Genomic DNA, 57,671 nt, shown 5'->3' with positions numbered 1-57,671 from the left:
GGTGACCGTCTCCGGCGGTCAGCTGCCGGAGGCCGTCGGCCGTCTGGGCAGCCCGGCCCGGCTGGCCGAACAGGTCAGCCTGGCCGAGCTGATGAGCCGGATGGACGGCTGGTACGAGACCGTGCTGGAGGTGGTCAACGCCGCCGACGCGGTGTGGTCCGCGCTGCCGGCCCGGATCGACCTGCTGCTGGCCGAGCTGCACCGGGTGCAGATGCTGGCCGGCTCGGTGGGAGTGCGGCCCGGCGGCCACCCGCTCGCCGACGACCTGTCCGAGCTGGCCCGGGACCTCACCGCGCTGCGGGGCGAGGTGCGGGCCGACCCGCTGGCCCTGTGGCGCCCCGGCCGGGTGCCCGCCCAGCACGGCACCGTGCCGGCCCAGGGCGGCTTCTCGGCGCCGACCGGCGCGGTGGACACCGAGCGCTTCGACCGGGCCGGGCGGGCCCTGGACGACATCCGGGTGGAGCTGGAGGGCCTGCTGCGGCTGCGCGACGAGTCGCACGAGCGCCTGCAGCAGGTGGCGGACCTGCTGCAGCGCGCCGACGCCACGCTGGCCGAGGCCCGGCGGGCCCGCGGCGAGGTGCTGGCGAAGATCGCCGCGACCGAGGTGCCGGCGGTGCCCGGCCCGGCCTCGGCGCTGCGCGAGCGGATCGGACAGGCGGTGGAGTGCCAGCAGGCCGGCCAGTGGTACCGGCTCGGACCGCTGCTGGACGCGCTGGAGGACGCCGCCGTCAAGGAGTTGAACCGGGCCCGGCACTCGCTGACCGAGGTCGCCCAGCCGCTCGCCGTACGGGCGGAGCTGCGCGGCCGGCTGGAGGCGTACAAGGCGATGGCCGCCCGGCTCGGCCTCGCCGAGGACCCGGTGGTGGTGGAGCGCTTCGAGAAGGCCCGCTGGCTGCTCTGGAGCGCCCCCTGTGACCTGCGGGCGGGGGCCGAGGCGGTGGCGCGGTTCCAGCAGGCGCTGCGGCCGCCGGACCGGGCGGGTTCGAGCGGGCCGCGGGACGGGCAACCCGGTGGACAGGGATGAGAACGGCTAGGGGGAGACGGTTCTGATGGCTGCTGAGGTGTGCGTGCGACCGGAGTGCTCCGGCGCGGGCGAGATCGACCCCGACGGGTACTGCACGGAGTGCGGGCTCGCCCCGCAGCCGGTCGCGGTCGCCGCGTCCGGGTCCGGCGGCGGACCGGCCGCGGCCGGTCCGCGGGCGGGCGACGCGTGCGGCCGGGACGGCTGCGCCGGGGCGATCGACGCCGACGGCTACTGCGACGAGTGCGGCCTGGCCGCCGAGGCGGCGCCCGCCAGGGTGCCCGCGGCCCGGTCGGGTTCGGCCCCCTCGGGCACCGGCTCGGGCCCGGGTTCGGCCCGCTCGGGCTCGGTGCGGACGATGTCCGGCCGCTCGCGCTCGCACCGCTCCTCGGCGCGCACCGGGCGTGGCTCGGCGGTGTCGGTGCGCAGCGGTACCGGTTCCCGGGGCACCGCCCGGCGCGGCAACCTGGGCGCCGGTCTGGTGACCGTCCCGCCGGTGCCGGCCCCGGACCCGGCCTCGGCGGTGCTGGCCGACCCGGAGGTGCCGGAGCGCAAGCGGTTCTGCAGCAAGTGCGAGAGCGCGGTCGGCCGGGAGAAGGACGGCCGCCCGGGCCGCCCGGACGGCTTCTGCACCAAGTGCGGCACGCCGTACTCGTTCACCCCCAAGCTGGAGCGCGGTGACCTGGTCGGCGGCCAGTACGAGGTGCTGGGCTGCCTGGCGCACGGCGGTCTCGGCTGGATCTACCTGGCGATCGACCGCCGGGTGAACGACAAGTGGGTGGTCCTGAAGGGCCTGCTGGACACCGGCGACGAGGACGCGCTGGCGGTGGCCGTCGCCGAGCGCCGCTTCCTCGCCGAGGTGGACCACCCCAACATCGTCCGCATCATCAACTTCGTCGAGCACCCGGACTCCCGGACGGGCTCGACCGACGGCTACATCGTCATGGAGTACGTCGGCGGCAAGTCGCTCAAGGACATCGCCTCCGAGCGCCGTACCGCGGACGGCCGGCGCGAGCCGCTGCCGGTGGAGCAGGCGATCGCGTACGCGCTGGAGGCGCTGCCCGCGCTCGGGTACCTGCACAGCCGGGGCCTGGTGTACTGCGACTTCAAGATCGACAACGTGATCCAGAGCGAGGACTCGCTCAAGATCATCGACATGGGCGCCGTCCGCCGCTTCGACGACGACGGCCCGATCTACGGGACGGTCGGCTACCAGGCCCCCGAGATCGGCACCGACGGCCCGACCCCCTCCTCCGACCTCTACACGGTCGCCCGCACCCTGGCCGTCCTCACCTTCGACTTCCAGGGCTACTCCACCACCCACCGGCACGAACTGCCCGGCCCCGAGGACGTGCCGGTCCTCGCCGAGTACGAGTCCTACTACCGCTTCCTGGTCCGCGCCACCGACCCGGACCCGGCCCGCCGGTTCGGCTCCGCCACCGAGATGGCCGACCAGCTGACCGGCGTGCTGCGCGAGGTCCTCAGCCTGAAGGACGGCCGGCCCCGCCCGGCCGCCTCCACCCTGTTCGGCCCCGAACTGCGCCTGCTCGACAGCGAACTGACCGAGCAGCCGCTCGACCCGGCGCAGGCCGCGCTCGCCCTGCCGATCCCCCGGGTCGACCCGGCCGACCCCAACGCCGGCTTCCTCGCCGCGCTGACCGCCGGCAGCCCCGCCGAGGTGCTCACCACCCTGCGGGCCGCCCCGGCCCCGTCCGTCGAACTGCGGCTGCGGGCGCTGCGCGCCGAACTCGAACTCGCCGACCCCGCCGCCGCCGGACACACCCTGGACGAGCTGGCCGAGGACCACCCCGACGACTGGCGGGTGGTCTGGTACCGCGGCCTGACCTCGCTCGCCGCCGGGAGCACCGAGGCGGCCGCCGAGTCCTTCGACGCGCTCTACGACGCCTTCCCAGGGGAGCCCGCACCCAAGCTGGCCCTGGCCGTCTGCGCGGAGCTGCTGGGCAACGCCGAGGACGCCACCGAGTTCTACCGCCTGGTCGGCACCACCGACCGCAGCTACGTCAGCGCCGCCTTCGGCCTGGCCCGGGTCCGGCTCGCGGCCGGCGACCGGGCCGGCGCCGTCCTGGCCCTGGAAGCGGTGCCCGAGGCCTCCGCCCACTTCACCGCCGCCCGGGTCGGCACCGTCCGCGCCCGGCTGCGCGGGCGGTCGGCCGCGGAGGAGCTCGGACCGGAGCTGCACCGCTGCTCGGAGCAGCTGGACGCGCTCACCCTGGACGCCCGGCACCGCGAGGAACTCGCGGTCGAGGTGCTGGACACCGCCCTCGGCTGGGTCATGGCCGGCAAGGCCGGCGGCGCCCGGCCCGGCGGCGAGCCGAAGGTGCTCGGACATGCCCCCGCCGAACGGGAACTGCGGTTCGCTCTGGAACACTCCTACCGGGTGTTGGCGCGGTTGTCCGATCGGGCCGAAACAAGGATCGAGATGGTGGAGCGGGCGAACCGGGCCCGCCCCCGGACGTGGGTGTGACGCAATGCCGCAGCAGACCAGGTGCCCCAGCTGTGCCGAACCGATGGACCCTCAGGACGCTTTCTGCGGGGCCTGCGGCGCGAACCTGAACGGGCCCCCGACCGTTGTCGACGGCCCCGCCGCCGCCCCCCGAGGCTGTGTGCGCTGCGGCGCCGCCGAGCTCGCCTCGGACGGGTACTGCGAGTCCTGCGGCACCGCCCAGCCCCGCCCGCGCGACCACCAGGAGCGCGCCCTGGCCGGCGTCGCCGGGGTCTCCGACCGCGGCCTGCGCCACCACCGCAACGAGGACGCCTTCGCCGTGGCCGGCACCGCGCTGCCCGACGGCGCACCCGCCGTGATCGCCGTGGTCTGCGACGGGGTGTCCTCCTCCGCCCGACCGGACGAGGCCTCCGCCACCGCGGTGGACGCCGCCTCGGCCGCCCTGCTGACCGCGCTGGAGCACGGCCAGGACCCGAACCTGGCGATGCACGGCGCGATCGCCGCGGCCGCCCGCGCGGTGACCGACCTGGCCTACGACGGCACGCCGCCCGAGCGGCCCGGCGGCCACCTGAACGCGCCCGCCTGCACCTACGTCAGCGCGATCTCGGCGGCCGGCCTGGTCACCATCGGCTGGGTCGGCGACACCCGGGCGTACTGGATCCCGGACGACCGGGACGCCGCCGAGCCGTACCGGCTCACCGAGGACGACTCCTGGGCCGCCCGGATGGTCAGCGCCGGCCTGATGGGCGAGGCCGAGGCGTACGCCGACCCCCGCGCGCACGCCATCACCGGCTGGCTCGGTGCCGACGCCGAGGACCTCGACCCGCACACCGTCAGCTTCACCCCGCACGTCCCCGGGGTGGTGCTGATCTGCACCGACGGCCTGTGGAACTACGCCGAGGCCGCGACCGACCTGGCCACCTTCGTCCGCCGGGACGCCCGGACGGAGCCGCTGGCGACCGCCCAGTCCCTGGTGAACTTCGCGGTGGCCGCGGGCGGGCACGACAACATCACCGTCGCGGTGCTGCCGATCACCCCGCGGGCCCAACGGCCCGAGGAGGAGGCCGAGTACGAGGCGACCATGCTCGACCTGCCCGTCCAGCAGCCGCGGCACGACGACACCCTGCCCGACCTGCCGCGCATCCCGGCCACCGGCACCCCGGCGGTCCCGCCGATGCCCGCCTACGCACCCAGCACCGACTGACGCCCACCCACCTGACCGCTCGACAGGAGCTCTCAGCCATGGCAAGTCTGTCCCGGCCCACCGCCCCCCGATTCGACGTCGAGATCTTCCAGAACGAGTACCTCGCCGAAGGTGCCCAGGAGGTCAACGCCATCGTCACCGTCACCGCCACCGGCGGCGGCACCTCCGGCGGACGTCCGCTGCTCCCGGGCGACGGCCCCGCCGCCGGCGTGGTGATCATGGTCGACTGCTCCGGCTCGATGCAGTACCCGGCGGCCAAGGCCAAGAACGCCCGGGAGGCCACCGCGGCCGCCATCGACACCCTGCGGGACGGGGTGGCCTTCGCCGTGGTCGCCGGCACCCACGAGGCCACCGAGGTCTACCCCGGCGACGGCACCCTCGCGGTGGCCGGCTCCAGCACCCGCGCACAGGCCAAGCAGGCCCTGCGCAAGCTCACCCCGGCCGGCGGCACCGCCATCGGCACCTGGCTGACCAAGGCCCACGCACTCTTCGGCTCCCGGCCCGACCTCGCCATCCGGCACGCCATCCTGCTCACCGACGGCCGCAACGAGCACGAGAAGCCGGCCGAGCTGCAGCGCGCGCTGGACCTGGCCACCGGGTACTTCACCGCGGACTGCCGCGGCGTCGGCACCGACTGGGAGGTCTCCGAGCTGCGGAAGATCTCCTCCGCCCTGCTCGGCACGGTCGACATCGTCGCCGAGCCGGACGGCCTGGCCGAGGACTTCCGCGCCATGATGGCCGCCGCCATGGGCAAGCAGGTCGCCGACGTGGCACTGCGGGTGTGGACCCCGGCCAACGCCCGGGTCACCTACGTCAAGCAGGTCGCGCCCTCGGTGGAGGACCTCACCGCCCGCCGCACCGAGGCCGGTCCCCGGGCCGGCGACTACCCGACCGGCTCGTGGGGCGACGAGAGCCGCGACTACCACGTCTGCGTCGAGGTGCCCGCGGCCGCCGTCGGCAACGAGATGCTCGCCGCCCGGATCAGCCTCATCCTGCCGCAGCCCGGCGACGCCACGCCCGAGGTGCTGTCCCAGGGCCTGGTCAAGGCCGTCTGGACCGACGACCTCGCCTCCTCCACCCGGATCAACTCCCAGGTCGCGCACTACACCGGCCAGGCCGAGCTGGCCGACTCGATCCAGGAGGGCCTCGCCGCCCACCGCGCCGGGGACGTGGACCGGGCCACCGCCAAGCTCGGCGCGGCCGTCCGGCTCGCCCACCGGACCGGAAACGAGGGAACCCTCAAGCTGCTCCAGAAGGTCGTCGACGTCGTCGACGCGAAGGAAGGTACCGTTCGGTTCCGCAAGGATGTGAGCGAGGCCGATTCGATGACACTCGAGACCCGGTCGACCAAGACCGTCCGGGTCAAGAAATAATCGACCGACCGAGAACCTGACCGGCCGCCGCCCGGGGCCGGACCAGCTGGACATGTGGGGGAACTGATGCCGATCTGCCCTAGGGGCCATGAGTCGCAGGCCGAGGACTGGTGCGACTTCTGCGGCTTCCCGATGACTCCGCCGCCCGGCCTGGCCGTCCCCGGGGCCCCGGCCTCGGCCGGCCCCTTCGGCAGCCCGCCCGGCCCGCCGCCGGCCCCGTCCGGCCCGTACGGCACCCCGCCCCCGCCGCCCGGGCCGCCGTTCGGCTCCCCCACCGTGGTCTCGCCCTCCCCGGCCGGCCCCGACTTCACCGCCGACCTGGTGACCTGCCCGATCTGCCGGACCCCGCAGACCGGGCGGTACTGCGAGGAGTGCGGCTACGACTACCAGCTGCCCGGAGCCGGCCGCCCGCAGGCACCGGCGCACCCGCAGTCGGCGGCCACCGCTCCCCCGCCACCGCCGCCGGCACGCCTGCAGCCGCCGACGCCGCCCGCGCCGCCGCACCACGAGCAGCACGGACACCGGCAGCCCGCACCCGAGCCCGGCAACCGCCCGGGCTACGGCTACCCGCCGCCGGCCGCACCCGAGCCCGGCAGCCGCCCCGGCTACGGCTACCCGCCGCCGGCCGCACCCGAGCCCGGCAGCCGCCCCGGCTACGGCTACCCGCCGCCCGCGGGCCAGTCCCCGTACGAGCCGCAGCCGCCCTACGAGCCGCAGTCCCCGTACGAGCAGGGATCCGGCTACGAGCAGGCGTCCGGCTACGAGCCCGCCGGGTACCGGCAGCCGTACGAGCAGGCCCCGCCGGCCCCGCCGGCCCCGGCCTTCCCCGAGCCGGACGGCTACGAGCGCAGCGGCCCGGTCTACGCCCAGCCCGGCCAGGGCGGGCCGGGCGACGAGCTCGGCACCTCGTTCCGGCTCGCACCGCCCGGCGGCGCGCAGCAGCCGGCCCCGCCCGGGCCGCCCGCCCCGCCCGCGCGGATCAACTGGATCGCGGTGGTCAGCGCCGACCGCGACTACTTCACCGACATGATGACCCGCAGCGGACCGGAGGCGGCGGGCCTGTTCTTCCCGTCGTACTGCCCCGAGCGGCGGATCCCGCTGACCGGGCGCGGCCAGCTGCGGATCGGCCGGCGCAGCCAGAACCGCGGCACCGTGCCCGAGATCGACCTGTCGGTGGCCCCGGAGGACCCGGGCGCCTCGCACCAGCACGCGCTGCTGGCCGAGCAGGCCGACGGCAGCTGGGTGCTGGTCGACCAGGACTCCACCAACGGCACCACCGTCAACGGCAGCCCCGACCCGGTGCCCCCGCACACCGCGATCCCGCTGAACGACGGCGACCGGATCCACCTCGGCGCGTGGACCACCATCACGCTGCACCGCGGCGCCTGACGCACGGTCGGCCGACCGGCCCGGTGCCGGTCGGCCGGTTTTCCTCACGCTTTGCTCAAGGGGCTATCACAGCCTCCACCTGGGGTCCTAGGGTCTGGAGGCATGACTGAAGCAATAACCGCCGACGGGATCCGGAAGCGGTACGGGGATGTCCAGGCCGTCGACGGAGTCTCGTTCTCCGTCGCGACTGGCGAGTTCTACGGCATTCTCGGCCCGAACGGGGCCGGCAAGACCACCACACTGGAGATCCTGGAAGGGATCCGCGAGCCCGACGAGGGCCGTGTCGAACTGCTCGGGCTGAGCCCGTGGCCGCGCAACAAGGAGCTGCTGCCGCGCATCGGCGTGCAGTTCCAGGCCTCGGCCTTCTTCGTGAAGCTGACGGCCCGTGAGACCATCCGCACCTTCGCCTCGTTCTACGGCATCGGCCCCAGGCGGGCCGACGCGATGCTGGAGCGGGTCGGCCTCACCGAGTCGGCCGGGGTGCAGACCGACAAGATGTCCGGCGGCCAGGCACAGCGGCTGTCGATCGCCTGCGCCCTGGTCCACGACCCGGAGCTGGTCTTCCTGGACGAGCCCACCACCGGCCTCGACCCGCAGGCCCGCCGCAACCTCTGGGACCTGCTGCGGGACATCAACGCCGAGGGCCGCACCGTCGTGCTCACCACGCACTACCTGGACGAGGCCGAGGTGCTCTGCGACCGGGTCTCCGTGATGGACCACGGCAAGGTGCTCAAGACCGGTGCGCCGGCCGTCCTGGTCCGCGAGATCGACGACAGCGTCCGGGTGAGCGTGGAGTCCGGGCTGCTGACCACCGTCCGGGCCCGCGAGCTGTTCACCGCCGCCGGGGCCGAGTTCACCGGGCTGGACGACGACGGCGTCACGCTGTCGCTGTCCACCCGGCTGCCCGCGCCGGTGCTCTCGGTGCTGGCCGAACAGAACGCGCTGCGCGGCCTGGAAGTGCGCGGCGCCACCCTGGAGGACGTCTTCCTCCAGCTGACCGGACGGGAGTACCGGGCATGAGCGCGACCACCACCCCCGAACGGCAGCAGGCCCCCGCGTCCGAGTCCACCGGGCCCGAGCGGGTGAGCGCGTTCGGCGGACTGACCCGGGTGATGCTGCTCGGCTTCGTCCGCGACCGCGGTGCGCTGTTCTTCGTACTGCTGATGCCGCTGATGTTCCTGCTGCTGTTCGGCACGCTGTTCAAGAGCGCCGGGGCGCCGCACGTGAAGGTGGCCGAGGTCGGCCAGGTGCGGGTGCTGGACGCCGTACAGGGCGAGGGCCGGGAGCAGTTGGAGAAGGTCCTCACCATCACCCGCGTCACCGACGAGGGCGACGCGCTGGAGAAGCTGCGCAAGGGCGACCTCGACGGCGTGGTCTCCGAGGGGCCCGACGGGACGGTGAACCTCCGCTACAGCGCGACCGACCAGGTCAAGGCGGGCAGCGTCCAGAGCATCGTCAACTCGGTGGTCCAGGGCGCCAACCAGCAGGCCTCGGGCCGGCCCCCGGCCTTCACCCTGGTGACCGCCCAGGTCGAGGACCTGTCGCTGAAGCCGATCCAGTACCTCACCCCCGGCCTGCTGGGCTGGGCGATCGCCACCGGCGCGGTCTACGGTGCCTCGTTCACGCTGGTCAGCTGGCGCAAGAAGCGGGTGCTGCGGCGGCTGCGGCTGGCACCGGTCTCACCGGGCGTCGTGGTCGGCGCCCGGGTGGCGGTGAGCGGCGTGGTGGCGCTGGCCCAGACCGCGATCTTCCTCGCGGTGGCCACCACCCCGTTCTTCGGGCTCAGGCTGAGCGGCAGCTGGTGGCTGGTCGTCCCGCTGGTGCTCTGCGCCACCATCGCGTTCATGTCGATCGGCCTGGTCACCGGTGCCGCCGCCAAGAGCGAGGAGGCGGCCAACGGCATCAACCAGATGATCATCCTGCCGATGTCCTTCCTCGGCGGCGCCTTCTTCCCGCTGGACGGCGCCCCGGGCTGGCTGCAGACCGTCTCGAAGGTGTTCCCGCTGCACTACCTGGTCACCTCCGCCCAGTCGGTGCTCAGCCGGGGTGGCGGCGTGATGGACGTCCTCCCGGCCATGGGCGGACTGCTCGCCTTCGCCGCGGTGATGTCCGCGATCGCCTGGCGCTTCTTCAACTGGGACGACGCGTAGCGCCGGCCCGACCGCTCCCACGGGGGTCGTACGCCGGAAGTCCCGGTGTACGGCCCCCGTGGCCGTCTGGGACCATGGTCGGGTGAACGAGACCCGGCGCGAGACGCTCAGCGAGGAGACCTTCTACGACGCGGTCGGCGGCGAGGCGACCTTCCGGCTGCTGGTCCACCGCTTCTACCAGGGCGTCGCCCAGGACGAGCTGCTGCGGCCGATGTACCCCGAGGAGGACCTCGGCCCGGCCGAGGAGCGCTTCGCCCTGTTCCTGATGCAGTACTGGGGCGGCCCCCGCACCTACAGCGAGCAGCGCGGCCACCCCCGGCTGCGGATGCGGCACGCCCCGTTCACCGTCGACCGGGCCGCGCACGACGCCTGGCTGAAGCACATGCGGGCGGCCCTGGACTCGCTGGGGCTCCCCGCGGACGCCGAGCGACAGCTGTGGGACTACCTCACCTACGCCGCCGCCTCGATGATCAACACGGCCGGCTGACACCCGGCGGGCCCCGGGCAGACCCCGGCCCCTCAGAGCAGCGGGCTCAGGCCCAGCCCGGCGCCCGGCGCGGCGGCGCGGCGCACCACGACCGAACCGGCCGGAGCACTCAACCGCAGCCAGCTGCCGGCCCGGTGGACGGCGAGCGGTGCGGCCGGCTTGAGGAAGCCGATCACGTACGCCGCGTGCGCGGCCCGCAGCGGCAGTTCGGGCAGGGCACCGAGCGGGCGGGACCAGATCTCGTCGGCCAGCTCGTCCAGCACCGCGCGGGTCCGGTGGTGCTCCGGCACCTGCTCGCTGCGCTCCTTGAACTCCCGCACCGCCGCCATCAGTTCGGGGTAGACCTCGGACGCCGGCGGCTCACCCACCGGCTGCCATCCGGTGCGCGGCGGCAGCAGACCGGCCCAGGCCGGCCCGGTCACCGGCGCCGGGACGGCGAACGTCCCCTCCGCCTGGTCCACCGACTCCAGCAGCTGCCCCGCCGAGACGGTCGCGTCCACCCGGGCGTCCAGCTCCACCAGCCGTGCGGTGCGGATCGCCAGCACCCCGGAACCGCCCAGCGGCAGCCGCCCGAACACCGCCAGCACGCCCTGCCCGGTCGGGCCGGTGACCGCCTGGAGCCGGACGGCGGCCGCCCGGTCGAAGCGCAGCAGCCGGAGCAGGAAGGCGCCCAGGTCGGCGCCCTCCCCTGCGTCGACGAGACGGAGGCGGGTGATGGTGGTCAAGGGTGATCAGCTCACTCGGTGCACTCGGGGGCGGTACGGGCCGGTCCGGCCCCGGGTCGGTCAGACGGCCGCGACGGCCCGTTCGCCGCGGGCGCCGCGCGCGCCGCGGCCACCGCCCCGCCCGGTAGCGGCGGCGCCGGTCTCCGCCGGGCCCGTGGCGTCGTCGGCGTCGTCGGTGTAGCGGCTGAGGAACTCCCGCTCCACCGCGCTGATCCGGCGCGGCCGGCCCTCCGCCAGGTTGTAGGGGACGACGACGGTCGACGCCCGGACGTAGACCGTCTCGGTGCCGTCCTCGGCGACGTCCTTGATCTCGTAGGAGACCGTCAGCGAGGCACCGCCGATCTGGGTCACCCAGGTCTCCACCGTCACCGGCGCGGCCCGGTGGACCAGCGGACGCTTGTAGTCGATCTCGTGCCGGGCCACCACGGAACCGCCCGCGAACTCACCCGCACCGGCCTCGGCGGCCCGGTGGAACATGAAGTCGATCCGGGCCTCCTCCAGGTAGCGCAGGAAGACCACGTTGTTGACGTGGCCGAAGGCGTCCATGTCGGACCACCTGAGGGGGCAGGCGTAGATGTGGCGTGCCACGGTTGGTCTCCTCACCGATCGAAGGGCCCGAAGGCCCCGTGTGCCGTCCGCGCGGCCACGGGGCACACGGGCGGCGGCCCGGCAGACCGCCACAGGGGCAGTCTGCCGGGCCATTGCTTCGGCAGCGTTGCCACCGTCCGTCCGGATACGGACGGCTCGACGTACGGGTGGCTCGGCATGCCGGCGGCTCTCAGCCTCGGGTCAGCTTCTTGTAGGTGGCCCGGTGCGGACGGGCGGCGTCGGCGCCCAGCCGCTCGATCTTGTTCTTCTCGTACGAATCGAAGTTGCCCTCGAACCAGAACCACTTGCTCTCGCCCTCGTAGGCGAGGATGTGGGTGGCCACCCGGTCCAGGAACCAGCGGTCGTGGGAGATGACCACGGCGCAGCCCGGGAACTCCAGCAGGGCGTTCTCCAGCGAGGAGAGCGTCTCGACGTCGAGGTCGTTGGTGGGCTCGTCGAGGAGCAGCAGGTTGCCGCCCTGCTTGAGGGTGAGCGCGAGGTTCAGCCGGTTGCGCTCACCACCGGAGAGCACCCCGGCCGGCTTCTGCTGGTCCGGGCCCTTGAAGCCGAACGCCGAGACGTAGGCGCGGGACGGCATCTCGACCTGGCCGACGTTGATCCAGTCGAGCTCGTCGGAGACGACGGCCCACAGGGTCTTCTTCGGGTCGATGTTGGCGCGGCCCTGGTCGACGTAGCTGACCTTGACCGTCTCGCCGACCTTGACCGAGCCGCCGTCCGGCTGCTCCTCGCCGAGGAGCATCTTGAACAGCGTGGTCTTGCCGGCGCCGTTCGGGCCGATGATGCCCACGATGCCGTTGCGCGGCAGGGTGAAGCTCAGGTCGTCGATCAGGACCTTCTCGCCGAAGGCCTTGGAGAGGTTGTTGACCTCGACGACGATGGCGCCCAGGCGCGGGCCCGGCGGGATCTGGATCTCCTCGAAGTCCAGCTTCCGCATCTTGTCGGCCTCGGCCGCCATCTCCTCGTACCGGGCGAGACGGGCCTTGGACTTGGCCTGCCGGCCCTTGGCGTTGGAGCGCACCCACTCCAGCTCCTCCTTGAGCCGCTTGGCGCGCTTGGCGTCCTTCTGGCCCTCGACCTTGAGGCGCGACTGCTTGGCCTCCAGGTACGTGGAGTAGTTGCCCTCGTACGGGTAGGCGCGCCCGCGGTCGAGCTCGAGGATCCACTCGGCGACGTTGTCCAGGAAGTACCGGTCGTGGGTGACCGCGACGACGGTGCCCGCGTACTTCTCCAGGTGCTGCTCCAGCCAGTTCACCGACTCGGCGTCGAGGTGGTTGGTGGGCTCGTCGAGCAGCAGCAGGTCCGGGGCCTCCAGCAGGAGCTTGCAGAGCGCCACGCGGCGGCGCTCACCACCGGAGAGCTTGGTGACGGGCCAGTCGCCGGGCGGGCAGCCCAGGGCGTCCATGGCCTGCTCCAGCTGGGCGTCCAGGTCCCAGGCGTTGGCGTGGTCCAGGTCCTCCTGGAGCTTGCCCATCTCGTCGAGCAGCGCGTCCGAGTAGTCGGTCGCCATCAGCTCGGCGATCTCGTTGAACCGGTCGAGCTTGCCCTTGATCTCCTTGACCCCGTCCTGCACGTTCTCCAGGACCGTCTTGGTCTCGTCGAGCGGGGGCTCCTGCAGGAGCATGCCGACGGTGTACCCGGGCGAGATGTAGGCCTCGCCGTTGGAGGGCTGGTCCAGGCCGGCCATCATCCGCAGCACGGTGGACTTGCCGGCGCCGTTGGGGCCGACGACGCCGATCTTCGCTCCGGGGAGGAAGTTGAGGGTCACGTCGTCAAGGATGACCTTGTCGCCGTGTGCCTTGCGCACCTTGCGCATGGTGTAGATGAATTCCGCCACGTGAGATCGCTCCGGCGTCGTCGTGAGTAATCGGCTTGCAGCCTTCCATTGTGCCGCACCGGGCGGGAGGGCCCTAACGGCCGTGGTCCGGAGCCCGGCAAAGCGACGGTCCCGCCCGCCGCGGATCGCGGCGGACGGGACCGTTTCATTCAGCCGACGGGCCCGGAGGCCGGGCCCGGCTTGCGGCGGGTGTGCCTCAGACCGCGTCGCGGCCGTGGCGGCCACGGCGGCGCAGGGCGAAGACCGCACCGGCACCGGCGAGGACCAGCGCACCGGCGACACCGGCGATGATGCCGGTACCGCTGCCGCCACCGGTGGTGGCCAGGCTCGGGCCACCGGTGGTGCCGTTGCCGACCGGGGTGGACGGCGAGGCGGACGGGGTCGCGCCACCGGTGCCACCGGTGGTGCTGGAGACCTTGCAGTCCAGGATGCCGGTGAACTCCTTGGTGAAGTTCGGGCCGGTGACCTTGATGCTGTAGGACGCGTCCTCGGCGACCGGGACCAGCACGGTCTCGGTCTTGCCGGCGCCGACCTTGACGGTCTTGCCGGGCGCGACGGTCACGTCGGCGTCCTCGTCACCACCGTTGGTGACGGTGACCTGGACGCCGTTCTTGGCGCAGTCGATCTTCGCGGAGGCCGACAGCTGCGGGCCCTTGGCCTGGGTCCAGGTGGCCTGCGCGGTCTTGGTGACGGTGACCTCCTCGGAGCCGGCCAGGATCATGCTCTGGCTGTGCTTCTCGGGGGTGTAGCCGACGCTCAGGAACACGCGACCGGTCTGCACGACGGTGGTCGCCGTGGCGCTGACCTTGGCCGAACCGGCCGCGGTGCCCGCCGGGACGTCCAGGAACAGCTGGGTGTCCTTGGCGATCGGGCCGTTCAGGGTGGTGACGGCCTTGCCGTCCTTGTCCAGCAGCTTGACCTTGCCGCCCGAGGCGTCGTCGGTCAGGGAGAGCTTGACCGACTCGGCGCTGCTGTTGAGCTTGAACGGGCCGAGCTTGCTGCCCGACTTTCCGTTCACCGAGGACGGGTCGAGGTCCAGCGAGGGCTTCGGCTCGGGCATGCCCGTGTTCGCCGCACCCGAGAGGTACTCGGTGAGCTTCTTGGCCTCCGCGTCGAGCGGGGTGGCCGTGGTCTTGTTGTCGGAGAAGCGCCAGATCGCCGCCTGGGTACCGGCGGCCGCGTCCTCCTTCTCGAAGTCACCGGTGATGCCGGCGGCCTTCTTGACGGTCTCCAGGTCGAGCTTGGGGTACGAGTGCTCCAGGATCCAGCGGATCTTGCCGGCCGCCTCGGCCTTGCCGGGCGCACCCAGCGAGCTCGAGGACCAGTCCGACTCCTGGTACTTGATGTTGCCCTTGATGTCGACGCCGTGGTCGACGTCGATGCAGTAGGTCTGGATCTTCTTGCCGTCCGAGGTCAGCAGGGTGAACAGCCCACCGTCGATCTTGTGGTTGGCATCGACCTGGACCGGTCCACTCAGCATCGTCGGCTGAATCGTCGCGGTGATCCCCGAACCTGACTCACCGTCGGCGGCCGGTGCGGGGGCCGCACCCGCCGCGAAGGTACCGCCGACCACGGCCAGGCTCGACGCGAGCATGACAGTGGCTATACGGGAGAGAGCCCGCCCCTGCTTGTGGAACATGTATTGATCCCTTCGGGCTTGGCCGCGCTCGTGGCCGGCCACCCCTGCAATGCGGCGCCCCCTGTGACGCCACAGCACCTGTGTGGACCAGACGCATCTTATTGACCTGCCGGTAGGTTCAAACCCGTGTAGCAAACCAGGACAGTTCCGTAGCTGTATCGTTACCAAACCGCCGGTCATCGGCAACTGTTGACGCTTCGACAGAATGATCGTCGAATCCGCGATCCGCCGGACTTTGCACTCTTCAACCACCGAAGTGCCGGGAAATCGATCAGCTTTGAACCTTAGTCGACATGTTCCCCCCGGCTCGACACAACTCCACCACCGGCTTCACCCGCCGCCCCCATCCCCTGCCAACTCGCCGGACGAGACGCCCACATCGGACACATCGGACACGTCCGCCACACGCCTCGCCTCCACCGCGGCGACGATCCACCCCGGCACCGCCTGCTCGACCGTCGCCACCGCGGGGGGCAGCTCCGGCCGGGCGCCCGGCGGGATCCCGGCCGCTCCGCCGGGCACCAGCTCCGGCCTGGCCTGCCCCGCACGCCGGAACGCCGACGTCCCCCGGGACAGGTCGTGGCCCACCACCCGGGCGTCGATCTCGACCGCCGAACGCCGCTGTTCCTCCTGCTCCCACTCCCTGACCCGCAGTCGGCCGCTGACCACCACGGGGTCCCCCTTGGCGACCGAGGCGACCAGGTTGGTGGCGAGCCAGCGCCATGCCACCACCGTGACCCAGCTGGTGTCGCCGTCCACCCAGTCGCCGCTGCCCCGGTCGTAGCGGCGCTCCGTGGTCGCCATCCGGAAGTTGGCGACCGGCACCCCGGCCGACGTCTGCGCGTAGCTGACCGCCGAGGCGACGTTGCCGACCATGGTCACCAGGGTTTCGTTCATGGCACACCTTCCCGATCTCCGGCCGGACACCGCCGACCCTCCGTCAACCGCCGTACGCCGGCGGCCGTCCGCATCCCGCAGCCCCACCCGCGGACTGCCATTCGGCCGCCCGCCGGACACGCCCGCAGGGCGGCCATTCACCGCCCGGCGATCCGCGATCGGACCCGCCGGCCGAATCCGCGGCGAAATCCCCCGCGGTATTCCGCGGAGCAATCCGCCCGAGAAAAGAGTGCAATCCCGCACCGGCGCCCGCCAAGGTCACCCGAATTCCTGTGGACAAGTCGCGCCTGTGGACAACGCGAATAGCTCGACCGGGTGAATCCACCCTGAATTCGGCAGCTCCGGGAACCTTGACCTCACCGCGGACATGACAACGAATCACGCAAACCACACATCCCGCCAAGCCCCGAACGGGTGGCCGGGCAACCGTCCGGGGCATGTCATCCGACCGAAGTAACCCAAATCCGGCCCCCACCCGCAAGGACGGCCGGGTATTCTCCGCACCGAATCCATAACGGGTGAGGAGGCAGCCCCGTAACGAGTGCACAACGTCCGGGTCCAAGGCCCGCCAGGGCGCTGCACGTCCGGCCACCACCTGCGATTATCGGACGGCTCCACCAAGGCCGACACACCCGACCCGATGCCTGAACGCCCGGCGGAGGATCCCGACACCCGTATCCTGTCCCGGAACATCCAGCCCCCGGCCAGGGGCCGGGTGTGCCCGCGCGTCGGGCACCCGAGGGACCCGCCGCCGACCGACACAATGCGTCCGCAGTCCCTCACTCAGCGCAGTCGAGGGCCGGTTTTCCGGCCCGACACCCCGCCCGGCCCCCATAGCTCAGCGGATAGAGCACCCGCCTTCTAAGCGGTAGGTCGCAGGTTCGAATCCTGCTGGGGGCGCCCACATCCACCCGAATCACCCGAGGTGGAATCCATCGGCGTCGGCCCGTCCCGTGCCGGGACCCGGCGCGACGCCCCCTTCGGGCTCCGCCACAACGCCCGGAGCGGCGCCCGCCGCGAGACCGGCGAGATAACGGTCCACAAGCTGAATCTGGCGTTCCGGCGGGAACTCCCGCGGCGCGAAGAGCGCCTGCACCACCAGCCCCAGCACAAAACTCTGCGCCGCCGCCGCCACATCCTCGGCCGATCCGTCCGATCCGCCCGCTCCGCGCATTTCATCCGGTCCGCGCATTTCATCCGCACCGCGGCCTTCGCCCGGACCGCGAGGTTCGCCCGCTCCGTCCCGGCCGTGCGAACCGTCGGATCCGTCCGGCAGCTCACCCAGCCTCCGTGCGTCCACGACGTGCTCCGCCATCCGGAGCCGGGCCCGCCGGTACCGTTCGGCGTGCTCCTCGGCCAGTTCCGGATCGGCCAGCGCCACATCCCAGGAGGCCACCCAGATCCGGTTTCCGGCCGCGCTCTGCGGGGTCAGCGGAAGGATGTCCAGCAGGACGGCGCGCAGCATCTCCAGACCGGCGCCGGCCCGCTCGGAGGCGGGCTTGGCACGCGCGGCCGAGCGCCGGTCCAGGACGTCGAGCGCGTGCCGCAGCAGCGCCCGCTTGTTCGGGAAGTAGTGGGTGAGCAGCCCGGTGGAGGCGCCCATCTCCGCGGCGACGGCCCGCAGCGTCAGCCCGCCGAAGCCGCGCTCGGCCAGCACCCGCCAGACCGCCTCGGAGACGTCGGCTCGGCGGGCTTCGTGGTCTCCTCGGGCGGGCGTCATGGCCGCCATGGTACCTACCAAACGTTTGTTATGTACTCTGTCAGGGCCCGACCCCCGCCGTCCGTCCCGCTGCCCGACCCCGCCGCCACCCCCGCACCCGCACCCGCACCCGCATCCGCACCCACTCGCCGCCGACCGGAGGCCGCCGTGTACGCCATCCCGCTCACCGAGGACGCCGAGCTCCGCCCCCTGGAGCCCTGGCAGGCCGCCGAGTTCCTCTCCCACATGGACCGCGCCCGGGACGGCATCGACCCCTGGATCCCGTGGGCCACCCGCTCCACCGACCTGGACTCGGCGCGCGCCACCCTCCAGTCCTACGCGGACCGGCAGGCCGCCGACAGCGGCCGGATCTTCGGGATCTGGCTGGACGGCACGCTGGTCGGCGGCGCCATGTTCGTCCGCTTCGACGCCAAGGCCGGCACCTGCGAGATCGGGGTCTGGAGCGAGCCCGCCGGAGGCGGCCGCGGCCTGGTCGGCGCGGCGGTCCGGCACCTGATCGACTACGCCCTGGTCGAGCGGGGGCTGCACCGGGTCGAGTGGTGGAACAGCACCGTCAACGCCCGCAGCCGCGCGGTCGCCCAGCGGATGGGGATGCGGCTGGACGGCGTGATGCGCGAGTTCACGCTGCACAACGGCGTCCGGCTGGACTACGAGGTCTGGTCCCTGCTCGCGCGCGAGTGGCACCCCGCCGACCGCACGGCGGCCGGTGACGTCGCGGGTGACCCCGGCGGTGGCGCCGCCGATGACCCCGCCGGTGGTGACGCGGCCGGCGACGACCACGGGCCCGGCTGACGCGGAGTCGGAAACCCGGGTGACAGCCGGCCGCCCACGACCGATGATCGTCCCGACCGGACGATCCGAGGAGCACCGCGCATGATCCGCCGAAGCACCGTCCCGGGCCTCTTCCCGCCGCCCGGGTACGCCCACACCGCCGTGGTCGAGGCCGGCACCCGGCTGGCGTTCCTCGCCGGCGCGGTGCCGCTGGACGCGGACGGCCGGCTGGTCGGCCCCGGCGACCACGTCGCCCAGGCCCACCAGGTGCTCGCCAACCTGGAGTCGGCGCTGCGGTCGATCGGCAGCGGACTGCCGCAGGTGGTCGCCAGCACGGTCTACGTGGTCTCGCCGACCCCGGGCCCGCTCTCCGCGGTCTGGGAGGTGGTGAACGCCTCCGGCCTGGCCGCCGGGCCGCACACCTCGACCCTGCTGGGCGTGGCCACTCTGGGCTACACCGGCCAGTTGGTGGAGATCACAGTGACCGCCGTGGTCCCGGACGAACCCGCTGTGGAAGGGTGAGGCGCACAGACGAGCACCCGCGGAGGCACTGATGGTCGAGCCGGTCGACACCGGAGTGGACGGCCTGCGCGCCCAGGTCGACGGCGCGGTCGCCACGGTGCTGCTGGACCGCCCCGAGCGCCGCAACGCCGTCACCCTGGCGATGTGGCGCGGCCTGCCCCGGGTACTGGAACGGCTGGCGGCGCACCCGGACGTCCGGGCGCTGCTGCTCACCGGCGCGGGCGGCACCTTCTCCGCGGGGGCGGACATCACCGAGCTGACCGGGGTCTACGCGGACCCCGCGCGGGCCGACGCCTACCACGCGGACAACGTGGCCGCCGAGGAGGCGCTGGCCGCCTTCCCGCACCCCACCCTGGCCGTGGTGCACGGCGCCTGTGTGGGCGGCGGCTGCCAGCTCGCGGTCGCCTGCGACCTGCGGTTCGCCGCCGAGGACGCCAGGTTCGGCATCACGCCGGCCAAGCTGGGCGTGGTCTACCCGGCCGTGCCGACCGTCCGGTTGGCCCGACTGGTCGGGCCGGCCCGAGCCAAGTACCTGCTCTTCTCCGGGGAGTTGGTGTCGGCCGGGCGGGCCGAGCGGTACGGGCTGGTCGAGGAGGTCCTGCCGGCGGGTGAACTGGACGCCAGGGCCGTGGAGTTCGCCCGGCTGCTGGCCCGGCGCTCACCGCAGACGATCGGCGCGGTGAAGTCCGCGCTGGCCGTCCCGCCGGAGCAGGCCGGCCCGGCCGTGGCGCCGTGGGAGCGCAAGTCCCGGCTGGCGCCGGACGTTCGGGAGGGGCTGGCCGCGTTCCTGGAGCGGCGGGAGGCACAATTCTGATCGAGCGTTTCCACCCCGCAGAACGGCAGCTGATGAACACCACGGCCCAGACCCCTCCCGACACGACGGCCGGGGACGGTGTGAGCGCCGACGGCGTGACCGACACGATCCCCGCGGACGGCGAGGGCCGCCCGACCGCCCCGGCCGCCCCGGCCGCCCCGGCCGCCCCGGCGGCGCCCGGCGAGGCCGGAGCCTCCCGCGAGTACCGGCTGGCCCGGCTGGTCACCGACGGGGTGGAGCCGAAGAACGTCATCATCGTGCTGGTGCTGCTGCTCGGTGTGGTCCGCTACGGCCTGGCCGGACTCGGCTGGGGTGCCTTCGCCGCGCTGTTCGCCGCCGTGATCCCGACCTGGTTCATCCGGCGCGGGATGCGCCGGGGCGAGATCGAGGACCGGCACGTCGGCCAGCGCAAGCGGCGGCTGGTGGTGCTGCCGCTGGTCCTGCTGTCGGTGCTGACCAGTCTGGTGACCATGGTCCTGCTGGATGCGCCGACCGACATGACGGCCATCGTGCTGGCGATGTTCGCCTCGCTGCTGCCGCTGCTGCTGGTGACCGTCTGGTGGAAGATCTCCGTGCACACCGCGGTGACCGGCGGCGCGACCGTCTGCCTCGCCCTGGCGCTGAGCCCCTGGTGGCTGCTGGCCGCCCCGGTGGTGGGCGTCGTCGCGTGGTCCCGGGTGGTGCTCCGGGACCACACCCTCGCGCAGACCGTGGCCGGCACCGCCCTCGGTGCGGTGACCGCGGGCCTGACCTTCTGGGCGGCCCGCTGACCGCCGTGCCGGCCGAACGCCCCCGCGGGGAGCGCCGGACGGCACCGCTCAGCGGATCGGCAGCCCCGAGATCGCCCGGGCGATGACCAGCCGCTGGATCTCGCTGGTGCCCTCGAAGATGGTGTAGATCGCGCTGTCCCGGTGCATCCGCTCGACCGGGTACTCCCGGGTGTAGCCGTTGCCGCCGAGGATCTGCATCGCCTGCGCCGTCACCCACTTCGCCGTCTCGCCGGCGTACAGCTTGGACATCGAGCCCTCGGCGGCGGTGAACGGCTGGTTGTTCGCCGCCATCCAGGAGGCGCGCCAGACCAGCAGCCGGGAGGCGTCGATCCGGGTCTTCATGTCGGCGAGCTGGAAGGCCACGCCCTGGTTGTCGATGATCGGGCGGCCGAACTGCACCCGGGTCTTCGCGTAGTCCAGCGCCACCTCGTACGCGGCCCGGGCGATCCCGATCGCCTGGGCGCCGACGGCCGGCCGGGAGGCCTCGAAGGTCGCCATCGCCGCGTTCTTGCCGGAGCCGCCGGAGCCGCCGGAGCCCTGCCCGCCGCCGGCCGTGCCCGCCGCCCGCTCCCGGGCCCGGGCGAGCCGCTCGTCCAGCCTCTCCTTGCCGCCGAGCAGGCAGTGGCCGGGCACCCGCACGCCGTCCAGGACCACCTCGGCGGTGTGCGAGGCGCGGATGCCGTGCTTCTTGAACTTCTGCCCCTGGGCGAGGCCCGGGGTGCGGGGCGGCACGATGAACGAGGCCTGTCCGCGCGCCCCGAGCGCCGGGTCGACGGTGGCCACGACCACGTGCACGTCGGCGATGCCGCCGTTGGTGGCCCAGGTCTTGGTGCCGCTCAGGACCCACTCGTCGGTGGCCTCCTGGTAGACCGCGCGGGTGCGCAGTGCGGAGACGTCCGAGCCCGCGTCGGGCTCGGAGGAGCAGAAGGCGGCGAGCTTGAGGTCGTCGGGGGTGCCGAACATCTGCGGCGCCCAGGTGCCGATCTGCTCGTCGGTGCCGTTGGCGAGCACGGCCACGGCGGCCAGCGTGGTGCCGACGATGGCGAGGCCGAGGCCCGCGTCGCCCCAGAACAGCTCCTCCATCGCGATCGGGATGCCCACCCCGGACGGGTCGAAGTACTGCTGGGCGTAGAAGTCCAGGGAGTAGATGCCGAGTCGGGCGGCCTCCTGGATGACCGGCCAGGGGGTCTCCTCGCGCTCGTCCCACTCCGCGGCGGCCGGCCGCATCACGTCGGCGGCGAAGCCGTGCAGCCAGTCGCGGACGGCCAGCTGGTCCGGGCCCGGGTCCAGGGAGAAGGTGCTCATGGTGCCTCCGGTCAACGGGTTCGGGCATCGGCGGAAGCCCACGCCACAGGGCCATGTTACCTCGGGTAACATGGCGGGAGTCTGCTACTGATTGGCGAGGCCTGTCAACGCTCGTCCCGCCCCCGACCGCAGGAGCGATCACCGTGTCGACGCCCCCCGCCCAGCCCGCCGGCGAGCTCCGCCGCGAGCAGTTGCTCAACGCCGCCGACCGGGTCGTCCAGCGCGAGGGCCCCGGGGCGAGCATGAACGCGATCGCCGCCGAGGCCGGCATCACCAAGCCGATCCTGTACCGGCACTTCGGTGACCGGAACGGCCTGATCACCGCCCTGACGGAGCGCCACACCAGCGGCCTGCTGGCCGCCGTGCGCGCGGCCCTCAACGAGCCGCTGGAGCGGCGCGACCGGGTGGAGCACGTGCTCGACACCTACCTGGCCGCGATCGAGTCGCGCCCGCAGGTCTACCGGCTGCTGACCCACCCCGAGAGCGGCGACCCGACCGGCGCGGGCAACGCCCTGGCCCCCGCCCTGCGGCAGATCGCCGAGGAGATCACCAAGGCCGTCCAGGCGCAGGTCGACCTCGGCGCCGACGGGCCACTGCTCTCCGAGACCTGGGGGCGGGCCGTCACCGGGATGGTGCTGGCGGCCGGCGACTGGTGGCTGGAGCAGCGCCCCTGCCCGCGGGCCCGGATGGTGCAGGCGCTGGCCGACCTGCTCTGGGGCCGGCTCGCGGCCGCCGCCGACCTGCCGCAGGCCGTCGCCGCCCCGCCACCGCAGGCCGACTGAGCGACCGTCACCACCAGCGGAGATCAACTGAACATGAGTCATGCTCACCTCTTGTGCCGGGCGCTCCCGTGGGGCAGGATCGGCCCTCACCGCCACCCCTCCGCCCCCGCCCGAGGTGCCCCGTGCGCGTTCGCCGTACCGCCGCCGCCCTGGTCCTGGCCCTCGCGGCCGCGCTGAGCACCACCACGACCGCCGTCGCCGCCGACCGCCCGGACCCGTACGGCGTGGACGGCCCCGGCCGCGCGCCGGCCGCCTTCCCCACCGGGACGGTGACCACCGCCGACGGCCGCACGCTGTTCACCGACGAGAGCGGCCGGGTGCTGCAACTGCGCGGCTTCAACGTCGACAAGTACGCCGAGACGACCGAGGCCGACATCCGCTCGATCGCCGCGCACGGCTTCACGGTGATCCGGGTGGCGATCTCCTGGACCAGGCTGCAACCGGCCCCCGACCGGTACGACCGGGCCGAACTGGCCCGACTGCACCGGGTGCTCGGCTGGGCCGACCGGTACGGGCTGCTCGCCGTCGTCGACTTCCACCAGGACGTCTACGGACCCAAGTTCGGCGGCGGCGACCGGGGCATCCCCGTCTGGGCCACCCGCGACGAGGGCCTGCCGTTCGTCGAGGACCCGGACGACTGGTTCGCCGGCTACTACCAGCCGGCCGTCCAGGCCTCCTTCCGGCACCTGTACGACGACGCCGACCTGCGCCGGCGGCAGAGCGAGTTCTACACCCGGATCGCCACCGAACTGCGCGGCCACCGATCACTGTTTGGCTACGACCTGTTCAACGAGCCGTCCGGACCGATCGACGGCGACCCGAGCGACCCGGCCGTCCTGGTGGCCGCCTCGGCCGAGCTGGAGCGCGACCGGCTGCCGAAGATGTACCAGCGGCTGATCGCCGCCGTCCGCCGCGCGGACAGCCGCTCCTGGCTGTTCGTCGAGCCGACCGTGCTGGTCGGCCAGGGCGTGCCGACCCAGCTGCCGGCCTTCACCGACCCGCGCCGCGGCCCGGACCGGCTCGGCTACGCCCCGCACTTCTACGACACCGCCGTCGAGGGCGGCCGGGACTGGGACCCGGCCGGGGGCTTCATCGAGAACTACACCGCCGCGATCGGCGGCTACCCGACCGCGCACGGGATGCCGGTGCTCGTCGGCGAGTGGGGCCCGCCGAACTCCCGCACCCCGGGCAACGCGGAGCTGGTGCGCCGGCAGGTCGCCGCGATGTCGGGCTTCGCCTCCGGCTGGACGATGTGGTACTGGTGCCGGGGCTCCGGCGGCTACTGCGCGCTGGGCCCGGACGGGCGCCCCGCGCCCGGGGAGGAGCCGGTCTTCGGCCCGTACCCGGCCGCGCTGGCCGGGCTGCCGGTGGCCGAGCGCACCGCCGGTGCGCTCTGGACGCTGACCTTCACGCCCGCCCGCCGGCCCGGCCGGACGGAGCTGGTGCTGCCGGGCACCGCCTTCCCGGCCGGCGCCCGGGTGAGCGTGGCCGGCGCCCCGGCCGCGGTGGTGGAGGTGCGGCAGCCGAGCGGCGACCGGGCCGGCCTGGCCCGGATCCTGCTGCCGGCCGCCGGCGCCGGGGCGACCGTCACCGTGACGGTCGCCCCGCGCTGAGCACCACCGCGGACCGCACGGCCGCGGTCAGGCCAGCCCGCGGCGGGCCAGCAGCGGCCCGGTCTCCGGATCCCGGCCGACCACGGCCCGGAAGCTGTCCAGCGCCTCACGGCTGCCGCCCCGGGAGAGCAACTCGGCCCGGAACACCTCCCCGCTCTCGCGCACGGTACGGCCGTTGGTGCGGAACCACTCGACGGTGTCGGCGTCCAGCACCTCCGACCAGATGTACGCGTAGTACCCGGCGCTGTAGTCGTCCGAGAAGACGTGGCTGAAGTAGGTGGTGCGGTAGCGCGGCGGGATCGCCGGCACGGCCAGGCCCGCCTTGGCCAGCGCGGCCGCCTCGAACTCCTCGGCGTCCTCGATCCGCTGACCGGCGGGCACGGTGTGCCAGGCCCAGTCCAGCAGCGCCGCCGCCAGGTACTCGACCGTCCGGAAACCCTGGCCGAAGTTGGCCGCGGCCTCCATCCGCTCCAGCAGCTCGGCGGGCAGCGGCTCCCCGGTCACGTGGTGCCGGGCGTAGTTGGCCAGCACCTCGGGCCAGGTCATCCACATCTCGTTGACCTGGGAGGGGAATTCGACGAAGTCGCGCGGCACCGCGGTGCCGGTGAAGAGCGGATAGCGGACCGCCGAGAACAGCCCGTGCAGCGCGTGCCCGAACTCGTGGAACAGGGTGCGCACCTCGTCCCAGGTGAGCAGCGCGTGCTCGCCCGGGGCCGGCTTGGCGAGGTTGAGGTTGTTCACCACCACCGGGCGCCTGCCCAGCAGCGTGGACTGCTCGACCAGCTCGTTCATCCAGGCGCCGCCGCGCTTGGTGTCACGGGCGAAGAAGTCGGCGACGAACAGGCCGAGCGCGGCGCCGTCCGCCTCGAAGACCTCGAACACCCGGGCGTCCCGGTGGTAGCCCACCAGGTCGGGGCGCTCGGTGAAGGTCAGCCCGTAGGCGAGGTTGGCGGCGAAGAAGACGCCGTCGTGCAGCACCCGCTCCAGCTCCAGGTACGGGCGCAGCGCCGCGGCGTCCAGCCGGTACGAGATCTGCCGGACCCGCTCGGAGTAGAACGCCCAGTCGTGGGCGGCCAGCTCGGTGATCCCGTCGGCGGCGGCCAGCTTGGCGAGCTCGGCCGCCTCGCGCTCGGCGTTGGCGACGGCGGGCGCCACCAGCCGGGCCAGCAGGGCGTCGACGGCCTCGACGGTGCCGGCGGTCTCGTCGGCGACCACGTAGGCGGCGTGGTTCGGGTGGCCGAGGACGGCGGCCCGCTCGGCCCGCAGCCCGGCCATCCGGATCGCCAGCGGGCCGTTGGTCTCGGCCGCCCGGCCCAGCGAGGCGGTCAGCAGCCGCTCCCGCAGGCCGCGGTCGGTGAGCTGGGCCAGCTCGGGCTGGTTGGAGAAGTTCTTCAGGCTGAGCACGTACGAGCCGTCCCGGCCGAGGGCGCGGCCGTTCTCCGCGGCGGCGGCGACGGCGTCCGCGGAGAGCCCGTCCAACTGCTCGGCACCGTCCAGCACCAGCGCCCGCTCCTGGGTGGCGGTGCGCACGTTGCGGCGGAAGGCCGCGGCGTCGGAGGCGAGTCGGGCGTTGATCTCGCGCAGGCGCTGCTGCTCGCCGGGCGCCAGCCGCGCACCGGCGCGGACGAACCGGTCGTGGTGGCGCTCCAGCAGCCGCAGCGACTCCGGGTCCAGGTCGAGGCTCTCACGGGCCCCGTACAGGGCGTCGAAGCGCGCGAACAGGACCCGGTCGAGCAGGATGGTGTCGTCGTGCGCCGCGAGCCGGGGGCTGATCTCCGCGTCGAGCTCCTGCAGGGCCGCGGTGCCGTCGGAGGACGACTGGTTGAAGAAGACCAGCGAGACCCGGCGCAGCAGCGCCCCGGAGCGCTCCAGCGCCACCACGGTGTTCTCGAACGTGGCCGGCTCCCCGGCGGCCGCGATGGCGGCGGTCTCGGCGAGCTGGTCGGCCATTCCCTGCTCGAAGGCCGGCAGGTAGTGCTCCTCCCGGATCTCGGCGAAGGGCGGCAGTTCGTAGTCCAGCGTGCTGGGCTCGAAGAAGGGGTTGAGACTCATTCGACCGACCATACGCGGTGGTATCAGCGCTGCCTACCGTCACTTTTGAAGGGCGGTCAGTCGGCCGTCGGCCACTCCCGGCCGAGCGGGAGGAAGCGGCCCGGGTGGTCCGAGACCCCGCGGATCTCGCCGATCGGACCCCCTCGGACGCAGAGGACGACGGCCGCGGCACCCCCGCCGACCACCGGGCCCGCCTCGGCCTCGCCCCCGGCCCCGTCCTCGACGCGCTGCTCACCGGCCCGGCCACCGCCTGCCGCCGACTGTCCGACCCACCGGCTACCGTCGAACCCGCACCGCGGACCACCCCCGCGGGCCCGCCCACGAGAGGAGGCACCGCCGATGGCAGCGCCGACCGCACCGCGCTACGCCCTCGCCCCCGACCCGCACGGGCCCGGCGGCCGCCTCCAGCCCCTCGACGACGCCGGCACCCCGCTCGGCCCCCCGGCCCACCACCCCGACCTCGCCCCCGCGGTGGCCGACCTGGAAACGGCCGGACAGCCGCGCTGGGTCTGGGCCGCCGCCGACAGCGGCTACACCCCGCTGCTCCCGCTGCGCCTCGCCCGCTGCCACGACCTGCGCCTGGTCGAGGCACTGCTGCTGGGCCACGAGGGCAGCTGGGGCGGGCCGCGCTCGCTCGGCGCGGCCTGGGCCCGGCTGCGGCGCCTCCCCGTCCCCGCCGACCTGCCCGAGGCCGCCGTCGACGACCAGGACAGCCTGTTCACCCCCGACCGCCTCCAACTCCCCCCGGGCACCGACCAGCTGACCGCCGTGGTCGCGGTCCACGCCGATCAGCAGCGGCGGATCCAGGCGATCGCCGACCCGGCCGCCCGGTCCCGCTTCCGGCTGCTGGTCGCCGCCGAGTCCGCCGGCGCGCTGCTGGCCGCCGAGATGGCGTACGACGGCCTGCCCTGGCGCGCCGACGTCCACGACCACCTGCTCACCGACCTGCTCGGCCCCCGCCCGGCCATCCCCGGCACCCGGCCGAAGATTCTGGCCGAGCTCGCGGTCGAGCTCCAGCAGGCCCTCGGCGCCCGCCCGTTCAACCCGGACTCGCACAGCCAGGTGCTGCGTGCCTTCGCCGACCAGGGCATCCAGCTCACCTCGACCCGCAGCTGGGAGCTGCGCTCGGTCGACCACCCGGCGGCCGCGCTGATGATCCGCTACAAGGAGCTGTCCCGGCTGCACGCCGCCCACGGCTGGGCCTGGCAGGACACCTGGGCCAGGGGCGGCCGGTTCCGGCCCGAGTACGTGGTCGGCGGCGTCGTCTCCGGGCGCTGGGCCAGCCGCGGCGGCGGCGCCCTGCAGATTCCCCGGGTGCTGCGCGGCGCGGTGGTCGCCGACCCGGGCTGGGCCCTGGTCGTCGCCGACGCGGCCCAGCTCGAACCGCGCGTTCTCGCCGCCCTCTCCCAGGACGCCGGCCTGGCCCGGACCGCCGCCGAGGGCGACCTCTACTCCGCGCTCGCCGCCACCGCCTTCCAGGGCGACCGCGAGAAGGCCAAACTCGGCCTGCTCGGCGCGATGTACGGCCAGACCAGCGGCGACATCGGCCCCCTGCTGGCCACCCTCCGACGCCGCTACCCGACCGCCATGGGCTACGTCGAGGCCGCCGCCCGCACCGGCGAGGACGGTGGCGTGGTGCACTCGCGGCTCGGCCGGGCCTGCCCGCCGCCCTCCGCCGACTGGCTCGACCTCACCGAGGCCCCGGAGACGGCCGCCGACACCGGCGGCCGGTCCGCCCGCGCCCGCGGCCGCTTCACCCGCAACTTCGTCATCCAGGCCAGCGGAGCCGACTGGGCGCTTGCCCTGCTCGCCTCGCTGCGCCGTCGGCTGACCGCCCTGAGCAGCGGCGAGGACCGCCCGCACCTGGTGTTCTTCCAGCACGACGAGGTCATGGTGCACAGCCCGCTCGACCTCGCCGACCAGGTGGCGGCCGCCGTCGCCGAGGCCGGCGAGGAGGCCCGCCGGCTGGTCTTCGGCGACACCCCGGTCCGTTTCCCGCTCAGCACCGCCGTGGTGGAGCGCTACGCCGACGCCAAGTAGCCGCCCCGCTCAGAACTTCCGGAACTCCCGGGCCGCCTCCGCCGCCGCGACCACCTCGGCCAGCCCCGCGCCGGTCGAGGCCGTCACCACCGCCGCCACCGCGCCCTCCACGAACGGCGCGTCCACCAGCACCAGGTCCTCGCGGGCCTGGTCCGCCAGCACGGCGCGGGCGGTCAGCACCGAGCTCCCCAGGTCGGGCAGCAGCACCACCCCGGCCCCGCCGTCCGCCGCCCGCAGCGCGCGCACGATCAGCTCGTCGCTGGTGCCGAGCGCGCCGTCGGCCGTCCCCGCCGCCGGTACCACGGCCACGGCCCCGGAGCCGAGCTCGGCGAGGAGCTCGGTGAGACCCGCCGCCAGCGCGGCGCTGTGCGAGACCAGGACGACACCGACTCGACTGTCCATGACCCGATCCTAACTGTCCCCGCCGGTAGGGCCGTTCGGGTCCACCCCGGGGCCGCCGCGGGGACCCGGCGAGCCGGACGGCGTACCGTCGACCAGAGGGATCCGTCGAGGGGAGCCGGCACCGTGAAGAAGCTCATCAACGACCCGGAGACCGTCCTGCCGGACGCCCTGGCCGGCTTCGCGGCCGCCCACCCCGAACTGGCCGTCGACCTCGACGCCCGGATCATCACCCGGGGCACCCGCCCGGCCGCGCCCAAGGTGGCCCTCGTGTCCGGCGGCGGCTCCGGCCACGAGCCGCTGCACGCCGGCTTCGTCGGCCCGGGCATGCTCGACGCCGCCTGCCCCGGCGAGATCTTCACCTCCCCCGTCCCCGACCAGGTGCTCGCCGCCGTCCGCACCGTCCACCGGGGCGTGGGCGTGCTGCTGGTGGTGAAGAACTACACCGGCGACGTGATGAACTTCCGCCTCGCCGCCGAGCTCGCCGCCGAGGACGGGATCGAGGTCCGCACCGTCCTGGTCGACGACGACGTCGCCGTCGAGGACTCCACCTGGACGGCCGGACGCCGCGGCACCGGTGCCACCGTCCTGGTCGAGAAGGCCGCCGGAGCCCTGGCCGAACGCGGCGCCCCGCTCGCCGAGGTCGCCGCCCTGGCCGAGCGGGTCAACGCGGCCTCCCGCTCCTTCGCGATCGCCCTCACCGCGGCCACCGTCCCGGCCGTCGGGCACCCCGGCTTCGACCTGCCCGAGGACCGGATCGAGGTCGGCGTCGGCATCCACGGCGAACCGGGCCGCCGCCGCGAGCCCCTTCGACCCGCCCGCGACCTGGTCGCCGAGGTGGTGGACACCGTCCTCGCCGATCACGACCTTGCCACCGGCGACCGAGTCCTCGCCCTGGTCAACGGGCTGGGCGCGACCCCCCTGATCGAGCTCTACCTGGTCTTCGGCGAGGTGCACGCCCGGCTGGCGGACCACGGCATCGAGATCGCCCGCAACCTGGTCGGCAACTACGTCACCAGCCTCGACATGGCGGGCTTCTCGCTGACCCTCACCAAGGCCGACGACCAGCTGCTGGAGCTCTGGGACGCCCCGGTGGCAACCCCGGTCCTGCGCTGGTCCTGACCCCGGGAGCCCGCCGGATGGACACCCTCGACACCGCCGTCGCCGCCGCCTGGCTGCGCGCCGCCGCGAGCGCCGTCGAACGGCACGAGAGCGAGCTGACGGCCCTGGACGCCGCCATCGGCGACGGCGACCACGGCAGCAACCTGCGCCGCGGCTTCACGGCCGTCGGACTGCCTGGCGCCGGCCCGCCGCCGACCGGGCCCGGCGACCTGTTCCGTGTGGCCGGCCGCACGCTGATCTCCACGGTCGGCGGCGCCTCCGGACCGCTCTACGGCACGGCCTTCCGGGCGATCGGCGCGGCGCTCCCCGCCCCCACGGCGACCGTCGCCGACCTGGCCGGGGCTCTGGAAGCCGCGCTGGCCGCGGTGCAGGGACTCGGCGGGGCGATGCCGGGCGACAAGACCATGGTGGACGCCCTCGCGCCGGCCGCGGCCGCCTGCCGCGAGGCCGCGGACCAGGGCCTGGGCCTTCCGGCCGCGGCCGAGTCCGCCGCCCGCGCCGCCGAGCAGGGCATGCGCGACACCGTCCCGCTGCAGGCCCGCAAGGGCCGCGCCTCCTACCTCGGCCCGCGCAGCGTCGGGCACCAGGACCCGGGGGCGACCTCGACCGCGCTCATCCTGCGCGCCCTGGCCGAGGTGGTCGCCACGCCGTGAGCCGCCGACCGCGCCGTGAGCCACCCGCCCGGCCCCGGGCCGCGGTCAGCCGGGCCGGCCGACCAGATGGGCCCGGGACGCGTCCGGCTCGGTGCGGCTGATCAGCAGCAGCAGCGCGTCGTCGCCCAGTTCGCCGCCGGTGTGCACCAGCAGGTCCGCGTAGACCCGCCCGACCGCCGACTCCAGCTCGGCCGGTGACCGCGCGGCCCCCCGCACCAGCGGGCCGATCCGCTCGGCCAGCGGATAGAAGTCCCCGGTCCGGTGGTGCCTGGCCTCGACCACCCCGTCGGTGCAGAGCACCAGCACGTCGTCCGCACCGAACGGCACCCGCATGGCGGTCGGCTCCCCGACCGCCAGACTGCCGAGCCCGAGCGGCACCCACGGGTCGTCGGCCTCCAGAACCGTCACCGTGCCCTCCCGGCTGACCTGGATCGGCGGCACGTGCCCGAAGTGCAGCAGCTCGACCAGGTCCGGCTCACCGAACTCGGCGAACAGCGCGGTGGTGAACTCACCGTCCGGCGCATGCCGCTCCACGCTCGCCTCGATCCGGGCCGCGACCGCCGCGAGCGCCCGCTCGTCGTACGCCGCCTCGCGGAACGCGCCCAGCACCACGGCAGCCGTCTGCACCGCGCCCAGGCCCTTGCCCCGCACGTCGCCGACCAGCACCCGGACGCCGCACGGCGTCTCCAGGGCGGAGTAGAGGTCCCCGCCGATCCGGGCCGCGTCGGCCGCCGAGACGTAGCGCACCGCCAGCCGCAGCGGGCCCACGGTCGGGCCGGGCTGGCGCAGCAGTGCCCGCTGGGCCGCCTCGGCGACCGAGCTGACGGCGGCGAACGCGGCCGCCCGGCGCATCCGCAGCCCCGCCACCCACGCACTGAACAGGGTGAGCGCGACATAGCTGACCAGCGCGCCGAACAGGAAGCGCCCGTCGGACAGGTCCGTGACCTGGTCGTAGTAGCTGAGCCAGACCAGCGGGACGAGCCCGGCGGCGCAGACCAGCAGCAGCTCCAGCGGCCGCAGGGTGAGCCCGGCGATGGACGGCACGACCACCATCAGCGGGACCAGGTAGCGGTCCTTGCCGGAGAGGAAGTCCGCGAGCGAGATCACCAGCATGGCGAGGACGGCGGGGGCGGCGCGGCGCCGGAACGAGAGGTCCTGCAGGTCGGTGGCGAGCAGCGCGCTGCGGCGGCGGGCCGGCGGCACCCCGCCGGCCCTGGGCAGCGCCGACCGGCTTCTGCTCTTCCAGGACACCTTTCGAACATATCGGACAGCACGGCCCCTCGCGTCGCGCGCCACCGGGCGCCCCGCCGCCCGGGCCCGGCATGCGTCCTGCCGCCCGGGCAGGACGGAAGAACACCCCAAAGGCCACCAGAACGGGCGAATCGCCGCGATCCGCCGCCGGTCCGGCGACGATCGGCAGCCATGCTGCGATCCAGGCCACATCCACCAGCCCGCCCGGAAATACCCCTGGGGGGTATGGTGTTGTGTGAGCAGTCAGACCCGCGGGCAGCCGCCTGCGCCGCCCTACTCCCGGAGGTCCACGTGTCCAGCACCACCACCTACACCGTCACCGGCATGAGCTGCGGCCACTGCGAGAAGTCGATCAGCGCCGAGGTCTCCGCGCTGCCCGGCGTCACCGAGGTCGCGGCCGACGCCAAGGCCGGCACGGTGACCGTGTCCACCTCCGCTCCGCTCACCGACGACCAGATCCGGGCCGCCGTCGACGAGGCCGGATTCGCGCTGGTCGGCCGGGCGGCCTGAGCCCCGGCGCGGGGGCGGCCCGACGACAACCCGGCCGCCTCCGCCTACGCTCTCCGATAGGAGCTGACTCAGCCATGAGCACCACCCAAGGCATAGAACCCACCGCGGCCGTCACCGAGCGGGTGGAACTGTCGATCGGCGGGATGACCTGCGCCTCCTGCGCGGCCCGGATCGAGAAGAAGCTCAACCGGATGGACGGCGTCGAGGCCACGGTGAACTACGCCACCGAGCGGGCCCGGGTCGCGTTCGGCTCCGGCGTGAGCGTGGCCGACCTGATCGCGACGGTCGAGCGGACCGGCTACACCGCCGAGCTCCCCGCGCCCCCGGAGCCCCCCGCGCAGCCCGCCGGGCCCGAACAGCCGGCCACGGAGCCCGACCCTCAGCGCGAGCGGCTGCTGATCAGCGCGGTCCTCACCGTCCCGGTGGTACTGCTCTCGATGGTCCCCGCCCTGCAGTTCGACAACTGGCAGTGGCTGGCCTTCGCCCTGACCGGCCCGGTCGTCGTCCACGGCGGCCTGCCCTTCCACCGCGCCGCCTGGACCAACCTCAAGCACGGCGCGGCCACCATGGACACGCTGGTCTCCCTGGGCACGCTCGCCGCCTTCGGCTGGTCGGTCTGGGCCCTGTTCCTCGGCCATGCCGGGATGCCCGGCATGCGCCACGGCTTCACCCTGGCGGTCGGCGGGACGGACGCCTCCAGCACCCTCTATCTGGAGACCGCCGCCGCCGTCACCGTCCTGATCCTGCTCGGCCGCTGGCTCGAGGCCCGCTCCAAGCGCCGGGCCGGCGCCGCCCTGCACGCCCTGCTGGACCTGGGCGCCAAGGACGTCTCGGTCCTCCAGGACGGCCGCGAGGTCCGGCTGCCGGTCTCGCGGCTCACGGTCGGCGCCCGCTTCGTGGTCCGGCCCGGCGAGAAGATCGCCACCGACGGCACCGTGGTCGAGGGCACCTCGGCCGTGGACGCCTCGATGCTCACCGGCGAGTCCGTCCCGGTCGAGGTCGCGCCCGGCGACCCGGTCACCGGCGCGACCGTCAACGCCGGCGGACGGCTGGTCGTCGAGGCCACCCGGGTCGGCGCCGACACCCGGCTGGCCCGGATGGCGAAGCTGGTCGAGGAGGCGCAGAACGGCAAGGCCGCCGCCCAGCGGCTGGCCGACCGGATCTCCGCGGTGTTCGTCCCGGTGGTCATCCTGATCGCCCTGGGCACCCTGGTCGGATGGCTGCTGGCGGGCAGCGGCCCCACCGGGGCCTTCACCGCCGCCGTGGCCGTTCTGATCATCGCCTGCCCCTGCGCCCTCGGTCTGGCCACCCCCACCGCCCTGATGGTCGGCACCGGCAGGGGCGCCCAGCTGGGCATCCTGATCAAGGGTCCCGAGGTACTGGAGACCACCCGCCGGGTGGACACCATCGTGCTCGACAAGACCGGCACCGTGACCACCGGCCGGATGGCGCTGGTGGCGGTGCACACCGCCGAGGGCACCACCGAGCAGGAGGCCCTCCGGCTGGCGGGCGCGCTGGAGCACGCCTCGGAGCACCCGATAGCGGCCGCCGTGGCCGGCGCGGCCGCCGACCGGCTGGGCGCGCTGCCCGCCGTCACCGACTTCGAGAACATCCCCGGCCGCGGCGTACGGGGCGTGGTGGACGGGCACACCGTGCTGGCCGGCCACGAGGCCCTGCTCGCCGACCGGGCCCAGCACCTGCCGCCCGCACTGGCGGAGGCCAAGCGGCGGGCCGAGGCGGCCGGCCGGACGGCGGTGGCGGTCGGCTGGGACGGCGCCGCGCGGGCGGTCCTGGAGGTGTCCGACACGGTGAAGCCGACCAGCGCCCGGGCGGTCGCCGAGCTGCGCGCACTCGGCCTTCGCCCGGTGCTGCTGACCGGCGACAACCGCGCGGTGGCCGAGTCGGTGGCGGCCGAGGTGGGCATCGCCCCCGAGGACGTGCTGGCCGAGGTGCTGCCGGAGCAGAAGGTGGCCGCGGTCAAGCGGCTGCAGGCCGAGGGCCGCTCGGTGGCGATGGTCGGCGACGGGGTCAACGACGCCGCCGCGCTGGCCCAGGCCGACCTGGGACTGGCCATGGGCACCGGGACGGACGCGGCGATCGAGGCCGGCGACCTGACCCTCGTCCGGGGCGACCTGCGCTCCGCGGCGGACGCGATCCGGCTCTCCCGCCGGACCCTGGCCACCATCAAGGGCAACCTGTTCTGGGCCTTCGCCTACAACGTCGCCGCGATCCCGCTGGCCGCCGCCGGGCTTCTCAACCCGGTGGTGGCCGGCGCCACGATGGCCTTCTCCTCGGTCTTCGTGGTCACCAACAGCCTGCGGCTGCGCAGCTTCGACGCCGGCTGAGCCCGGGGTACGACGAGCGGCCGGGCCGCTCGGGCGGATCACCGCCCGAGCAGCTCGCCGCCGTTGCAGTGCAGGATCTCGCCGGTGATGAACCCGGCGTCCGGGGAAGCCAGGAAGTAGACGGCTGCGGCGACCTCGCCAGACTCGCCGATCCGGCCGACCAGGGTCCGGGCGGCCCGCCGGGAGACCTCGGCCTCGTCCAGCCGGGGTCCGAAGAACTCGGTTCCCGAGACGGTGCCCGGGGCCACGATGTTGGCGGTGATCCCCGAGGGCCCGAGCTGGGCGGCCAGGAAGTGGTTCCAGGCGTGCAGCGAGGCCTTGGCGGCCCCGAAGGAGCCCGCGCCGCGCAGCGCTGCGATGGAGCTGACGGTGACCACCCGGCCTGAGCCCGGGGTGAGCCGGTCCCGGATCGCCTCGGTGAGCATCACCACGGTCAGCACGTTGCGTTCGAAGTCGCCGCGCCAGCGGGCCAGCACCGCATGCGGCCCGGCGCCGATCACGGTCTCCCGGCTGCCGGCGTTGTTCACCAGGACGTCGATCCGGTCGGGCAGCCCCGCCAGGGCGGCCTCGACGGCGTCCGGGTCGGCGAGGTCGCAGACCAGCGGGGTCACGTTGTCGCCCAGCTCGACCGCGGCCCGTTCCAGCACCGCCCGCCGCCGCCCGACGATCACCACCCGCTCACCGGCCTGGGCGAACCTGCGCGCCACCTCGTACCCGATACCGGTGCCGCCACCGGTCACAACGACGTTCCTGGCCATCTGCGCACTCCCTCCCTGCCCGGTCCACCACTCCCGCCGCACATGCGGAGCGGTCCGTCCGGAATGAGACGATTCCTATCACGCTGGGTTGCGATGACTGCGGGGAGGGTGACGCAGCGCGCCGGGCGTTCGGTGTGGTATGGGCTCCGGGACCGGAGGTTCGGGGGTGGCACGAGGCGCACACGGAGCGTGGAGAGAGCCAACTCACACCCCCTACCCGTAACTTTGCGCCCCCAGTTACGTCTTACCTTGTACAGCGCGGCAGCTTTCGGCGCGGCGACGGTGGAACGGCAATGTCACCGCCCTCGGCCTCTGCCGCCGACGGGGCTCCGGCGGGCCCCGGGACGGCCGTCGACTGGTCGACGGCCTTGGCGCACGACGCCGGGGTGCAGCCTGGCCCGGGACGCTTTGAGCGGCCGTTTCCGGGTCACGGACGCTCCCGGGCGTCGTGCGCGCAGTTTCCGCGCCACGGACGGCCAGAATCCGTCCGGGTACGGCGAGAGGGCCCGGCTGCCAGTGCAGCCGGGCCCTCTCTCGCGCGGTGCCGGGGTCAGCGGGCCTCGACGGGCACGTAGTCGCGGATCGCGGTGCCGGTGTAGATCTGCCGCGGACGGCCGATCCGGCTGCCCGGGTCGTTGATCATCTCGTGCCAGTGGGCGATCCAGCCCGGCAGCCGGCCGAGCGCGAACAGCACGGTGAACATGCTGGTCGGGAAGCCCATGGCGCGGTAGATCAGGCCGGTGTAGAAGTCCACGTTCGGGTAGAGCTTGCGCGAGACGAAGAAGTCGTCGCTGAGCGCGTGCTCCTCCAGCTTGAGCGCGATGTCCAGCAGCTCGTCGGACTTGCCGAGCTGACCGAGGACCTCGTGCGCCAGCTCCTTGACCAGCGCGGCGCGCGGGTCGAAGGCCTTGTACACGCGGTGACCGAAGCCCATGAGCTTCACGCCGTCCTCGCGGTTCTTGACCTTGCGGATGAAGGCGTCGACGTCGCCGCCGTCCTTCTTGATCTGGTCCAGCATCTCCAGCACGGCCTGGTTGGCGCCGCCGTGCAGCGGGCCCCACAGGGCGGAGATACCGGCCGAGACCGAGGCGAACAGGTTCGCGTGGCTGGAACCGACCAGACGCACCGTGGAGGTCGAGCAGTTCTGCTCGTGGTCCGCGTGCAGGATCAGCAGCTTGTCCAGCGCGTTGACGATCACCGGGTTGAGCTCGTAGTCCTCGGCCGGGACCGCGAAGGTCATCCGGAGGAAGTTCTCCACGTAGCTCAGGTCGTTGCGCGGGTAGACGAAAGGCTGGCCCATCGCCTTCTTGTACGCGTACGCCGCGATGGTCGGCAGCTTCGCCAGCAGCCGGACCGTCGACAGGTGGCGCTGGGCCGCGTCGAACGGGTTGTGGCTCTCCGGGTAGAACGTCGACAGCGCGCCGACCACCGAGGACAGCATCGCCATCGGGTGCGCGTCCCGGGGGAAGCCCTGGTAGAAGCGCTTGACGTCCTCGTGCAGCAGGGTGTGCTGGGTGACCTCGTTGGAGAAGGTCGCAAGCTGGTCGGCGGTCGGCAGCTCGCCGTTGATCAGCAGGTACGCGGTCTCGGCGAAGTTGCCGCGCTCGGCGAGCTGCTCGATCGGGTAGCCGCGGTAGCGCAGGATGCCGTTGTCACCGTCGACGAAGGTGATCGCCGACTTGTACGCCGCGGTGTTGCCGAAGCCGTTGTCCAGGGTGACCAGACCGGTCTGCGGGAGCAGCTTCGAGATGTCGAAGCCGGCGTTGCCCGCAGTGCTCTCGACGACGGGGTACTCGAACTCGTCGTCCTGGTACCGCAGTACTACCGATTTGTCGCTCACGTCTTCCTCACCGACGAAATGAATCCTCTTCCGAGTGCCCTGACCGTCTCTACGATCCCCCATCCGGAGGATGGCCGCGCACTCGGGGTGGGCCGGAAAGGGGCCCGTCCTACAAAAGCTCTCGCCGCAGCCGGTATGAACCGGACAAGATCGGCACCTGACCAGGTTCCGCCCTAAATCTCTTCACGTCAAGACAACCTCCGACCGTAGCGGACCCTTGGCCGATCATCCAGTTGCCAGCCGGTGATCCAGGGCCGAATGCCGCCGACCTGCGCTGACGGCCCTGACGGCCTGCCCGATCGCCTTCCGCGACCCGACGAGCACAACGAGTCGCTTCGCCCGCGTCACGGCGGTGTAGAGCAGATTCCGCTGCAGCATCGTCCAGGCCGAGGTAGTGACGGGAATCACCACCGCCGGGTACTCGCTGCCCTGCGAACGGTGGATGGTCACCGCGTACGCGTGCGCCAGCTCGTCCAGCTCGTCGAAGTCGTACGGCACCTCCTCGTCCTCGTCGGTCAGGACCGTCAGTCGCTGATCGTCCACGCTCAGCGAGGTCACCACCCCCACCGTGCCGTTGAAGACGCCGTTCTGCCCCTTCTCGTAGTTGTTCCGAATCTGGGTCACCTTGTCCCCCACCCGGAACGTCCGCCCGCCGAACCTCCGCTCCGGCAGCCCCTCCCGCGCCGGCGTGACGGCCGCCTGCAACAGCGTGTTCAGATTCCCCGCACCGGCCGGACCGCGGTGCATCGGCGCCAGCACCTGGACGTCCCGGCGCGGGTCCAGACCGAACTTCTGCGGGATCCGCCGCGCCACCACGTCCACCGTCAGGCCGGCCGCCCGCTCGGTGTCGTCCTCCACGAACAGGAAGAAGTCCGACAGCCCCTCCGTCACCGGGGGCAGCCCCTCGTTGATCCGGTGCGCGTTGGTCACCACCCCCGACTGCTGGGCCTGCCGGAAGATCCTGGTCAGCCGTACCGACGGCACCGGGCTGCCGGGCGCCAGCATGTCCCGCAGCACCTCCCCGGCCCCCACCGAGGGCAACTGGTCCACATCCCCCACGAACAGCAGATGCGCCCCCGGCGCCACCGCCTTCACCAGCTTGTTGGCCAGGATCAGATCCAGCATCGACGCCTCGTCCACCACCACCAGGTCCGCGTCCAGCGGCCGGTCCCGGTCGTACGCCGCGTCGCCGCCCGGCCGCAGCTCCAGCAACCGGTGCACGGTCGACGCCTCCGCCCCCGTCAGCTCCGCCAGCCGCTTCGCCGCCCGCCCGGTCGGCGCCGCCAGCACCACCTTCGCCCGCTTGGCCAGCGCCAGCGTCACGATCGACTTCACCGTGAACGACTTGCCGCAGCCCGGACCGCCGGTCAGCACCGCGACCTTCTCGGTCAGCGCGAGACGCACCGACTCCTGCTGTTCCGGTGCCAGATCCACCCCCGTCCGCTTCGCCAGCCAGCCCAGCGCCGCCTCCCAGTCCACGTCCGCGAAGCCCGGCATCCGGTCGGCGTCCGCGCGCAGCAGCCGCAGCAACTGGTTCGACAGCGAGATCTCCGCCCGGTGGAACGGGACCAGGTACACCGCAGTGATCGACTGACCCTCCGCCCCCGGCACGCTCTCCCGCACCACCCCCTCCTCCGTCACCAGCTCCGCCAGGCAGTCGATCACCAGACCCACATCCACCTGCAGCAGCTTCACCCCGTCGGCGATCAGCCGCTCCTCCGGGAGGTAGCAGTGCCCCTGGTCACTGCTCTGCGACAGCGCGTACTGCAGGCCGGCCTTCACCCGCTCCGGACTGTCGTGCGGGATACCCACCGACTGCGCGATCCGGTCCGCCGTCAGGAACCCGATGCCCCAGACATCGGCCGCCAGCCGGTACGGCTCGTTCTTCACCACCCCGATCGAGCTGTCGCCGTACTTCTTGTAGATCCGCACCGCCAACGAGGTCGACACCCCGACACCCTGCAGGAAGACCATCACCTCCTTGATGGCCTTCTGCTCCTCCCAGGCAGCCGCGATCATCTTGGTCCGCTTCGGCCCCAGCCCCGGCACCTCGATCAACCGGCCCGGCTGCTGCTCGATCACATCGAGCGTGTCCACCCCGAACTGCGCCACGATCCGCTCGGCGAACCTCGGCCCGATCCCCTTGATCAGCCCCGACCCCAGATACCGCTGGATGCCCTGCACCGTCGCCGGCAGCACGGTCGTGTAGTTCTCCACCGTGAACTGCTTGCCGTACTGCGGATGCGACCCCCACCGGCCGAACAGCCGCAGCGACTCCCCCGGCTGCGCCCCCAGCAGCGCGCCCACCACCGTCAGCAGGTCGTTCGCCCCGCGCCCCGTGTCGACCCGGGCCACCGTGTAGCCGGTCTCCTCGTTCGCGTAGGTGATCCGCTCCAGCACCCCCTCCACCTGGGCGAGCTGACGCTGCGGTTGAGCCTGGGGCTGAGGCTCAGCCTGGACCTGGGCCTGAACCCGGGGGCGCACACCGGGCTGACTTCCCCTCGGCTCAGCCGCCTGTCGCTGCTGCGTGGCCACTGGGCCCCCTCTCGCTACTGGTGACCGTCCGCTACGCACCGTACCGCTCGGCGCCGACATCCGCGGACGGGGTTCCCCGGCCCCGGTTGTGGCCCGCCGGCGGGACACCGACGATGCAGAGAGGCCGACCCGGCCCGGCCGCGTCAGGGCAGCAGCCCACGTGACCACGGGGGGACGGGAGTACGGGAGTACGGGAGCACCACGCATGGCCACGACCGGAGCCCGCCACACCACCGACCAACCATCCGTGCGCACGCCGCCGGTGCTCGCGCCACCCATTCTGTGCAGCTCCGAGCCGGCCGCGTCAGGCGCCTTCTACGCAGCCCTGCTCGGGTGGCGCCACGAACCCGCCGCCACGGGCCCCGGTGGCCTGTTCCGGCTCGCGGAGGAGGTGGTCGCACGGTGGATACCGGCCGACGACCGGGACGCCGCTGCGACCTGGCTGCCGGCCTTCGCCGTCCGGGACACCTCCGCCGCCGTCCGACGCGTACGGGCCGCCGGCGGAACTCCGCTGCCGGGGCCCCCCGGGGGCTCACCCGGCCGGAGTACCGCCTTCACGGACCCCACCGGCGCCCGATTCGCCCTCGGCGCTCAGCCCACCCTCGCGGACGGGCCCGGCTCCCTCGGCTGGACGGAGCTGTTCAGCACCGACACCGCTGCCGCCAAAGCGTTCTACCGCAGCGCCCTCGGATGGCGGGGGCAGGACATCCCGTTCGAGGGCGGCACCTACACCGTGCTCACCCGGGCCGCCGGCAGCCCAACCGGCGCGGACGGACTCGACGGGCACGCCGGGATCCGCCAACTCCACCCGGCCGAGGCCGCCACGGGCCTCCGCTCCCACTGGCTGCCGTACCTGGAGGTCAAGGAGGTCGACCAGGCCGTCGCCGACGCGCTCGGACTCGGCGCGACACTCCGCACGCCTGCCCGCCACACGCCCGGGCTCGGTCGCTGCGCCCGCCTCGCCGACCCGCAGGGGGCGGAGTTCGCCGTCCTCACCGGCTGATCCGGCCCGGCCGGTCCGGTCCGGGAACGCGAAAAGCCCCTCCCGGGTGACCCGGGAGGGGCTTCTCTGAAAGATTGTTCGGCGGCGTCCTACTCTCCCACAGGGTCCCCCCTGCAGTACCATCGGCGCTTTGAGGCTTAGCTTCCGGGTTCGGAATGTAACCGGGCGTTTCCCTCACGCTATGACCACCGAAACACTATGAAACTGTCAACCGCACCACACCCGTGACCAAACGGTGCGGGGTCGTTGTTTCAGAACAACACAGTGGACGCGAGCAACTGAGGACAAGCCCTCGGCCTATTAGTACCGGTCAACTCCACCCCTCACAGGGCTTCCATATCCGGCCTATCAACCCAGTCGTCTACTGGGAGCCTTACCCTCTCAAGGAGGTGGGAGTGCTCATCTCGAAGCAGGCTTCCCGCTTAGATGCTTTCAGCGGTTATCCCTCCCGAACGTAGCCAACCAGCCATGCCCTTGGCAGGACAACTGGCACACCAGAGGTTCGTCCGTCCCGGTCCTCTCGTACTAGGGACAGCCCTTCTCAACACTCCTACGCGCACAGCGGATAGGGACCGAACTGTCTCACGACGTTCTAAACCCAGCTCGCGTACCGCTTTAATGGGCGAACAGCCCAACCCTTGGGACCTACTCCAGCCCCAGGATGCGACGAGCCGACATCGAGGTGCCAAACCATCCCGTCGATATGGACTCTTGGGGAAGATCAGCCTGTTATCCCCGGGGTACCTTTTATCCGTTGAGCGACGGCGCTTCCACAAGCCACCGCCGGATCACTAGTCCCGACTTTCGTCCCTGCTCGACCCGTCAGTCTCACAGTCAAGCTCCCTTGTGCACTTACACTCAACACCTGATTGCCAACCAGGCTGAGGGAACCTTTGGGCGCCTCCGTTACTCTTTAGGAGGCAACCGCCCCAGTTAAACTACCCACCAGACACTGTCCCTGATCCGGATCACGGACCCAGGTTAGACATCCAGCACGACCAGAGTGGTATTTCAACGACGACTCCACCCAAACTGGCGTTTGGGTTTCAAAGTCTCCCACCTATCCTACACAAGCCGAACCGAACACCAATATCAAGCTATAGTAAAGGTCCCGGGGTCTTTCCGTCCTGCTGCGCGAAACGAGCATCTTTACTCGTAATGCAATTTCACCGGGCCTATGGTTGAGACAGTCGAGAAGTCGTTACGCCATTCGTGCAGGTCGGAACTTACCCGACAAGGAATTTCGCTACCTTAGGATGGTTATAGTTACCACCGCCGTTTACTGGCGCTTAAGTTCTCAGCTTCGCCACACCGAAATGTGACTAACCGGTCCCCTTAACGTTCCAGCACCGGGCAGGCGTCAGTCCGTATACATCGCCTTACGGCTTCGCACGGACCTGTGTTTTTAGTAAACAGTCGCTTCTCGCTGGTCTCTGCGGCCACCCCCAGCTCGGAGTGCAAGACTCGTCACCAGGAATGGCCCCCTTCTCCCGAAGTTACGGGGGCATTTTGCCGAGTTCCTTAACCATAGTTCACCCGAACGCCTCGGTATTCTCTACCTGACCACCTGAGTCGGTTTGGGGTACGGGCCGCCATGAAACTCGCTAGAGGCTTTTCTCGACAGCATAGGATCATCCACTTCACCACAATCGGCTCGGCATCAGGTCTCAGCCTCAATGAGTGACGGATTTGCCTATCACTCGGCCTACACCCTTACCCCGGGACAACCACCGCCCGGGCTGGACTACCTTCCTGCGTCACCCCATCGCTCACCTACTACCCTGTTGGGTCACCGGCTCCACCACGTCCCTTTGTCCGAAGACTCCGGGCCGGCTTCACGGGCTTAGCATCAAGAGGTTCGACGTTGGCGCTTCAAAGCGGGTACGGGAATATCAACCCGTTGTCCATCGACTACGCCTGTCGGCCTCGCCTTAGGTCCCGACTTACCCTGGGCAGATCAGCTTGACCCAGGAACCCTTGGTCAATCGGCGCAAGAGTTTCTCACTCTTGTATCGCTACTCATGCCTGCATTCTCACTCGTGTACCGTCCACAACTGGATTCCTCCGCTGCTTCACCCGGCACACGACGCTCCCCTACCCATCCACACAGCCGTTGGGCCTATATATGTGAATGACACGACTTCGGTGGTGTACTTGAGCCCCGCTACATTGTCGGCGCGGAATCACTTGACCAGTGAGCTATTACGCACTCTTTCAAGGGTGGCTGCTTCTAAGCCAACCTCCTGGTTGTCTCTGCGACTCCACATCCTTTCCCACTTAGCACACGCTTAGGGACCTTAGTCGGTGTTCTGGGCTGTTTCCCTCTCGACCATGGAGCTTATCCCCCACAGTCTCACTGCCGTGCTCTCACTTACCGGCATTCGGAGTTTGGCTAAGGTCAGTAACCCGGTGAGGCCCATCGCCTATCCAGTGCTCTACCTCCGGCAAGAAACACACGACGCTGCACCTAAATGCATTTCGGGGAGAACCAGCTATCACGGAGTTTGATTGGCCTTTCACCCCTAACCACAGGTCATCCCCCAGGTTTTCAACCCTGGTGGGTTCGGTCCTCCACACGGTCTTACCCGCGCTTCAACCTGCCCATGGCTAGATCACTCCGCTTCGGGTCTTGGGCATGCAACTCAACCGCCCTATTCGGACTCGCTTTCGCTACGGCTACCCCACACGGGTTAACCTCGCTACACACCGCAAACTCGCAGGCTCATTCTTCAAAAGGCACGCAGTCACGAGACACACAGCAAGCTGCACATCCGACGCTCCCACGGCTTGTAGGCACACGGTTTCAGGTACTATTTCACTCCGCTCCCGCGGTACTTTTCACCATTCCCTCACGGTACTATCCGCTATCGGTCACTAGGGAATATTTAGGCTTAGCGGGTGGTCCCGCCAGATTCACACGGAATTTCTCGGGCTCCGTGCTACTTGGGAGAAGCTCAAGTGAGCCGTACAAGTTTCGTCTACGGGGGTCTTACCCTCTACGCCGGACCTTTCGCATGTCCTTCGACTACCCATACGGTTTCTGACTCACCCAGCCGCCGGCAGACGACTGAAGAACTTTCCCACGACCCCGAAGTGGCAACCCCTGCCGGGTCTCACACCACTCCGGTTTAGCCTCATCCGGTTTCGCTCGCCACTACTCCCGGAATCACGGTTGTTTTCTCTTCCTGCGGGTACTGAGATGTTTCACTTCCCCGCGTTCCCTCCACATACCCTATGTGTTCAGGTATGGGTGACAGCCCATGACGACTGCCGGGTTTCCCCATTCGGAAACCCCCGGATCAAAGCCTGGTTGACGGCTCCCCGGGGACTATCGTGGCCTCCCACGTCCTTCATCGGTTCCTAGTGCCAAGGCATCCACCGTGCGCCCTTAAAAACTTGGCCACAGATGCTCGCGTCCACTGTGCAGTTCTCAAACAACGACCAGACACCCACCATCAACCCACCAACAGGCGGACATCAAGTAGGACCGGCTCACTGAAGCAACGACCAACCGGCCGTTCCCTCAGGACCCAACAACGTGCCCGACACACCCGCCATCCACTCGCGTTCCACGCCCCGAAGGACAGTACTGACGGCTTCAACCGTGTGTGCCGAATAGTCAACGTTCCACCCATGAGCGAGCACTCCGGAACATTCGTCCGAAGCTGCTATGTGCTCCTTAGAAAGGAGGTGATCCAGCCGCACCTTCCGGTACGGCTACCTTGTTACGACTTCGTCCCAATCGCTGGTCCCACCTTCGACGGCTCCTCCCCTTACGGGTTAGGCCACCGGCTTCGGGTGTTACCGACTTTCGTGACGTGACGGGCGGTGTGTACAAGGCCCGGGAACGTATTCACCGCAGCATGCTGATCTGCGATTACTAGCAACTCCAACTTCATGGGGTCGAGTTGCAGACCCCAATCCGAACTGAGGCCGGCTTTTTGGGATTCGCTCCGCCTCGCGGCATCGCAGCCCTTTGTACCGACCATTGTAGCACGTGTGCAGCCCAAGACATAAGGGGCATGATGATTTGACGTCGTCCCCACCTTCCTCCGAGTTGACCCCGGCAGTCTCCTGTGAGTCCCCATCACCCCGAAAGGCATGCTGGCAACACAGAACAAGGGTTGCGCTCGTTGCGGGACTTAACCCAACATCTCACGACACGAGCTGACGACAACCATGCACCACCTGTATACCGACCACAAGGGGGGCTACATCTCTGCAGCTTTCCGGTATATGTCAAGCCTTGGTAAGGTTCTTCGCGTTGCGTCGAATTAAGCCACATGCTCCGCTGCTTGTGCGGGCCCCCGTCAATTCCTTTGAGTTTTAGCCTTGCGGCCGTACTCCCCAGGCGGGGAACTTAATGCGTTAGCTGCGGCACCGACGACGTGGAATGTCGCCAACACCTAGTTCCCAACGTTTACGGCGTGGACTACCAGGGTATCTAATCCTGTTCGCTCCCCACGCTTTCGCTCCTCAGCGTCAGTAATGGCCCAGAGATCCGCCTTCGCCACCGGTGTTCCTCCTGATATCTGCGCATTTCACCGCTACACCAGGAATTCCGATCTCCCCTACCACACTCTAGCCTGCCCGTATCGAATGCAGACCCGGGGTTAAGCCCCGGGCTTTCACATCCGACGCGACAGGCCGCCTACGAGCTCTTTACGCCCAATAATTCCGGACAACGCTCGCACCCTACGTATTACCGCGGCTGCTGGCACGTAGTTAGCCGGTGCTTCTTCTGCAGGTACCGTCACTTGCGCTTCTTCCCTGCTGAAAGAGGTTTACAACCCGAAGGCCGTCATCCCTCACGCGGCGTCGCTGCATCAGGCTTTCGCCCATTGTGCAATATTCCCCACTGCTGCCTCCCGTAGGAGTCTGGGCCGTGTCTCAGTCCCAGTGTGGCCGGTCGCCCTCTCAGGCCGGCTACCCGTCGTCGCCTTGGTAGGCCATTACCCCACCAACAAGCTGATAGGCCGCGGGATCATCCTGCACCGCCGGAGCTTTACACCCACCCCCATGCGAGGACAGGTCATATCCGGTATTAGACCTCGTTTCCAAGGCTTGTCCCAGAGTGCAGGGCAGATTTCCCACGTGTTACTCACCCGTTCGCCACTGATCCACCCCGAAGGGCTTCACCGTTCGACTTGCATGTGTTAAGCACGCCGCCAGCGTTCGTCCTGAGCCAGGATCAAACTCTCCGTGAATGTCTACCGGTCATCCGGTAACCACTCGCGTTGAGCGGCACGGCAACCACCGGAATAGGGCGGCCCCGCGCACTGCGTCCTCGCTAGTGTTTTGTTACTAAAGGAATCTCCAACCGCTCCAGAAAGGACCGGCCGGGGATGTCAACATATCTGGCGTTGACTTTTGGCACGCTGTTGAGTTCTCAAGGAACGGACACTTCCTTCGGACCGCCTTCCAGCGGGCCCTCCGGGCGCTTCGTTCGTGTTTCCCAGCTTACCAGATGTTTTCCGCTCCGTTTTCCGGAGTTTCATTCACCCGACTCGCCGGTCTTTCGTTTCTCAGCTTATCAGAGGCTTTCCGCTCCGATTTCCGGAGTGTCATTCATCTGATTTGCTTCGGCCGCCCCTCGCGGTGCGACTCCGGAACTGTACGGGGCTCGGGCCCTCCCGAGCAAATCGCCCCCGCCGGTCGGGCCGGCGGGGGCGACAGGGCTGTTGCTCAGCGGACCTCGGTGATCTCCGGGCCGCGGGCGAAGGGGTCGAGGGGGGCGCTCCCGTAGCGGCTTCCGCCCTCCTCCCCACCGGTGCCCGGGCCGCCGTCGGCGACCATCTGGGCGTCCTCGGGGAGCTTGAGCACGATCGGGTCGCGCGGCGCCATCGGGGTCTCACCGCGGACGACGACCGTCTGCTGGAAGACCTGCTCCAGAATGCCGGCCATCTCCGGCTGCACCGCGGCCTGGCCGGAGATCACACCGCGCAGGAACCACCGCGGTCCGTCGCAGCCCACGAAGCGAACCAGCTGGACACCCTGGGTGCCGTCCGGCAGCTGTACGGGGACCTGGGCGCGGAGGTGCCAGCCCAGGGCGCCCTCCTCCTCCTCGATGAGGCCGCCCTGGGCGGTGATGCCGTTGGCGATCTCCTCGCGAACCTCGCCCCAGATGCCCTCGGACTTGGGCGCGGCGAAGGCCTGCAGCTGGATCGCACTGTTACCGAGCACGAGCGTGGCGGCGACGATCGCGTCTCCGGCCACCTCCACCCGGAGTTCCATTCCTTCGACCCCGGGGACCAGCAGGCCACCCAGGTCGACGCGGCCCTCTTCGGGGTTCTCCAGTTCGGAGACGTCCCAGGGACCGTCCGGACGGGGCGCCGGCGGCAGACCGACCCGGTCGGCCGGGTCCTGCTCGGCGTCGTTCTCGCTCTCGGCGAAGTCCTCGACGTCATCGGCCGTCTCGTCGGCGCTGTTGGCGTCCTCGGCGAGCTGCTCGACAGCGTCCTCGCTCTTGTGGCGACGACGGAACACGGTCACTGTCCTTCCCGGCCCGGACGGATCCAGGTCCGAAGCGAATACCTGCTCGGCTACTGCGAGACCGCGGGCATGCTAGACCGCGGCGTGGCCACCGGTCGACCCGAACCCACCCGCGGCACGTACCGACCCCGGCAGCTCGGCCACCTCGTGGAACCGCGCTTTCTCGACCTGCTGGATCACCAGCTGGGCGATGCGGTCCCCTCGGCGGAAGCTGACCCCCTCGCGCGGGTCCAGATTGACGACGATCACCTTGATCTCACCACGGTACCCGGCATCGACCGTCCCTGGGGCGTTCACCAGTGCAACGCCGCAACGAGCTGCCAGTCCCGACCGCGGGTGGACGAACGCCGCGTAACCGTCCGGTAGCGCAATGGCGACACCGGTGGGCAGCACCGCGCGCTCGCCCGGGCCGAGCTCCGCGTCGACCGTGGTGCGAAGGTCGGCACCGGCGTCACCGGGGTGCTCGTAGGAGGGCAGCGGCAGGTCCGGGTCGATCCGGTTGATCAGGATGTCCACCGGCGGACGCTGGGTGGTGCTCACGGGTTCACCTCGAAGGCTCGGGCGCGCTTGAACAGGTCGGGGTCGTCCAGGGCCTTCTTGATGTCCTCCGGACGACCGTGCGTGGTGAAGTGTTCCAGCTTCACCTGGATGAAGAGCGCCTGGGCTCGCACGGCGACCGGCCCGTCGGGGCCTCCGATACGTCCCTCGGCCGCGCTGTAGACCTTCCGACCGTGCACGCCGGTCACCCAGGCGTGGATGTGCAGCACCGAGTCGACGGGGACGGGACGGACGAAGTCCGTCTCCAGCCGGCCCGTCACGGCGGGAGCGTTCAGCAGCCAGTTCAGCGTTCCGACGGTCTCGTCCAGGGCGGTCATCAGCAGCCCGCCGTGCGCGAGCCCCGGGCCGCCCTGGTGTCCGGCGCCGACCGTGAACTCCGCCGTGACGTCGAGGCCCTCACCTGCCACCGGGACGAGCCGCAGGCCCGCCGGGTGCTGCGGCCCGCAGCCGAAGCAGTGGTCGTAGTGCGAGCCGAGCAGGGCGCCGGGCGCGGGCGCCCCGGGGGCGCGCTCCGGGAGGACGGCGTCCGCGGGCGGGGTGGTCGGGGTGAGGAACGCGGGGCCCGCCTTGGGCTTCTCCGCGTCCCGCGGCATGGGCGGCGAGGCGATTGGTCCGGTCACAGCGCGACCCTACCTGCCAGTAGCAAGCGTTGGGGAGGGAGTGTTACACCAGTTGTGTCACAGTCGCGGGGCCTGCGCGGAGGACGGTCGGCCCGGGGGTGGCGTCCCGGGCCGGGCGGCCGGGCGCACACAATGGAGACATGTACGACGAACGCCTCACCGTCCCGCGCTCCTGGTGGCTGCTCCCGGTCGCGGCCGGACTCTCGCTCGCACTGATCCTGCTCCGGTTCAGCGCCGTGGGCGCCCTGGCCGGACTGGTGGTCGGCATCGTCGCGACGGCGGCCGCGGTCAGCAGCTACGGCTCCGCCCGGATCCGCGTGGTGCAGGGCTCGCTGGTGGCCGGACAGGCGCGGATCCCGGTGACCGCCCTCGGTGCGGCGCAGCCGCTGGACCGTGCCGAGGCCCTCGCCTGGAGGTCGGTCAAGGCCGACCCGCGCGCCTTCATGCTGCTGCGCAGCTACGTGCCGACGGCCCTGCGGGTCGAGGTCTGCGACCCGGCCGACCCGACGCCGTACCTCTATCTGTCGACCCGTTCGCCGCAGCGGCTGGCGGAGGCGCTCGACGCGGCCCGGGACCGCACGGACCAGGGCACCCCGGACCGCGGCGACGCGGACCGCAGCGAGGCGGACCGCTAGCCGCCGGCCGGCCGCGGACGGGCCCGGACATGGAGGAGGGACGGCTCCGCATCGCTGCGGGACCGTCCCGTTCTCCGGTGGTGCGCCGGTCTCGGCAGGACGTGCCTACCGGGTGCCACCGCTCCTGGCGGCGGCTGGTGCTGCCTCCGGCCCTGCGGTCCAGGGCCGGTCGGGGCGGCGTACCGGGCGGACCGTGGGGGGTCTGCCCGGGCCATGGCCGCGTCGCGCTCAGGCGCCGCAGTCCCGGCAGATCGGCTGGCCGTTCTTCTCGCTGTACAGCTGGCTGCGGTGGTGCACAAGGAAGCAGCTCATGCAGGTGAACTCGTCGGCCTGGCGCGGAAGCACCCGGACGGAGAGCTCCTCGTTCGAGAGGTCGGCGCCCGGAAGCTCCAGACCCTCGGCCGCGTCGAACTCGTCGATGTCGACCGTGCTGGTCGCCTTCTCGTTCCGCCGCGCCTTGAGCTCCTCGATGCTGTCCTCGTTGAGGTCGTCATCGGTCTTGCGCGGGGTGTCGTAGTCCGTTGCCATTTTCGCTCTCCCCCTCTGGGTGTGTGCGGTATCTCCAGCGCACGTAACGCTTGGGGGGTCGGTCTTGTGCCCGACCCGAGGCCGAGATTGTGCCTTACTTCAAGCCCTGTTACTCAATCGACACCCAAGACCGGGCCCGTTGGGGTGATCGAACAGGTTCCGGACGGCGTCACCGTGTGGCATCGGATCCGCCGCCCCACCCCACCCCGACTGTCACCCTTGGTAGCTGTCGGAGCGGGAGATGATCTCCAACTGGCCTGCAACCGACGGTTATTGACGACAGGTCGACAAATCCCCGCGCGGTCGGGACGGTAACACTGAGCCACCGCTTCACTCGAACGAGTAATCACCCTGCGAGATCACCCGGCCGCACCGAAAGCCCCGGTGTGAGTTGCGACACACCGGGGATTTTCTCGCCGAAACCCAGACATTCGGAGCGGCTTCGGATCCCCGCCCGGACCCGTTTCGCAGGGCTCGGGCGGGGCGGTCGGTCAGCGCTTCGCGGCGTTGGCGGCGCGACGGGCGAGCAGCGCGGCCTGACGCTCGTCGAACTTGGTGGCCTGGGCGTTCAGCCCGTCCAGGAACAGCCCCAGCTCCTGCTGGGCCTGCAGTCCCTCGGCGCCCAGGCCGCCGATCTCCATGACCTTCAGGTGGCGCAGTACGGGCTGCAGGACGTCGTCGTGGTGGATGCGCAGGTTGTAGACGCCGCCGATGGCGATCTGGGCGGCGGAGCGCTCGAAGCCGGGCATGCCGTGTCCGGGCATCCGGAAGTTGATCACCACGTCGGCGATGGCCCGCATGGCCTGGTCCGGCGCCATCTCCAGGGCGGCCCGCAGCAGGTTCCGGTAGAAGACCATGTGCAGGTTCTCGTCGTTGGCGATCTTCGCGAGCAGCTGGTCGCAGAGCGGGTCGCCGGAGTGGTGCCCGGTGTTGCGGTGGGCGATCCGGGTGGCCAGTTCCTGGAACGCCACGTAGGCGACCGAGTGCAGCATGCTGTGCGAGTTGTCGGACGTGAAGCCCTCGCCCATGTGCGCCATCCGCGCCCGCTCCAGCTCCACCGGGTCGACCGCCCGGGTGGCGAGCAGGTAGTCGCGAATGGCTATGCCGTGGCGGCCCTCCTCGGCCGTCCAGCGGTGCACCCAGGTCCCCCAGGCGCCCTCGCGGCCGAACATGGTGGCGATCTCGTGGTGGTAGCTGGGGAGGTTGTCCTCGGTCAGCAGGTTGACCACCAGCGAGACCCGTGCCAGCGGGGTGACGTTGGACTGATCGAGCGACCAGGCCTCGCCGCCGAGCACGCCGTCGAAGTCCCGCCCCTGGCTCCACGGCACGAACTCGTGCGGCATCCACTCCTTGGCGACGTTGAGGTGCCGGTTGAGCTCGGTCTCGACGACCTCTTCGAGAGCGAGGATCAGCCGTGCGTCGGTCCAGGCGGACGTGGTGGTGCGCTGCACGGGGGCGATGGTCACGACGGTTCTCCCGGGGGCGGACGAGGGTGGCGGCCGGTCGTTCCGGCCGGCGCGGACGCCGGCGGAGCCGGTCAGGATCGACTCACTTACGGCTGCGTAGGTTACGACACCGTAAGTTGTCCCGGCGCGAAAAGACAAGCCGCCCCTGCCAGGCCTTATGTCAATCCGACACGGCGGGCAGGGGCGGCTTGGACGGTCCGCGCACGGACCGGGGACTGCGGTGCTGGTGGGCCGCCGATCGGGCGGCCGGGCGGGTCGGCGAGGGGCTTGCGGGCCCCGTGGTCAGCCTGGAATGCGGACCCGGATGGTGAGACCGCCTCCGGGTCGGGAGGAGGCCTCGATGGCGCCTCCGTGGGCCCGGACGACGGATCGGACGATGGACAGGCCGAGGCCCACACCCTTGTCGCTCCTGGTCCGGTCGGCCCCCTTGACCCGCCGGAAGGGCTCGAAGATGTGTTCCAGCTCGTACCCCGGCACCACCGGGCCGGTGTTGGCGACCACCAGCTCGCCCCCGCCGTCCGGCGCGGCGACGGTGGAGATCTCCACCCAGCCGTCGGCGAGGTTGTAGCGGACGGCGTTCTGCAGCAGGTTGAGCGCGATCCGCTCCAGCAGGACGCCGTTGCCGGAGACGGTGACCGGTTCCAGGTCCGAGCGCAGCACGACCTCGCGGCTGACGGCCTCGGGCCGGATCTGCTCCAGGGCGCGCTGGGCGACCTCGGAGAGCTCGACGGGGCGGCGGTCGGTGAGCTCGTTGTCGCTGCGGGCGAGCAGCAGCAGGCCCTCGACCAGTTGCTCACTGCGTTCGTTGGTGGCCAGCAGGGTCTTGCCGAGCTGTTGGAGATCGGGTGAGGACGCCGGGTCGGAGAGCTGGACCTCCAGCAGCGTGCGGTTGATCGCGAGCGGCGTTCTCAGTTCGTGCGAGGCGTTGGCGACGAAGCGGCGCTGGGAGTCGAAGGCGCGGTCGAGGCGCTGGAGCATGTCGTCGAAGGTGTCGGCGAGCTCCTTGAGCTCGTCGTCGGGACCGTCGAGCTGGATCCGCCGGTGCAGGTCGGAGCCGGCCACCTCGCGGGCGGTGCGGGTGATCCGGCCGAGCGGGCGCAGCACCCGGCCGGCCATCGCGTAGCCGGCGGCGAAGGCGATCACGGCGAGGCAGACCAGCGCGGTCAGGGCCTTGCGGAGCAGGGTGTTGAGCGCCCGGTCGGCCTCGTTGGCCTGGAAGACGTGGAGCTGGCGGTTGAAGTCGTTCGCGGAGACGAGACTGCCGTCGGGGAGCCGGATGGCGACGCCGGGTTCCAGCTTGAAGTCGGGCAGCGAGGCGTCCTGGAAGGACTGCCGGACGAAGTAGTACATCAGCAGCAGCAGCACCACGCCGGCCATCAGGAACATGCCGCCGTAGAGCAGGGTGAGCCGGATCCGGATGGTCGGCCGCAGGGCCAGCCAGGCGAACAGGCCGTCGCCCGGACGGTAGGCCGGGGTCTCCCGCCGGTGCTCGGACGGGTCGGCGGCCTCCGGGGGGCGGACCGGGCGCGGCGGAATCGGGCCCGGGCCGCCGGTGGGCGTGCCGGGGGCCCCGCCGGCGGGAGGCGGGGTGTTCATGGTGGTCCTCTCGGGTGCTGCGGGTGAGGGGGTGGGCGGGGCCGGGTGGCTCAGATCCGGTAGCCGGAACCGGGCACCGTGACGATGACCGGCGGGTCGCCGAGCTTGCGGCGCAGCGTCATGACGGTGACCCGGACGACGTTGGTGAACGGGTCGGTGTGCTCGTCCCAGGCCTTCTCCAGCAGTTGCTCGGCCGAGACGACGGCGCCGCCGGCCCGCATCAGGACCTCCAGGACGGCGAACTCCTTGGGGGCGAGCTGGACGGTGCGGCCCTCGCGGAGCACCTCCCGGCGGCCGGGGTCGACGCTGATGCCGGCCCGCTCCAGGACCGGCGGCAGCGGGACCGTGGCGCGTCGGCCCAGGGCCCGTACCCGGGCGACGAGTTCGCTGAAGGCGAACGGCTTGGGAAGGTAGTCGTCGGCGCCGATCTCCAGGCCCTCCACCCGGTCGCTGATGTCGCCGGAGGCGGTCAGCATGATCACGCGGGTGGCCAGGCCCTGCTCGACCACGCGCCGGCAGACGTCGTCGCCGTGTACCAGGGGGAGGTCGCGGTCCAGGACGACCACGTCGTAGTCGTTGACGGCGATGCGCTGGAGCGCCGCCTCTCCGTCGTAGACGACGTCGACCGCCATCGCCTCGCGGCGCAGGCCGGTCGCGACGGCTTCGGCGAGGAGTTGCTCGTCCTCCACGACGAGTACCCGCACGGTGGTGGTCCCTTCTGCTGGTGCGGCCCCACCGTGCCTGCCCGTGCGGGCCGTTGTGCGCCGGGCGCGGGGTCGACGGGCCGCGGGGCCGCGCGCGGCCTCGGGATTGGCGGACGACTCCGACGGTGCTGCCCATCCTGCCTGGTTCCCGGCTAAAGCCGCGGTAAGACCCGGTAGGACCGGGTGGGAGCGGCCGGCAGGGGGCCAGGTCGGGGTCCGTCGAGCCCCGTCGGCAGCGGGATCCGGCGCCGACGGCTCCGATTGGACTGTGACGCGGGCAACTTTCTCGGCCGGGGAGGTTTCCCGGGCGAGGGGGTGGGGAGGACAAGCTCACACCCGCGATGCCGCCATTGCGCGGGTCGCACCCACCCGCCGCGTGTTCATCCGCACCGGCCAGGGGATCAGTGTCACGGTAGCCGCCACAGTCCGGCACCCGCGCCCGACCGGGGATACCCACCGGACCAGGCGCTTCCGTCGATCTTGATCCCGTCGGCCGGGGAACATGTGGACCGTGCCCGTCCGACACAGCAAGGGGGCCCGTATGGACGCCTTCACCGACGGAATCCTGCAGCGCATAAGGAATGCGGAGCAGGATCTCCACCGCGCACTCGAGTCCGGGGACGAGTTCCTGGCCGAGGTCGAGCAGTCCGAGCTGGAGGACCTGCGCAGACTGGCCGCCGAGCACGGAGTCGATGCGGTGCACGAGATGCACCGCACTGCCGCCTGACTCAGCCCGGTAGCCGCACCAGCAGCGTTACCACCACAGCACCGCACTCCGCCCCGCGCACCAGGGGACAGCCCACGAAACGCGAGCCCTGGCACAGCCACTGTGCCAGGGCCCTTCCTTATGCCGCATGCCTTATGCCGCATGCCTTATGCCGCATGCCTTATGCCGCGCGGTCGGGCAGGCGCTCAGTCGCGCCAGGCGCCGATCTCGTCCAACCGTCCCTGCAACTGCTCGAACAGGCCGGGCGGGGCCGCCACCGTGAGGTCGCCGCCGGGCTCCTGCCCGGGCCGGCCACCGGCCAGCGCGCCCGCCTCCCGGGCGATCAATACGCCGGCCGCCCGGTCCCACGGCGCGAGGCCGCGCTCGAAGTACCCGTCGACCCGGCCCGCGGCCAGGTCGCACAGGTCGACCGCCGCCGCGCCGCCGCGCCGGATGTCGCGGAACTCCGGCATCAGGTGGAGCAGCACCTCGGCCTGCCGGACCCGGACCGACTGCACGTAGTTGAAGCCCGTGCTGACCAGGGCCTGCCCCCAGGGCGGCGCCGGGCGGCAGGAGACCGACCGGCCGTCCAGGAACGCCCCGCCGCCGAGCACCGCGTGGAACAGCTCGCCCCGGGCCGGCACGTAGACCACGCCGACCACCGCCCGGCCGTCCAGCTCCGCGGCCACACTGACCGCCCAGTTGGGCAGGCCGTACAGGTAGTTCACGGTGCCGTCGAGCGGGTCGACGACCCAGCGCACACCGCTGGTGCCGGGCCGGTCCGCGCCCTCCTCGCCGAGGTAGCCGTCGGTGGGCCGGCGCTCGCCGATCAGCTCCAGGATCAGCTTCTCGGAGGCGAGGTCCATCTCGGTGACCACGTCGACCGGGCTGCTCTTGGTCGCGGCGACACCGAGGTCGGCCGGGCGGCCGTCCCGCAGCAGGGCGCCGGCCCGGATCGCGGCCTCCTTGGCCAGCTCCAGCAGTTCGGCGAGCAGGGCGGGGCTGGGTGACACGCTGATTCCTCCTGAGGACCTGGTCGGACGGAACGGGCCGCGGGCCTGGGCCGACGGTCAGAGCTGGGCGGCCGCGGGCCGGGGTGCGCGCGGGTTGGGGCAGCAGGCGACGGCGCACACGTCGTGGCTCGCGCCGAGCGCACCGAGGGCGCAGCGCTCCACCCGCGCTCCACGTTCCACGGCCGCGCGCTCCAGCACCAGCTCCCGGACGGCCGCGGTGAACCTGGGATCGGCCCCGACCGTGGCCGCTCGGGCCACCGGCAGGCCGAGCTCGGCGGCCCTGGCCGTGGCCTCGGTGTCGAGGTCGTACTTGACCTCCATGTGGTCGGAGACGAACCCGATCGGCACCATCACGACGGCCGCCGCGCCGGCCTCGTGCAGGGCCTCCAGGTGGTCGCAGATGTCCGGCTCCAGCCACGGGACGTGCGGTGCGCCGCTACGGCTCTGGAAGACCAGCTCCCACGGGCGCGGCGCCACCCCGGTCGCCCCGGCCACCGCGTCGGCCACCAGCCGGGCGACCTCCAGGTGCTGGGCCACATAGGCGCCGCCGGGCCTGCCGCGGGCCGGGTCGTCGGGGGCGCCGGAGCTCTCGGCCATCGCGTCCGGGATGGAGTGCGTGGTGAAGGCGAGGTGGGCGCGGTCGCGGACCTCGGCCGGCAGCGCGGCCAGCGCGGCCAGCGCGGCGTCGGCCATCGGGCCGACGAAGCCGGGGTGGTTGTAGAAGTGCCGCAGCTTGTCGACCCGCAGCTCGGGCAGGCCCTCGGCGGCCAGCTGCGCCAGCGCGTCGGCCAGGTTCTCCCGGTACTGGCGGCAGCCCGAGTAGCCCGCGTAGGCGCTGGTGGCCAGCGTGAGCACCCGGCGGTGGCCGTCGGCGGCCAGCTCGCGCAGGGTGTCGACCAGGTACGGGGCCCAGTTCCGGTTGCCCCAGTAGACCGGGAGATCGAGTCCGTGCTCGGCGAAGTCCTTGCGGAGCGCGGCGAGCAGTTCGCGGTTCTGCTCGTTGATCGGGCTGACGCCGCCGAACAGGAAGTAGTGCTTGCCGACCTCGGCCAGGCGCTCCTTGGGGATGCCTCGGCCGCGGGTGACGTTCTCCAGGAACGGCACCACGTCCTCGGGGGCCTCGGGGCCGCCGAAGGAGAGGAGCAGCAGCGCGTCGTACGGCGCGTGGTCGGTGACGGTGGGCGAGTCGGACATGGCACCGATCCTCCCACCCGTCGGTGCGCGGACGGCGGCAGGCCGCTCGCGGGGCCGTCCGGGAAATATCCGTTGCCGAAGTTCGTAAGCTGTCTTTTAGAGCCGTGTTCCTTACCCCCACCCCTCAGCGGAGCCCCCGTGCTGTCCAGTTACCGCCAGATCTTCGCCGCCCCGGGCAGCCTGGCCTTCTCCTCCAGCGGCTTCGTCGCCCGACTGCCGATCTCCATGACGGGCATCGGCATCGTCACGATGCTCGCCCAGCTGCGCGGCTCGTACGGCCTGGCCGGCGCGGTCTCGGCCGTGCTGGCGCTGGCGGCGGCGGTGCTCGGCCCGCAGGTCTCGCGGCTGGTGGACCGCTACGGGCAGCGCCGGGTGGCCCTGCCCGCGACCGGGCTCACCCTGGTCGCGGCGGTGGCGCTGCTGCTCTGCGCCCGGTTCGACGCACCGGCCTGGACGCTCTTCGTGTGCGCGGCCGGGATGGGGGTGATGCCCAGCACCGGCTCGATGGTCCGGGCCCGCTGGGCGAACCTGTACAGCGCGGAACCGCCCAAGCTGCACACCGCGTACTCGCTCGAGGCCGTGGTGGACGAGATCTGCTTCATCGTCGGCCCGATCCTGTCGATCGGGCTCGCGACCTCGGTGTTCCCGGAGGCCGGCGTCCTGCTGGCCGGAGTCTTCCTGGGCGTCGGTGTGCTGCTGTTCACCGCGCAGCGCCGCACCGAGCCGCCGGTGCACCCGCACGCCCACCACAGCGCGGGCTCGGCGATCACCTCGGCCGGCCTGCAGGTGCTGGTGCTGACCTTCGTGGCCACCGGTGCGATCTTCGGTTCGGTCGAGGTGGTGACCGTGGCCTTCGCCGAGGCCCAGGGGCACACCTCCGCGTCCAGCCTGGTGCTCGCGGTCTACGCGCTGGGCTCCTGCCTGGCCGGGGTGGTCTTCGGGACGCTCCGGCTGAAGGGGTCGATGCCGGCCCGCTTCCTGGCCGGGGTCGCGGTGATGGCGGCCAGCATGGTGCCGCTGCTGGTGGTGGCCGAGAGCGTGCGCGGAACGGCCGGACTGGTCGGCATCGGCGCCGCGCTGTTCCTCGCCGGGCTGTCCATCTCCCCCACCCTGATCACCGCGATGGCCCTGGTAGAACGGCTGGTCCCGGCCGCGCAGCTGACCGAGGGGATGACCTGGACCACCACCGGCCTCGCCACCGGCGTGGCACTCGGTTCCTCCGCCGCGGGCTGGGTGGTGGACGCGGCCGGCGCCGCGGCCGGCTACTGGGTGCCGGTGGCCGCCGGCGGCTTCGGCGTCCTGGTGGCCCTGGCCGGCATGGCCCGGCTGCGCGGGGGCCTGGACACCGTCGAGCCGGAGCCGGCCGAGACCTCCCTGCACGGCTGAACCGGGCCCATTTACCCGTGGGGAGCGAGTGACTACGCTCACACTACCCACTGGTAGTCCGTGAGCAGGAGGCCTCCGCATGCCCCAGAGCACCGCCACCGCCGGCTGGCGCAACTGGGCCGGCAACCAGAGCGCCCGGCCCAGCCGGGTGGTCTCCCCGGCCAGTGCGCAGGAGC

Annotated in this window: 46 protein-coding genes, 1 tRNA gene and 3 rRNA genes (2 of these 50 running past the window's edge); 25 read left to right on the top strand and 25 right to left on the bottom strand. The window is 71.8% G+C overall.

Annotated features, from left to right (window positions below; all coding sequences use genetic code 11):
• From OG871_RS25880 to OG871_RS25845, 8 genes are all read left to right on the top strand, one after another.
• Window positions 1–1,024: the 3' portion of a hypothetical protein gene (locus OG871_RS25880; RefSeq protein ID WP_371503423.1), read on the top strand. The gene continues 296 nt to the left of window position 1, outside the view; only the last 1,024 of its 1,320 coding nucleotides appear in the window; its start codon lies off the left edge, out of view; the stop codon is at window positions 1,022–1,024.
• Window positions 1,025–1,049: 25 nt separating this feature from the next.
• Window positions 1,050–3,506, top strand: a complete 2,457-nt coding sequence (locus OG871_RS25875) for a tetratricopeptide repeat protein (protein WP_371499737.1) — start codon at window positions 1,050–1,052, stop codon at window positions 3,504–3,506.
• Window positions 3,507–3,549: 43 nt separating this feature from the next.
• Complete coding sequence (locus OG871_RS25870; protein ID WP_371499735.1) at window positions 3,550–4,689, top strand: PP2C family serine/threonine-protein phosphatase; 1,140 nt, start codon at window positions 3,550–3,552, stop codon at window positions 4,687–4,689.
• A 38-nt stretch (window positions 4,690–4,727) separates the two neighbouring features.
• Window positions 4,728–6,062 (top strand): VWA domain-containing protein, encoded by a 1,335-nt coding sequence (locus tag OG871_RS25865; RefSeq protein WP_371499733.1) that lies wholly within the window; start codon window positions 4,728–4,730, stop codon window positions 6,060–6,062.
• 66 nt (window positions 6,063–6,128) lie between these two features.
• A complete protein-coding gene (locus tag OG871_RS25860) occupies window positions 6,129–7,451 on the top strand; it encodes an FHA domain-containing protein (RefSeq protein WP_371499731.1) in 1,323 nt (440 codons plus the stop codon).
• Between the two features lie 102 nt (window positions 7,452–7,553).
• Window positions 7,554–8,471 (top strand): ABC transporter ATP-binding protein, encoded by a 918-nt coding sequence (locus OG871_RS25855; protein ID WP_371499729.1) that lies wholly within the window; start codon window positions 7,554–7,556, stop codon window positions 8,469–8,471.
• On the top strand, window positions 8,468–9,601 hold the full coding sequence (locus OG871_RS25850) for an ABC transporter permease (protein WP_371499727.1): 1,134 nt from the start codon (window positions 8,468–8,470) through the stop codon (window positions 9,599–9,601). The genes OG871_RS25855 and OG871_RS25850 overlap by 4 nt, the downstream gene beginning before the upstream one ends.
• 82 nt (window positions 9,602–9,683) lie before the next feature.
• Window positions 9,684–10,088, top strand: a complete 405-nt coding sequence (locus OG871_RS25845; RefSeq protein WP_371499725.1) for a globin — start codon at window positions 9,684–9,686, stop codon at window positions 10,086–10,088.
• Window positions 10,089–10,120: 32 nt separating this feature from the next.
• Here OG871_RS25845 and OG871_RS25840 read toward each other — a convergent pair whose 3' ends face one another.
• The 5 genes from OG871_RS25840 to OG871_RS25820 all read right to left on the bottom strand — a co-directional run bounded on the left by OG871_RS25840 (window position 10,121) and on the right by OG871_RS25820 (window position 15,792).
• Entirely contained in the window at window positions 10,121–10,804 is a 684-nt protein-coding gene (locus OG871_RS25840; protein WP_371503422.1) for a hypothetical protein, read from the bottom strand.
• Window positions 10,805–10,873: 69 nt separating this feature from the next.
• A complete protein-coding gene (locus tag OG871_RS25835; protein WP_371499723.1) occupies window positions 10,874–11,401 on the bottom strand; it encodes an acyl-CoA thioesterase in 528 nt (175 codons plus the stop codon).
• 190 nt (window positions 11,402–11,591) lie between these two features.
• Window positions 11,592–13,256 (bottom strand): energy-dependent translational throttle protein EttA, encoded by a 1,665-nt coding sequence (ettA, locus tag OG871_RS25830; protein ID WP_371499721.1) that lies wholly within the window; start codon window positions 13,254–13,256, stop codon window positions 11,592–11,594.
• A 196-nt stretch (window positions 13,257–13,452) separates the two neighbouring features.
• Window positions 13,453–14,850: a Cys-Gln thioester bond-forming surface protein gene (locus OG871_RS25825; protein ID WP_371499719.1), complete on the bottom strand. Its 1,398-nt coding sequence runs from the start codon at window positions 14,848–14,850 to the stop codon at window positions 13,453–13,455.
• 375 nt (window positions 14,851–15,225) lie between these two features.
• Window positions 15,226–15,792, bottom strand: a complete 567-nt coding sequence (locus tag OG871_RS25820; RefSeq protein ID WP_371499718.1) for a single-stranded DNA-binding protein — start codon at window positions 15,790–15,792, stop codon at window positions 15,226–15,228.
• A gap of 827 nt (window positions 15,793–16,619) precedes the next feature.
• On the opposite strand from OG871_RS25820, the gene OG871_RS25815 reads away from it, so the two are divergent.
• A tRNA-Arg gene (locus tag OG871_RS25815) sits at window positions 16,620–16,692 on the top strand.
• Between the two features lie 16 nt (window positions 16,693–16,708).
• Here OG871_RS25815 and OG871_RS25810 read toward each other — a convergent pair.
• On the bottom strand, window positions 16,709–17,449 hold the full coding sequence (locus OG871_RS25810; RefSeq protein WP_371499717.1) for a TetR/AcrR family transcriptional regulator: 741 nt from the start codon (window positions 17,447–17,449) through the stop codon (window positions 16,709–16,711).
• A 93-nt stretch (window positions 17,450–17,542) separates the two neighbouring features.
• Here OG871_RS25810 and OG871_RS25805 point away from each other — a divergent pair, with 93 nt between their 5' ends.
• The 4 genes from OG871_RS25805 to OG871_RS25790 all read left to right on the top strand — a co-directional run bounded on the left by OG871_RS25805 (window position 17,543) and on the right by OG871_RS25790 (window position 20,389).
• On the top strand, window positions 17,543–18,304 hold the full coding sequence (locus OG871_RS25805; protein ID WP_371499715.1) for a GNAT family N-acetyltransferase: 762 nt from the start codon (window positions 17,543–17,545) through the stop codon (window positions 18,302–18,304).
• Between the two features lie 81 nt (window positions 18,305–18,385).
• Window positions 18,386–18,805, top strand: coding sequence for a RidA family protein (locus OG871_RS25800; protein WP_371499713.1), 420 nt, complete (start codon window positions 18,386–18,388; stop codon window positions 18,803–18,805).
• A gap of 31 nt (window positions 18,806–18,836) precedes the next feature.
• Complete coding sequence (locus OG871_RS25795; protein WP_371499711.1) at window positions 18,837–19,619, top strand: enoyl-CoA hydratase/isomerase family protein; 783 nt, start codon at window positions 18,837–18,839, stop codon at window positions 19,617–19,619.
• A 32-nt stretch (window positions 19,620–19,651) separates the two neighbouring features.
• The gene (locus tag OG871_RS25790; protein WP_371499709.1) at window positions 19,652–20,389 is read left to right on the top strand and encodes a hypothetical protein; all 738 of its coding nucleotides are present in this window, start codon (window positions 19,652–19,654) and stop codon (window positions 20,387–20,389) included.
• A gap of 48 nt (window positions 20,390–20,437) precedes the next feature.
• On the opposite strand, the gene OG871_RS25785 is transcribed toward OG871_RS25790, so the two are convergent.
• Complete coding sequence (locus tag OG871_RS25785) at window positions 20,438–21,694, bottom strand: acyl-CoA dehydrogenase family protein (RefSeq protein ID WP_371499707.1); 1,257 nt, start codon at window positions 21,692–21,694, stop codon at window positions 20,438–20,440.
• Window positions 21,695–21,831: 137 nt separating this feature from the next.
• Here OG871_RS25785 and OG871_RS25780 point away from each other — a divergent pair, with 137 nt between their 5' ends.
• Together OG871_RS25780 and OG871_RS25775 are read left to right on the top strand one after the other, a co-directional pair.
• Window positions 21,832–22,476 (top strand): TetR family transcriptional regulator, encoded by a 645-nt coding sequence (locus OG871_RS25780; RefSeq protein WP_371503421.1) that lies wholly within the window; start codon window positions 21,832–21,834, stop codon window positions 22,474–22,476.
• A gap of 122 nt (window positions 22,477–22,598) precedes the next feature.
• Complete coding sequence (locus tag OG871_RS25775) at window positions 22,599–24,089, top strand: cellulase family glycosylhydrolase (RefSeq protein ID WP_371499705.1); 1,491 nt, start codon at window positions 22,599–22,601, stop codon at window positions 24,087–24,089.
• A 27-nt stretch (window positions 24,090–24,116) separates the two neighbouring features.
• On the opposite strand, the gene OG871_RS25770 is transcribed toward OG871_RS25775, so the two are convergent.
• Window positions 24,117–26,141, bottom strand: coding sequence for a M3 family metallopeptidase (locus tag OG871_RS25770; RefSeq protein WP_371499703.1), 2,025 nt, complete (start codon window positions 26,139–26,141; stop codon window positions 24,117–24,119).
• A 339-nt stretch (window positions 26,142–26,480) separates the two neighbouring features.
• On the opposite strand from OG871_RS25770, the gene OG871_RS25765 reads away from it, so the two are divergent.
• Complete coding sequence (locus tag OG871_RS25765) at window positions 26,481–28,181, top strand: bifunctional 3'-5' exonuclease/DNA polymerase (RefSeq protein ID WP_371499701.1); 1,701 nt, start codon at window positions 26,481–26,483, stop codon at window positions 28,179–28,181.
• Window positions 28,182–28,190: 9 nt separating this feature from the next.
• On the opposite strand, the gene OG871_RS25760 is transcribed toward OG871_RS25765, so the two are convergent.
• On the bottom strand, window positions 28,191–28,583 hold the full coding sequence (locus tag OG871_RS25760; RefSeq protein WP_371499699.1) for a PTS-dependent dihydroxyacetone kinase phosphotransferase subunit DhaM: 393 nt from the start codon (window positions 28,581–28,583) through the stop codon (window positions 28,191–28,193).
• A 123-nt stretch (window positions 28,584–28,706) separates the two neighbouring features.
• Here OG871_RS25760 and dhaK point away from each other — a divergent pair, with 123 nt between their 5' ends.
• Window positions 28,707–29,702 carry a dihydroxyacetone kinase subunit DhaK gene (gene dhaK / locus OG871_RS25755; protein WP_371499697.1) on the top strand — a complete coding sequence of 332 codons (996 nt, stop codon included), beginning with the start codon at window positions 28,707–28,709 and terminating at the stop codon, window positions 29,700–29,702.
• Window positions 29,703–29,719: 17 nt separating this feature from the next.
• Entirely contained in the window at window positions 29,720–30,355 is a 636-nt protein-coding gene (gene dhaL / locus OG871_RS25750) for a dihydroxyacetone kinase subunit DhaL (RefSeq protein ID WP_371499695.1), read from the top strand.
• Between the two features lie 45 nt (window positions 30,356–30,400).
• Here dhaL and OG871_RS25745 read toward each other — a convergent pair whose 3' ends face one another.
• Window positions 30,401–31,606 (bottom strand): PP2C family protein-serine/threonine phosphatase, encoded by a 1,206-nt coding sequence (locus OG871_RS25745; protein WP_371499693.1) that lies wholly within the window; start codon window positions 31,604–31,606, stop codon window positions 30,401–30,403.
• 225 nt (window positions 31,607–31,831) lie between these two features.
• Here OG871_RS25745 and OG871_RS25740 point away from each other — a divergent pair, with 225 nt between their 5' ends.
• Together OG871_RS25740 and OG871_RS25735 are read left to right on the top strand one after the other, a co-directional pair.
• Window positions 31,832–32,116, top strand: a complete 285-nt coding sequence (locus OG871_RS25740) for a heavy-metal-associated domain-containing protein (protein WP_371499691.1) — start codon at window positions 31,832–31,834, stop codon at window positions 32,114–32,116.
• A gap of 74 nt (window positions 32,117–32,190) precedes the next feature.
• On the top strand, window positions 32,191–34,461 hold the full coding sequence (locus OG871_RS25735; RefSeq protein WP_371499689.1) for a heavy metal translocating P-type ATPase: 2,271 nt from the start codon (window positions 32,191–32,193) through the stop codon (window positions 34,459–34,461).
• Between the two features lie 38 nt (window positions 34,462–34,499).
• On the opposite strand, the gene OG871_RS25730 is transcribed toward OG871_RS25735, so the two are convergent.
• The 3 genes from OG871_RS25730 to OG871_RS25720 all read right to left on the bottom strand — a co-directional run bounded on the left by OG871_RS25730 (window position 34,500) and on the right by OG871_RS25720 (window position 39,468).
• On the bottom strand, window positions 34,500–35,219 hold the full coding sequence (locus OG871_RS25730) for an SDR family NAD(P)-dependent oxidoreductase (protein ID WP_371499687.1): 720 nt from the start codon (window positions 35,217–35,219) through the stop codon (window positions 34,500–34,502).
• A gap of 550 nt (window positions 35,220–35,769) precedes the next feature.
• On the bottom strand, window positions 35,770–37,059 hold the full coding sequence (locus OG871_RS25725; protein WP_371499685.1) for a citrate synthase: 1,290 nt from the start codon (window positions 37,057–37,059) through the stop codon (window positions 35,770–35,772).
• 225 nt (window positions 37,060–37,284) lie between these two features.
• Window positions 37,285–39,468, bottom strand: a complete 2,184-nt coding sequence (locus OG871_RS25720) for an ATP-dependent RecD-like DNA helicase (RefSeq protein ID WP_371499684.1) — start codon at window positions 39,466–39,468, stop codon at window positions 37,285–37,287.
• Between the two features lie 331 nt (window positions 39,469–39,799).
• Here OG871_RS25720 and OG871_RS25715 point away from each other — a divergent pair, with 331 nt between their 5' ends.
• Window positions 39,800–40,597 (top strand): VOC family protein, encoded by a 798-nt coding sequence (locus OG871_RS25715; RefSeq protein ID WP_371499682.1) that lies wholly within the window; start codon window positions 39,800–39,802, stop codon window positions 40,595–40,597.
• Window positions 40,598–40,673: 76 nt separating this feature from the next.
• On the opposite strand, the gene rrf is transcribed toward OG871_RS25715, so the two are convergent.
• From rrf to OG871_RS25685, 6 genes are all read right to left on the bottom strand, one after another.
• A 5S ribosomal RNA gene (rrf, locus tag OG871_RS25710) occupies window positions 40,674–40,790 on the bottom strand.
• Window positions 40,791–40,877: 87 nt separating this feature from the next.
• Window positions 40,878–43,999: ribosomal RNA gene (locus OG871_RS25705) — 23S ribosomal RNA — on the bottom strand.
• Window positions 44,000–44,280: 281 nt separating this feature from the next.
• A 16S ribosomal RNA gene (locus OG871_RS25700) occupies window positions 44,281–45,804 on the bottom strand.
• Together the 16S, 23S and 5S rRNA genes form the textbook arrangement of a ribosomal RNA operon.
• A gap of 478 nt (window positions 45,805–46,282) precedes the next feature.
• Window positions 46,283–47,083: a DUF3710 domain-containing protein gene (locus OG871_RS25695; RefSeq protein WP_371499680.1), complete on the bottom strand. Its 801-nt coding sequence runs from the start codon at window positions 47,081–47,083 to the stop codon at window positions 46,283–46,285.
• A 78-nt stretch (window positions 47,084–47,161) separates the two neighbouring features.
• Window positions 47,162–47,629, bottom strand: coding sequence for a dUTP diphosphatase (gene dut / locus OG871_RS25690; RefSeq protein WP_371499678.1), 468 nt, complete (start codon window positions 47,627–47,629; stop codon window positions 47,162–47,164).
• Window positions 47,626–48,240 carry a PaaI family thioesterase gene (locus OG871_RS25685; protein ID WP_371503420.1) on the bottom strand — a complete coding sequence of 205 codons (615 nt, stop codon included), beginning with the start codon at window positions 48,238–48,240 and terminating at the stop codon, window positions 47,626–47,628. The genes dut and OG871_RS25685 overlap by 4 nt, the downstream gene beginning before the upstream one ends.
• A gap of 167 nt (window positions 48,241–48,407) precedes the next feature.
• Between OG871_RS25685 and OG871_RS25680 the strand changes: the two genes are divergently transcribed.
• Window positions 48,408–48,902: a DUF3093 domain-containing protein gene (locus OG871_RS25680; RefSeq protein WP_371499676.1), complete on the top strand. Its 495-nt coding sequence runs from the start codon at window positions 48,408–48,410 to the stop codon at window positions 48,900–48,902.
• A gap of 228 nt (window positions 48,903–49,130) precedes the next feature.
• On the opposite strand, the gene OG871_RS25675 is transcribed toward OG871_RS25680, so the two are convergent.
• The 4 genes from OG871_RS25675 to OG871_RS25660 all read right to left on the bottom strand — a co-directional run bounded on the left by OG871_RS25675 (window position 49,131) and on the right by OG871_RS25660 (window position 53,196).
• Window positions 49,131–49,430, bottom strand: a complete 300-nt coding sequence (locus OG871_RS25675; protein ID WP_033817777.1) for a DUF4193 domain-containing protein — start codon at window positions 49,428–49,430, stop codon at window positions 49,131–49,133.
• 491 nt (window positions 49,431–49,921) lie between these two features.
• Window positions 49,922–50,896, bottom strand: coding sequence for an acyl-ACP desaturase (locus OG871_RS25670; protein ID WP_371499674.1), 975 nt, complete (start codon window positions 50,894–50,896; stop codon window positions 49,922–49,924).
• Window positions 50,897–51,178: 282 nt separating this feature from the next.
• The gene (locus OG871_RS25665; RefSeq protein WP_371499672.1) at window positions 51,179–52,492 is read right to left on the bottom strand and encodes a sensor histidine kinase; all 1,314 of its coding nucleotides are present in this window, start codon (window positions 52,490–52,492) and stop codon (window positions 51,179–51,181) included.
• A gap of 50 nt (window positions 52,493–52,542) precedes the next feature.
• Window positions 52,543–53,196, bottom strand: a complete 654-nt coding sequence (locus OG871_RS25660; protein WP_371499671.1) for a response regulator transcription factor — start codon at window positions 53,194–53,196, stop codon at window positions 52,543–52,545.
• Window positions 53,197–53,737: 541 nt separating this feature from the next.
• Between OG871_RS25660 and OG871_RS25655 the strand changes: the two genes are divergently transcribed.
• The gene (locus OG871_RS25655; RefSeq protein WP_371499669.1) at window positions 53,738–53,923 is read left to right on the top strand and encodes a hypothetical protein; all 186 of its coding nucleotides are present in this window, start codon (window positions 53,738–53,740) and stop codon (window positions 53,921–53,923) included.
• Window positions 53,924–54,108: 185 nt separating this feature from the next.
• On the opposite strand, the gene OG871_RS25650 is transcribed toward OG871_RS25655, so the two are convergent.
• Together OG871_RS25650 and OG871_RS25645 are read right to left on the bottom strand one after the other, a co-directional pair.
• Entirely contained in the window at window positions 54,109–54,915 is an 807-nt protein-coding gene (locus OG871_RS25650) for an inositol monophosphatase family protein (protein WP_371499667.1), read from the bottom strand.
• A gap of 57 nt (window positions 54,916–54,972) precedes the next feature.
• The gene (locus tag OG871_RS25645) at window positions 54,973–56,109 is read right to left on the bottom strand and encodes a ferrochelatase (RefSeq protein ID WP_371499666.1); all 1,137 of its coding nucleotides are present in this window, start codon (window positions 56,107–56,109) and stop codon (window positions 54,973–54,975) included.
• Between the two features lie 138 nt (window positions 56,110–56,247).
• Between OG871_RS25645 and OG871_RS25640 the strand changes: the two genes are divergently transcribed.
• Window positions 56,248–57,495, top strand: a complete 1,248-nt coding sequence (locus tag OG871_RS25640; protein ID WP_371499664.1) for an MFS transporter — start codon at window positions 56,248–56,250, stop codon at window positions 57,493–57,495.
• A gap of 79 nt (window positions 57,496–57,574) precedes the next feature.
• On the top strand, window positions 57,575–57,671 hold the beginning of the coding sequence (locus OG871_RS25635; RefSeq protein WP_371499662.1) for a D-arabinono-1,4-lactone oxidase. Its footprint extends 1,220 nt past the window's final position; the window shows 97 of its 1,317 coding nt (coding positions 1–97); the start codon lies at window positions 57,575–57,577; its stop codon lies off the right edge, out of view.

This window comes from Kitasatospora sp. NBC_00374 (assembly GCF_041434935.1).
GTDB lineage: Bacteria > Actinomycetota > Actinomycetes > Streptomycetales > Streptomycetaceae > Kitasatospora.
The sequence above is the reverse complement of the archived record's forward strand: the minus strand, read 5'-3'. Positions and strand labels throughout refer to the sequence as shown.

Coding starts and splice junctions, on each gene's coding strand:
- OG871_RS25645 (WP_371499666.1), bottom strand. CDS start 56,109: ATGTCCGACTCGCCCACCGTCACCGACCACGCGCCGTACGACGCGCTG.
- OG871_RS25870 (WP_371499735.1), top strand. CDS start 3,550: ATGGACCCTCAGGACGCTTTCTGCGGGGCCTGCGGCGCGAACCTGAAC.
- OG871_RS25760 (WP_371499699.1), bottom strand. CDS start 28,583: ATGGACAGTCGAGTCGGTGTCGTCCTGGTCTCGCACAGCGCCGCGCTG.
- OG871_RS25730 (WP_371499687.1), bottom strand. CDS start 35,219: ATGGCCAGGAACGTCGTTGTGACCGGTGGCGGCACCGGTATCGGGTAC.
- OG871_RS25770 (WP_371499703.1), bottom strand. CDS start 26,141: ATGAGTCTCAACCCCTTCTTCGAGCCCAGCACGCTGGACTACGAACTG.
- OG871_RS25820 (WP_371499718.1), bottom strand. CDS start 15,792: ATGAACGAAACCCTGGTGACCATGGTCGGCAACGTCGCCTCGGCGGTC.
- OG871_RS25655 (WP_371499669.1), top strand. CDS start 53,738: ATGGACGCCTTCACCGACGGAATCCTGCAGCGCATAAGGAATGCGGAG.
- OG871_RS25855 (WP_371499729.1), top strand. CDS start 7,554: ATGACTGAAGCAATAACCGCCGACGGGATCCGGAAGCGGTACGGGGAT.
- OG871_RS25805 (WP_371499715.1), top strand. CDS start 17,543: ATGTACTCTGTCAGGGCCCGACCCCCGCCGTCCGTCCCGCTGCCCGAC.
- OG871_RS25685 (WP_371503420.1), bottom strand. CDS start 48,240: ATGCCGCGGGACGCGGAGAAGCCCAAGGCGGGCCCCGCGTTCCTCACC.
- OG871_RS25740 (WP_371499691.1), top strand. CDS start 31,832: ATGGTGTTGTGTGAGCAGTCAGACCCGCGGGCAGCCGCCTGCGCCGCC.
- OG871_RS25765 (WP_371499701.1), top strand. CDS start 26,481: ATGGCAGCGCCGACCGCACCGCGCTACGCCCTCGCCCCCGACCCGCAC.
- dhaL (WP_371499695.1), top strand. CDS start 29,720: ATGGACACCCTCGACACCGCCGTCGCCGCCGCCTGGCTGCGCGCCGCC.
- OG871_RS25865 (WP_371499733.1), top strand. CDS start 4,728: ATGGCAAGTCTGTCCCGGCCCACCGCCCCCCGATTCGACGTCGAGATC.
- OG871_RS25790 (WP_371499709.1), top strand. CDS start 19,652: ATGAACACCACGGCCCAGACCCCTCCCGACACGACGGCCGGGGACGGT.
- OG871_RS25675 (WP_033817777.1), bottom strand. CDS start 49,430: ATGGCAACGGACTACGACACCCCGCGCAAGACCGATGACGACCTCAAC.
- OG871_RS25680 (WP_371499676.1), top strand. CDS start 48,408: ATGTACGACGAACGCCTCACCGTCCCGCGCTCCTGGTGGCTGCTCCCG.
- OG871_RS25715 (WP_371499682.1), top strand. CDS start 39,800: ATGGCCACGACCGGAGCCCGCCACACCACCGACCAACCATCCGTGCGC.
- OG871_RS25795 (WP_371499711.1), top strand. CDS start 18,837: ATGGTCGAGCCGGTCGACACCGGAGTGGACGGCCTGCGCGCCCAGGTC.
- OG871_RS25850 (WP_371499727.1), top strand. CDS start 8,468: ATGAGCGCGACCACCACCCCCGAACGGCAGCAGGCCCCCGCGTCCGAG.
- OG871_RS25785 (WP_371499707.1), bottom strand. CDS start 21,694: ATGAGCACCTTCTCCCTGGACCCGGGCCCGGACCAGCTGGCCGTCCGC.
- OG871_RS25875 (WP_371499737.1), top strand. CDS start 1,050: ATGGCTGCTGAGGTGTGCGTGCGACCGGAGTGCTCCGGCGCGGGCGAG.
- OG871_RS25860 (WP_371499731.1), top strand. CDS start 6,129: ATGCCGATCTGCCCTAGGGGCCATGAGTCGCAGGCCGAGGACTGGTGC.
- OG871_RS25665 (WP_371499672.1), bottom strand. CDS start 52,492: ATGAACACCCCGCCTCCCGCCGGCGGGGCCCCCGGCACGCCCACCGGC.
- OG871_RS25800 (WP_371499713.1), top strand. CDS start 18,386: ATGATCCGCCGAAGCACCGTCCCGGGCCTCTTCCCGCCGCCCGGGTAC.
- OG871_RS25825 (WP_371499719.1), bottom strand. CDS start 14,850: ATGCTCGCGTCGAGCCTGGCCGTGGTCGGCGGTACCTTCGCGGCGGGT.
- OG871_RS25735 (WP_371499689.1), top strand. CDS start 32,191: ATGAGCACCACCCAAGGCATAGAACCCACCGCGGCCGTCACCGAGCGG.